Consider the following 55,437-nt stretch of genomic DNA (forward strand, 5'->3'; position numbering starts at 1 on the left):
GCCACACCGAAGGCCTCCGCCAGTTCCCCGTGGTAGAAGTCGCTTGGGCCACGCCGCGCCAGGTGCTCCAGGCTGTTGGCCAGCGCGGGTTGGCGCAAACGGCCACCTTGCGGCGTACACAATGCCTGCAGGCTGGGCAGTGTCTGGATGAGGCTGGCGCGCTGCCCTTGCCAGAACAGTTGCGAGGCGGATACCTCTACCCCGTCCCGTGCCAGCCCGGCGGCGCCTGTCAGCAGGTCGGCCCAGCCCAGCCGCGACCCCCACTGCTCGCTGATGGCCTTGGCCTGCGCCCAACTGGCCATGGCCCCGGCCGTGGTCGCGACCGAGGCAGGCCCACGCAGGCCGATCGCGCCCGCCGCAGGCAAGCGCCTGCCGGCCTGGCCGATCCCGATGATGGTGCGTACCTGGTCATCGTGGAGCAACCACAGTGCATCACCGCCCAGGCCCGTCATGTGTGGGTACACCGCTGCCAGCACGGCACTGGCGGTGAGCATGGCATCGATTGCGCTCCCCCCGCCGTCGAGCACCTCCAGGCCCGCAGCGCTGGCCAAGGGGTGCGGGGTGCACAGCACGCCACCGCGGGAATGGGCGACCAGGGACTCGTTCATTGCTAGCTCCTTTATGGATATTGCTAGCAATCAGCAAGGATCGTTCCCAATCGCGTAAACCGCTTTGAACTAATCCACCCGCCCCGCTCCCTAACCTTGTGCGTTCCCATTGCCACTCACTAGGAAGGTTTGATCACTATGAAAAGCGAACAAGTTGAAGGTGTTGCACAGAAAGTCGCAGGCAAGGCGCAGAGCGCGGTGGGTCGGCTTTTCGAGGACCCGGCCCTGGAGGCAGAGGGCGATGGCCGCCAGGTCGCTGGCCAGCTGACCAAAACCTACGGTGACGCACTGAACAACGTCTCTGCCTTCGTAAAAGAGAAGCCCATCACCGCACTGGCAATCGGCGCCGCCCTCACCCTGGTGGTGAGCCGCCTGCTGCGTCGCTGATAAGCAAAAGGTCGGTCCGAGGGCTTCAAAGACCATGAAGCCCTTTGGCGTCCAGCAGAGGCCTCGGCGAAGCAATAACGCCTACCTCCGATCGCCCACTGGCGATAGCCCAGCCCCCTCCCCGGAACCTGTGCCTGGACCAATCAATGCGTGAACAGGCGTCGCTCACGCGCCCAGACAATGGCCTCACTGCGGCTGTGAACATCGAGCTTGGAGTACACCGTTGCCACATGGTTGCGCACGGTATTGAGGGCCAGGTTCAACCGCGTGGCGATTTCCTTGTCGGCAAGGCCTTCGCAGATCAGCGCCAGCACATCGCGCTCGCGGCGGGTCAGGTCGGTCAATGAGGCGTCAGGCAAGCGGCCGGTGTTCAGGCGCTTGGCATTGGCCAGCTTCTCGATCAAGGTCTGGCTGAACCACGACGCATCCTGCATCACCGTTTCTATCGCCTCGACCAACTCCAGCTCGGAACGCTTGCGCTCGGTGATGTCCATCAGCACCAACAGGTAACACGGGGTGTCCTGCAAGCTCACAGTGTCCGCCTGCAGCACACAGTCGAGACGGTCACTGCCTTTTTTTCGCTGGTTTTTCTCCTTCGACAGACATCCGTGAAACGTGGGTTGGGTGAAACGTACCTGCAGCGTAGGCGTTGCGACTCACACCGTGGCAACGCGCGTTTTGCGTGACGACAGCGTGAAGCGGCCTACGCCAAAACTCAAGGCGGCACCGATCAGCAGGGTTACCAAGGTGCCCCAGGCGGCTTTCGAGACGTTGCTGGCGGCGACCTGGGCAGCCTCGCGAGCCTGTTGCTCGGCCTGCTCTTTAAGCACCTTCACCTGCTCGGCAGCCTGTTCATAGGCACGGGCGTAGTTATCGACCACCTGCTGGGCCTCCTGCTGGCTCTTGCCGGTGCGCGCAGCGACGATGTTGACCAATGCTTGCTTGTCTGCCGCGCTCAGGGCAGGTTCACCGGCCTTGCGCACGCGCTCGAACCATGCTTTGAGCTGGTCGATGGCCTGGGTCGGGTTCTCGGCTGCGATGCGTCCTGCCGACTCTCCCTGAGCCTGCGCCTGCTCGGCCTTCTGCTCCAGGGTCGAGGGGGCCAGCTCAGCCTTGCCAGACTGCGCCAAGGTCTTGTTCAACTCGGCTTCCAGGTTGTCCCAGTCCAGCGAGATGCCATTCTGTGAGCAGCACTTCGGACAAAGTAAAAGGCTTGGCCAACGAAGCCATCGGCAAGGTCAAGCAAGCCGTAGGCAAGGCCACTGGCAACACGGAACTGGAGGTCAAAGGCAAGGTGCAGGAGAAAAAAGGCGAAGCGCAGCAGGTAGTCGGTGACGTCAAGGACGCCGTCAGCAAGGATTGACCCTTGCGCATGAGCCATAACAAACGGCTGCCTGAGGGCGGCCGTTTGCCGTTTCTGGGGGGGGTACGGTTCTCGGCTTGCGGCCCGGCCATGCCACACACCGCATTCGGCAGGGATCGACCGGCCAGATACTGGCCGGGCAAGTATCCTCGGTGGCTTGCCTGCCTGTATAACGATCAGGATGCACTCTCGCCCAAGGAGCAATGATGAACCGCTTCAACCCGGACAAATTGAAACTCTCGAAATGGACAGCGCGACACCCCACGAACCGTGAAAAACACTTCCTGGTGACCGACCTGGAACGGGATGAAGAGGGGCATGTACTGCGTGTGGAACTGGAAGCGGTGCACAGCAAGCGCAGCCAGTGGCTGGACTGGCAGGTGCTGCGTGACCCTGAGGTATGGCTGATGGGCTGGCAGTGAAAACGGCAAGAGCTGCCGCCCTCGTACCCACCCCTCGCTGCCCGGTCAGCCAAACACCGGTTTGAGCAGCGCCTGTGCCTCATACAGCGGTGGCAGGTAACGCAGGCGGATCTCATCCATGCTCAGCCGCGATGCATGGGTAGTGATGGTCAGCGTCGCCTTCAACTGCCCCGCCCGGTCCAATAACGGCACGCCGATTACGCGCATGCCGACTTCGAACTCTTGATCGACGATGCAGTAGCCCTGCTCGCGCACCTGCTGCAACGTCGCGTCCAGCAGCGCCCTGTCGGTCTGGGTGTAGGGCGTCAGCGGGTGTAGCGGATTGCGGGCGAAATAATCATCGCGCTGCGCCTGGCCCAGTGCCGCCAGCCAGACTCGCCCGCCGGCGGTGCAATACATCGGCACCCGCGAGCCGGGCCGTATCGACAGCGAGGCGATGTGGCTGTAGCGGCTACGCACCAGGTGGATGATTTCGTCGTCGTCGCGTGTCCCCACCGAGACATGTTCCTGGGTCTGCCGGGCCACTTGCTCGACGACCGGGCGCAGCATGCGTGGCAACTGCGCCGAGTCCACATAGGCCTGGCCGATACGCAGGGCCTTGGGGGTCAGCCAGTAGTGGCGGTTGTCGGTTTCGGCGAAGCCTTCATGCACCAGGGTCAGCAGAAAACGCCGCGCCGCACTGGGCGTAAGGCCCGCTTGCCTGGCGGCCTGGGGCACCGTGAGGCGCGGCTGCTCGGCGTTGAACAGCTGCATGAGCGCCAGGCCTTTCTGTAAACCGGCAATCAGGTCGCGGGGGTGAATCAGGGGTTTGTCCATGTCTTGCACCCTCGAGTGGGGAATCGTGGCCGCCAGGCAAGCCGAATTGTGCAGTTGCCGCGATAATCGCGTCATGAGTGCGATTATCGCATCAAACCCCTGGCAAGCGTATTGTGACAACGCCGCCACCGCCTCACCCTGACTTCCACAACAACACCCATAACGGAAGTCACCATGATCAAAGGTTCGACAGCGCTGGTCGCCATCGTCGGCACGCCCATCGCCCAGGTGAAATCGCCTGAAAACTTCAATACCTGGTTCAGCAACAATGGCCATGACCTGGCCATGCTGCCCATCGACTTGCAGCATGCCGCGCTGGACGCCTTTATCGACACCTTGCGCGGCTGGCGCAACCTGCGCGGTTGCGTGGTGACCGTCCCTTACAAGCAGGCATTCGCCACCCGCCTGGACGGCCTGAGCGCACGCGCAGCAGCCCTGGGCTCGGTGAACGTGGTACGGCGTGAAAACGACGGCCGCCTGTATGGTGACAACGTGGACGGCGCGGGCTTTCTGGGCGCAGCACGCAAGCACGGCTTCGCCCCTGCGGGCAAGCGAGTGCTGATCGTCGGTTGCGGTGGCGTCGGCAGTGCCATCGCCTACGCACTGGGTGAGGCCGGGGTTGCCCACGTCACCCTCGCCGACCCCGAAACGCCTCGCGCCACAGCGCTTGCCGGCCTGCTGGGCAAGGCCTTCCCTGGCGTCGGCACCACCACCGCATACAGCACGCTGGACGCCTTCGACCTGGTGGTCAACGCCTCGCCCGTGGGCATGGGCGGCACGGGCGAACTGCCGCTGCCCGCTGCATTGCTGGGCACGCTCAAAAGCACCACGCTGGTAGCCGACGTTGTCACTTCGCCCGAAATCACCCCGCTGCTGCAACACGCGCGTGAACGCGGCTGCGCGGTGCAGACGGGCGCGCAAATGGCCTTTGCGCAACTTGGCCACCTGGGCGCCTTCATGGGCGTAACGCCACTGGAGATCTGAGGCCATGCCCCCTATCGAAAACGCGCAAGCGGTGTACGACCTGGTGGTGCTTGGCAGCGGCGCCGGTGGCCTGGCTGCCGCCGCCACGGCAGCGCGCCTGGGCCTGAAGGTGCTGGTGGTGGAAAAGGCCGAACACTTTGGCGGTACCTCGGCGATCTCCGGGGGTGCTGCGTGGTTGTATGGCTCGGATCAGGCGCGCATCGCCGGTGCGCAGGACTCACCCGAGGCCGTCAGGACCTACCTGAAAAGCATCATCGGTGCCGGCTACAACGGCGAACTGGTGGATGCCTTCATCGCGCGCGGGCACCAGGCGCTGCGCTGGCTGGAACACAACACCGAGTTGCGCTACGCCCTGCGCCCGCACTCGCCGGACTATTACCCGGACGCACCCGGCGCCACCGCGTTCGGCCGTGCGCTGGAAATGGTCGAGTACGACGGCCGCCGGCTCGGCCCACGCTTCAAGGACCTGAAAATGCCACCGCCGGGCATGCTGTTGTTCGGCGCGATGATGGTCAACCGCGAGGACATTCAGCACTTTTTGAGCCTGCGCCGCTCCCCGCGGTCACTGTGGCATTGCCTGAAACTGATGGCGCGCTACGCACTGGACCGGGTTCACCATCACCGTGGCACGCGCCTGACCACGGGGAACGCACTGGTGGCGCGCCTGGCCAGCACCGCCTTCGCCCACGGCGCACAGCTGTGGTTGCGCAGCGAAGCGCAGGCACTGATCGTCGAACACGGCACGGTCACCGGCGTGGTGCTGCAGCATGAGGGGCGCCGCACGCAAGTCCATGCCCGCGGTGGGGTGGTCTGCGCCATGGGCGGGTTTGCTGCGGGTGCACTGGCGGCGGCCCACCGCCCGGCCCCTGACGCGCCGCACCTGACCATGTCCCCCGCTGGCAACGACGGTGCTGCGCTGCGCCTTGCCCAGGCGGTGGATGCCGCCCAGGGCGAGGGCCTGGCGGCCAATTTCTTCTGGGCACCGGTTTCCGAGCGGCGCCATGCCAGTGGTGAGCGCGAGCGCTTCCCGCACCTGGTCACCGACCGCGCCAAGCCCGGCGTCATTGCGCTCGACCCGGCCGGGCGGCGCTTCGTCAACGAATCCAACTCCTATCACCACTTCGTACAGGCCATGTTCGCCAATGGCATCAGCAGCTGCTGGCTGGTCTGTGACGCCGAGGCCATGAACCGCTACGGCCTGGGCCTGGCACGGCCCAAACCGGTGGACAACACGGCCCTGATCGAAGTCGGCTACCTGCACCGCGCAGGTTCAGTGCAAGGGCTGGCCGAGGCCATCGGCGTGCCCGCGCAGGTGCTGCAGGAAACCCTGGAGCGCTTCAACGCCGACGCCCGCAGCGGCATCGACCGGCAATTCGACAAGGGCGGCAACAGCTACAACCGTTACATGGGCGACCCGCAACACAAGCCCAACCCATGCCTGGCGCCACTGGCCAAGGCCCCGTTCTACGCCATCCGCCTGCACACCGGCGACCTTGGCTCGGCGCGCGGCCTGGTGACCGATGCCAACGCCAATGTACTCAACCGCGCCGGTGCGCCGATCGTTGGCTTGTATGCCGTCGGCAACGACATGAACTCATTGATGAATGGCACCTATCCCGGCCCCGGGATCACGCTGGGCCCTGCCCTCACCTTCGGCTGGATCGCTGCCAGCCATATCGCTGAACGCCTGCAAGCTCACAGCCCTGACACGGAGACGCTTCCATGTACTACGAAATGAGAACCTACACCCTCGACCCACTGAAAATGGCTGACTGGCTGGCCCTCTACCAAAGCCACGCCCTGGCGGTGCAACGCGAACACCTGGGCAACCTGGTCGGTTTCTTCACCAGCGAATTCGGTGAGGTGAACCAGGTGGTGCACATCTGGGGTTATGCCAGCCTGGACGAGCGCAGCGAACGGCGCGCGGCGATGGCAGCGGACCCACGCTGGGCCCAGTTCTCGCGGCTCAACCGTGAACTGGGCGCTGTACTGCGGCTGCAATCACGCCTGCTGCGGCCTACCGGCTTCTCGCCGCTGCAGTGAAAACCGAACCGGAGTGCGCCCATGCAACCCCTTGAGTGTGACGTACTTGTCATCGGCTCCGGTGCCAGCGGCCTGGCTGCGGCGGTTACCGCCGCGCACCATGGCCTCAAGGTGATCGTGGCAGAAAAAGCCCCCCGGCTCGGCGGCACCAGCGCCTGGTCGGGCGGTTGGCTATGGATACCGCGCAACCCCCTGGCCGTGGCCGAAGGCCTGGTCGAAACCGCTGATGCAGCGCAGCGCTACCTGCGCGCCCAAACCCGCGTAGCGGAACTGGACGCACGCCAACTGGCGTTCCTGCGCCATGGCCCGGCGATGGTGGCGTTTTTCCAGCAGCACACGTGCGTGCAATTTCAGTGCGGTACGAAGCTGCCCGACATGCGTGAAGGTGACGGCAGCGCGCGCGGAGGGCGTGCCCTGTGTGCACTGCCCTATGACGGCCGCCTGCTCGGGCCCTGGATACACCGGCTGCGGCCACCGCTGGACATCGTCAGCCTGGGCGGCATGGGCATTGCCGGTGGCATGGACATGGCCGCTTTCTTCAATGCCCGGCAATCGCCCAGGGCGGCTTGGCATGTGGCCAAACGCCTGCTGCGTCACGGGCGCGATCTGTTGCTGCACCGGCGGGGCCTGCAACTGGTCAACGGCAACGCGCTGGTGGCCCGCCTGCTGCGCAGTGCCCTGGATCTGGGCGTCACGCTGCTGACCGACAAAGCGGCCATTGCCTTGCTGGGCGATGCACGCATCACCGGCGCGCACTGTGCCGATGGCCAGCGGATCCATGCGCGGCGTGGCGTGGTGCTGGCCTGTGGCGGTTTTGCCCATGACCGCCAGCGCATCGCGCAGCTGATACCGCACGCGCCCGACGGCGTTGGCCATTACTCTGCCGCGCCGCCGGAAAACAGCGGCGATGGCCTGCGCCTGGGCGAGCAGGCCGGCGCCCAGGTCGGCACCAACCTGGCCCATGCCGGTGCCTGGGCGCCGGTCTCGCAAGTGCCGCGTAGCGATGGCAGCGTTGGGCATTTCCCGCACCTGATAGACCGCGCCAAGCCTGGTTTCATTGCAGTGCGCAGTGACGGCCGACGCTTTGTCAACGAGGCGGACTGCTACCACGACTTCATGAATGCCCTGTTCGCCGCTACGCCAGAGGGCGAATCCTATGAGGCCTGGTTGATCTGCGACCATGCCGCGCAGCGTCGGTATGGCATCGGCTGGGCCAAGCCGTTTCCCTTTCCTGCCCGCTTCTATGAACGGCGTGGCTACCTGTTGCGTGGCAACGACCTGGCGCAACTGGCCGCGCGCTGTGGCATCGATGGCCAGCAGTTGCAGCGCACGGTGGCGCGCTTCAACCAGCATGCGGCGCAGGGTGTGGACCCTGACTTTGGGCGCGGCGCCTCGGCATACAACCGGGCGCAGGGTGAGCCGCAGCAGGCCCCGAATCCTTCGCTGCGGCCCCTGCTGCACGGGCCTTTCTATGCAGTGAAGTTGCTGCCGGGCAGCCTCGGGACCTTTGCCGGGCTGGGCACCGATGCGTCGGCCAGGGTGCTCGATGATGCAGGGCAAGCCATACCGGGGTTGTTTGCGGTGGGTAATGACATGCACAGCATCATGGGCGGGCACTACCCCAGTGGCGGTATCACGCTGGGGCCAGGGATGACCTTCGGGTACCTCGCAGGCCTGGCGCTATGCGGGTTGCCGCAGCCGGAGCGGGACTGTTCCGGGGTTGGAGCGGCTGTTTCATCCCATCTCTAGCATTGAAGGCATTTGTGTGGGATCCGGCTTGCCGGCGATGCAGGTGCTGCGGTGCATGGCAGCGGCTTCGCCGGCGATGGGCCGCGAAGCGGCCCCTTGGCTCACATCGATGCCAGCACCGCCCGGGCCTTCTCCAGCGCCATCCGCGCACGCTGCTCGCCACTGACACCCTGCACCAACAGTTGCCGCGTGGGAATCTCCAGGCTTAGCGGAACGCTCGCTGGCAACCCGCGCAACAGGCCGGCCAGGTCGGCATCACCCTCCCCCGGGAAACGCCGCTCGTTACGGGCCTGGCGCAGGATTTCATCCATATCGGCCGGTACCGGCCCAGCCACGTCGCACAACTGGGCGTAACGCATGCGCTGCGGGGCCAGCCGCGCCAGGTCGTCGAGCGACGACCCGGAGCGGTTGAAGTGAAAGGCATCCACCAGCACGCAACCGTTCGGGCGGTCTGCCTTGGCAACGATGCGCATGGCCTGTTGCAGGTCGCGGACGTCGGTCCAGGGCATGAACTCCAGGTGCGGATGAATACCGTAGCCGGCCGCCAGGTCGCACAGTTCAGCGAAGCGTTCGGTGAGGCGCGCCTCATTCGGGTCGTTACCGGCAACCAGCAGTTCGCTGCCGCCCAACTCGGCACCGACCGCCAGCATCGGCTCGAAATCGGCCACGCAGGTGTCGGGCTCAAGGCGCAGGATTTCCAGATCCAGGACTTTGATACCGGTGTCACGCAGGCGCGCCTGGGTCTGGCGGCGCAGTTCGGCGTCGCTCACCAACGGGAAGTGCTGCTCTTCGCTGGTCGCTGGCACCAGGCGCAGGCCAACGTGGCTGTAACCGGCTCGGGCGGCGGCTTCGACCATCGCCGGGGGTGACAGCTCCAGTACGGTGAGCGCGGCCAGGGAAAAGATTCGATCAGTCATGGGGGTTACCTGCAGGCAAAGGGGTACGGGGAGGAAGCACGCACGCGCGGCTCACACGATGATCTCTGGCGTGCAAGCCCGGCCGCTGGCGGCTGCCTGGCGGACCGCCTCGATCAACGCCAGGGTGCGGCCGCCGTCAGCGGCAGCGGTCAACGGCGCTTCCTGCCCACGGGCAACACGGACAAAGTGCTGCAACTGCAGGGTCAGTGCCGCACCCGCCGGGATACCCACGTCACACTGCAGCAGCGGTGTATGCCAGCCCGAGTTTGCCTCGGCGTATTGCCAGTGCTTGAGCTGGGGGATGCTCAGCGCCCCCCGGGTGCCGGCCAGCAAGTAACAGGGTTGGTCCGCCTGGCGCGGATAGACAGGGCTTTCACCCGAGCTCAGCTCCCAGCTCCACGGCGCTGCCACCGCGTCGGAGCCGGTCAAGCTGCCCAGGGCACCGTTGGCGAACTCCAGCAGCACTGCCGCGCTGTCCTCGTTGGCAAACCCGCGCACCTGGTTACGGGTGAACGCCTGCACCTGTACCACCTCGCCGCACAGGTAGCGCAGCAGGTCCAGGTCGTGGATCAGGTTGGTCAGCAGAAAGCCGGCGCCGGGCTCGCGCCGCCACGGTGTGTCGAAATAGCTGTCGGGTTTTTGCAACTGCCACAGCGCGGTGACGTTGACCAAACGGCCCAAGGCCCCTTCGGCGATCACGCTGCGCGCGCTGGCAATCAGCGGGTTATGCCGCCGGTGGTGGCCGACCAGCACCGGCACGCCGCAGCGGCGCGATGCCTCCACCAGCGCACGCACTTCATCCAGGTGCACCCCTACCGGCTTTTCCAACAGCACTGGCACGCCGGCTTCAACACAATCGAGGGCAGTGGCCACGTGCAGGTTGTTCGGATTGGCCACGATCACGGCCTCGGGCCGCACAGCCTGCAGCATCTGCCGGTGATCGGCGAAATAGGCCACCCCGCACTCGGCGGCAAAGGCTTCAGCCTGGGGGCCGGGGTCGGCCACCGCGCACAACTGGGCTTGCGGTACCTGGCTCAGGTGCTGGCAATGCTGGCGTCCCATGATACCGGCGCCAATCAGGGCGATGCGAAGGGGTGCGTTCAACGGGCAGTCCTCTAGCGTTTATCGTTATTGTTGCGGCAATTCCAGAACAAGGTTCCGGAATCACCTATCGCTAATTTAGAACTGTGGTCCGTTTTGCAAAAGGACACCCTGCATAGAGTGTGCGGTAATCGACCAGAGATTCAGACGCATCCCCCTGCTGAAGCCCATTCAAGCGAACAACTCGCTCGCCTGGCTGGCCACCGACAATTCCTCCACCGCCGCCAACAACAGCGGCGCCAGCTCCGGCAAGCGCGCCTGGGAAAGGCGCGCACTGGGGCCGGCAATGCTCAGCACACCAATGACCTCGTTGCCATGCGGCCGGCGCACCACTGCAGCCAGGGCCGAAGTGCCGACTGCCGAGGTTTGCTCGACCCAGGCATACCCCCGCTCACGGGCGCCAGCCAGGTAGCCCAGCAGCTGTTCAGTGGAGCGCGGGGCGTTGGGGCCGAACTGCTCCGGGTCGGCAATGCCCTGGCGCAGGACCATCTGCAGCGCCTCGTCATCACTGAGGCTGGCCAGCCAGGCATGCCCCGAGGCGGTGTAGAACAGGGGGGCATCGCGGCCCATGTCCGGGTCGTAACGCAACCCGGAACGGGCGCCCTGGGATTTGGCGATCCAGGTCTGGCGGGCGCCGTCGATAACGCCCAGGCGCACCAACTCTCCGCTGTCCTGAGCCAGGCGGTCGAGGATCGGCTGGATGATGTCGGCGCCGCTGCTGGACAGGTAGCGAAAGCCCAACGCCACCAGCTTGGCCGACAGTTGGTAGCGGTTGTTGTCACGGTTCTGGCGGACGTAGCCCAGGCGCGTAAGGTCGGCGAGCATGCGGTGGGCGGCGCTCTTGGGGATCTCCAGCCGGTCAGCCAGGGTTTGCAGGGCCAGCCCCTGGGGCTCGGCGGCAAGGCTTTCTACAAGACTGAAGGCGCGTTCGATCTGACTACCAGCCATGACAGGGTTTCCTGATGAAAAAGGCGAATTCTGGAAGATGATTCCATATCCTCGTCGGCCACCGCAGGGCATCACGCCTTAAGTGTCCGATTATCGACCATTACTTACCGGCATCACTTGCATACCGCTGGGTCAGGCAAGAAGAATATGGAACCTAGTTCCAATAATAATGCCGGAGACCCGCGATGCCCACCGACAACTTGCAAGCCGAATGCGATGTACTGGTCATTGGCTCTGGCGCCGCCGGGCTGGCCGCTGCCGTCACGGCAGCCTGGCATGGGCAACGGGTTACCCTCGTGGAAAAAGACGCGGTGTTTGGCGGCGCCACTGCCTGGTCCGGCGGCTGGGCCTGGGTGCCGCGCAACCCGCTGGCGCGTCGTGCCGGTATCGAGGAAGACATCGAGCAACCTCGCACGTACCTGCGCAACGAACTGGGCGCCCATTACGACGCGCAGCGCATCGACGCCTTCCTTGAAGCCTGCCCGCACATGGTCGCCTTTTTCGAGCAACATACGGCCCTGCAGTTCGCCGATGGCAACGCCATCCCCGACATGCACGGCGATACCCCTGGCGCCGCCATCGGTGGGCACCAGGTCATCGCCGCCCCCTATGACGCCCGCCAGCTGGGTGCGCTGTTGCCCCGCTTGCGCAGGACCCTGCGCGAAACCTCGTTCATGGGCATGCCGATCATGGCCGGCGCCGACCTCGCCGCCTTTCTGAACATGACCCGCTCCCCCCGCGCCTTCTGGCATGTGTGCAAACGCTTCGCTCGCCACCTGTACCACCTCGCCCGCCATGGCCGGGCCATGCACCTGGTCAACGGTGTGGCACTGGTGGCGCGCCTGGCCAAGTCGGCTGAAGATCTGGGCGTGCGCCTGCTTGAGTCTGCGCCGGCCAAACGCCTGCTGATGGAGGACGGTCAGGTGCGTGGCGCGGTGATCGCCACCGCGCAGGGCGACCTCACCCTGCGCGCCAACGCCGTGGTGCTGGCGGCCGGTGGCTTTGCCCATGACCCCGAGCGGCGCCGGCAATTGTTCCCGCGCGATGCCAGTGGCCACGACAACCTCGCCCTGCCGCCGCGGTCGTGCTCCGGGGACGGCCTGCGCCTTGGTGAAGCCGCCGGCGGCGTGGTGGCCACCGACCTGAAGTCGGCGGTCGCCTGGGCCCCGGTGTCGAAGGTCGCGCACCGTGATGGCAGCGTCGGCCACTTCCCGCACATCATCGAACGGGGCAAGCCCGGCATCATCGGTGTGCTGGCCAACGGCAAGCGCTTCGTCAACGAGGCGCACGGCTACTACGACTATGTCGCAGCCATGCTCGATGCCCTGCCGCAGGAAGAAGAAGCCTGTTCGTGGCTGATCTGCGACCATCGCTTCCTGCGCCGCTACGGCCTTGGCCACGCCCGCCCCGCCCCGCTGCCAGTGGGGCCGCACCTGCGCAGCGGCTACCTCAAGCGCGGCGCCAGCCTGGACCTGCTGGCCCGCGCCTGCGGCATCGACCCTGCGGGGTTGAGCGCCACGGTCGCCGAGTACAACCGCCACGCACGCCAAGGCCAGGACCCTGAATTCGGGCGCGGCAGCACCCCGTTCAACCGCAAACAGGGCGACCCGCACCACAAGGGGCCCAACCCCTGCGTCGCGCCGATCGAGCACGGCCCGTTCTACGCGGTAAAGGTGCAGCCCGGCTGCTTTGGCACCTTCGCCGGCCTGCGCACCGACGGCCACGCACGTGTGCTGGATGAACAGGGCCAGCCCATCGGCGGCCTATATGCCGCGGGCACCGACATGGCCAGCGTATTCGGCGGCTGGTACCCGTCCGGGGGTATCAACCTGGGGCCGGCGCTGACGTTCGGTTATGTGGCCGGCCGGCATATCGCCGGGGCCCAGGCGTATGAGTAAGCCAGCCCGGGGGCACTTCGCCGCCGCCGCCCTGCGCCGTTCAGCGCCCGGAGCAGGCGCCCCCGGGAAAACCGGCTAAGCTCGGGGCTGCGAGCCACAGCAGTGCTCGGCACAGCTTTGCAGGGCCATCGTCGCTCGGGCGATCCACACCGACGGGCCGTTACCGGCTCAAAGAGGGTGCAGCAATGGCGACAATCGAGACAACAGCGCTCGCTCAGGGGCTGCAGCAGGTGGAAAACAGCTGGCAGGCTTATCTCGCTTCTCAAAAGCGCACACAGGGGCTGACGGGCAAACAGCTCAGCTCAGCGCTCAAGGCCTGTACCCGCGATTACATCAGGTTCCAGAACCAGAGCCAGCAGTTCTACGCCGAAGTGCGCAAGCGCGTGGGGGATGCTGAAAAGCTGGAGCTGGACCGGGTGCTTTACCCTCACTACTTCACCGACAAACACTGAGCCGTCTACAGCCCAGGCACCTGGTTGCGCGAACCGGCGCAGCAGGCGCCGAGGCGGCGACGTTAATAAGACCCGCTAACGTAGCGCAGCAATTGATCGTGCAGCACCCAGGCAAAAACCACGGCGCCTGCAATGGCACCCACATCCAGCGCCCGGCTCGCTCCCCATTGCGGGGTGCGCAGGCGCAGCCTGATATACCAGGGGCCTGTGCAAGAAGCGACACCGACGCTCAGCAGGAGAATGGCACCGACAAAGTCCCAGGTACTGGCCACTTCAGCGCCACGGCCCGCCCACACGGCACGCAAGGGAACAACGATCAAGTAATAAAGCCATGCCAAGGCCAGCGCGACCAGCGTCAAGCCGATCGGCCATAATGGCAACCCTTTGCTGGCGACCGGCTCCCCCCCCTGAGCCGTATCGCATTGCAACAACTCGGCAATCCGTGGCCAGCCTGCTTCAGCCGCCAATGCCTGCGCACTCTGGCCTTGGCTGTTCGCTGCCCGAGGGTCAGCCCCGTGGCGCAGCAATGCATGTACCACCGGGTAGTTGCCCACCAGCACCTCCCGATGCAGCAGCAACCAGCCCCGGTCGTCGTAGTCGCTGATCATCTCGGGGTATTGCCGCAGGCCTTCTTCGACCTTCTCGCGCATGTTCACTGCCATCGGGTGGTCTGTACATTCCAGCGACGCCAACATCTGCAGGTCTGCCGTGGTGCTCAGCGCGCGAGTGAGCAGCCAAGGCGCCTGGCCGTCCGCGGCAGGTGCCAGTTCGACGCTGCCAGGCTCACCAAAGTCCAGCCCCCAGGCGGCGTCATGCTCGGCACGTTCGTCAGCCGCCATGCTGCTACGCAAGGCATCGACGGTGAAACCGCCGTAGACATGACCATCGCGGACGAACATCCAGTCATTGAGTGCGGCAAAAGGCAATGACACCGGGTCAGAGGCCTTGAACTCAGTTGCCCAGCGCGGCTCGTTCAGCAACACCCCGGTGATCGTCTGCCCATCGAAGTCAATGTCCGTCACCCACATGTTTTCGACTGCAGGTATGTCAGGGTTATCCGGATCAAGCACGAAGGACATTTTGACGGCGGCCATATCGAGGCACTTCACGATCCTGCGCGCCTCCCATGACAACTCCCGCCAGAAGAACTTGAAGGTTGCCTGGGCGCTGGCCACGGCTTCCTTGAGTGCCTGGCTTTCACCTTCAACGCTGTAGATAACGTGTTCCGTCATGATTTGCTCGTCCTTGTTGAAACTGCGTGACTGCCGCCCCGCTGCTGATGAGATGCAGATCATAGCGCACAGGGGCCTGTCGTTCCGTGCGCAGCGCACGCTGCATTGCATCAGAGGCGGCTGCCCGGCAAGGGCGCCTCATCAATCGCACTGATGATGACTATCGAAAGGCCCGCCTGTCGGCCCGGCAGACGGGCCCCGTATACTGCCCGCCGGATTCTCCCCGCTCCACGCGCCTGCTCAAGGCGACACTCCCCTTCTGGAACCCCCGCACCATGTCAAATACGAGCCCGGCCCCAGGTGGCCTGCCCGAACACAGTCAGCAAAGCGTCAAACAGCAGTGGCTGGCGATTCTATCGGTCGCCGTGGGCGCCTTCGCCCTGGTGACCAGCGAGTTTCTGCCGGTAGGCGTATTGAACGATGTCGCCAGTGACCTGGGCATCAGTGCTGGCCACGCCGGCCTGATGGTCACCCTGCCCGGCATCATGGCCGCCCTCGCCGCCCCCTTGCTGTCGGTGGGCATCGGCGCCCTGGACCGGCGCTATCTGTTGATCGGCCTGACACTGATCATGATCATCGCCAACGCGGTGGTGGCCTACGCCAGCGACTTCAACCTGCTGCTGTTCGGCCGCGTGCTGCTGGGCATCAGCATCGGCGGTTTCTGGGCTACCGCCATTGCCCTGAGCGGCCGCCTGGCACCCAAGGGGGTGGGCGTTGCCCAGGCCACCTCGATCATCATGGTCGGCGTGACCCTGGCCACCGTGCTGGGCGTGCCGGTAGGCACCTGGCTCAGTGGCCTGCTGGGCTGGCGCATGACCTTCCTGGTCACGGCCCTGGTCGGCGTCCCGGTACTGCTGGCGCAGATCCTGCTGCTGCCGCGCCTGAACCCGGACAAGGCCATCCGCATCAGTGACCTGCCAGCGCTGTTCATCAACCCACAAGCCCGGGTTGGCCTGATTGCAGTGTTGCTGATTGGCCTGGCGCACTTTGCCGCCTACACCTACGTCGCGCCCTTCTTCAAGCAGCATTCAGGTTTCGATGGGCCGACCATCGGGTCGCTGTTGCTGCTGTATGGCGTCGCCGGGGTGATGGGCAATATCTTCGCCGGTTTCGCCGCCAACCAAAGCGTGCGTCACACCCTGTTGCTGGTCGCGTTGATGATCGGCGTCAGCACCGCCCTGTTCCCCCACTTCGCCACCGGCATGACCGGGGCGGCGATGCTGATCGCGCTCTGGGGCTTCGCCTTCGGCGCCTTCCCGGCTTGTGCCAGTATCTGGATGTTTGTCGTCGCGCCCAAGGACGTCGAACGAGGCATGCCACTGTTCGTTGCCATGTTCCAGGTGATCATCGCGCTGGGCTCGTTCTTCGGCGGGCAAATCGTCGACCAGCTGGGCAGCTCGGTGCTGCTGGGCCTGGCCACGGCATTGGTGGGCTGCGGTTTTGTCACGGTGCTGGTGCTGGGGCGCAGCGTCAGCAATAGCGCTGTGGCGCAAGCGTGCTGACAGGCAGGGTGTAATCACCGCACATTCAATGACCTGCAACTGGCCTGCCGCGTTACCATTGGCCCCTACCTGAAGCATGGAGCTACGCGATGACCCTGCATATCCACACCCCGCTGATCGAATCCCGCCCGCTGTCGCTGGCCGCTGGCCGCTCGATCTGGCTGAAGCTCGACGCGCTTCAGCCCTGTGGCTCGTTCAAGCTGCGTGGGGTGGGCCATGCCTGCGAAGTGCACCATGCCCGGGGCGCCCGCCATTTCGTGTCCTCATCCGGTGGCAATGCCGGCCTGGCCGTCGCCTACGCCGGGCGCCAGCTGGGTGTGCCGGTCACGGTGGTGGTGCCTGAGACCACCACCGAACGCGCCAAAGAACTGTTGCACCTGGAGGGTGCCAAGGTGGTGGTGCATGGCAGCTCGTGGCAGGAGGCCAACGCGTTGGCGCAAACCCTGGTCGGGCCGCACGATGCCTTCATTCACCCCTTCGATGACCCGCTGCTGTGGGCCGGGCATGCCAGCCTTGTGGATGAAGTGGCGGCAACCGGCTACAAGCCCGATGCGGTGGTGCTGTCAGTGGGCGGCGGCGGCCTGCTCAGTGGCGTGGTCGAAGGGCTCAAGCGCAACGGCTGGCACGATGTCCCTGTGCTGGCGGTGGAAACCGAGGGCGCGGCCTCGCTGCACGCGGCAGTGCAGGCAGGTCACCCGGTAGAGCTGCAGCGCCTCACATCGGTGGCGACTTCGCTGGGCGCCAAGCGTGTCGCCGACCAGGCCCTGGCGTGCGTGCAGGAACATCCGGTGCACAGCGTGCTGGTCAGCGATCGCGCGGCGCTTCAAGCCTGCGAGCGGTTTCTGGCGGACCACCGGGTGCTGGTGGAGCCTGCCTGCGGGGCGGCATTGGCGTTGGCGTACGAGGCCGCGAAGCTGGACGGTTACCAGACTGTGCTGGTGGTCGTTTGTGGCGGGGCTACGGCTACGCTGCAACAGATTCAGGACTGGTTGAAGCAGGTCGCCTGAGGTAGCCCTCACGGCCCAAGTCGCAGGCAAGCCAGCGATCAGGCCGCAGGGTCACTCAAGCAACTGAATGATGCGCGGCTGCAGGTGCCCGCGCTCGACTTCGATGACCGCCACCGTCACCGGCAACTTGAACCGCCGTGGCCCGGCACTGCCGGGGTTCAGGTACAACCGCCCTTCACGCCAGTCGATCAATGGCTTGTGCGAATGCCCAGTGATCACCACGCGCACCGCCTCATCCAGTTCGGCTGGCACATCGGCAATGTCGTGCACCAGCAGTGTCTGCCAGCCGTGCATGTCGAAGCATCGCTGGTCGGCCAGGCCAGCTGCCCAGGGCAACTTCAGGTCGTTGTTGCCGCGCACCACCTCTAACGGCGCCAACGCCTGGAGTTCGTCAAGGATCTCTGCCTTGCCGATATCACCGGCGTGCACGATCAGATCGCAACCGGTCAGCGCCCTCACCGCCTCGGGCCGCAGCAAACCGTGGGTGTCGGAGATGATGCCAGCTTTCATTCATGGCTCCTGTGCGGGTCTGTCGCATTGCAGCACTTCATCGGATTCTCCTTGTACCGCGCAACCGGTGATTAGGATGGTCATACGGGCCTGTTCCAATGAGCTCGCTGCAATCGGAAAAATTCCGGTCTATCGGCAACGACCTCGACGAAATGCATATCTCGCCCTTTCGGTATGCAGCAAGTGAAGGCACAATGCGTGTCCTTTTTTTGGCCGGCCTGGCCGGGGGCCTTTAAATGATCAAGACGCCGTATTACCTCATCGATAAAACCAAGCTGCTGAGCAACATGGAGAAGATCGCCTACGTGCGCGAACACTCCGGTGCCAAGGCACTGCTCGCCCTCAAGTGCTTCGCCACCTGGTCGGTATTCGACCTGATGCAGCAGTACATGGACGGCACCACATCCTCGTCGCTGTACGAGCTCAAGCTCGGCCGCCAGAAGTTCGCCGGCGAGACCCACGCCTACAGCGTGGCCTGGGCCGACGACGAGGTCGAGGAAATGCTCGAGAACTGCGACAAGATCATCTTCAACTCCATCGGCCAGCTGCAGCGCTTCGCCGAGCAGTCCGAAGGCAAGGTCCGCGGCCTGCGCGTCAACCCGCAGGTCAGCAGCTCCGACTACCTGCTGGCCGACCCGGCCCGCCCGTTCAGCCGCCTCGGTGAATGGGACCCGGAGAAGATCGAGAAGGTCATCTCGCAGGTTTCCGGCTTCATGTTCCACAACAACTGCGAGAACGGTGACTTCGGCCTGTTCGACAAGATGCTGACGCACATCGAAGAGCGCTTCGGGCACCTGCTGCACAAGGTCGAGTGGGTCAGCCTGGGTGGCGGTATTCACTTCACCGGTGAAGACTATGCCGTCGATGCGTTCTGCGCGCGCCTGAAAGCCTTCTCGCAGACCTACGGCGTGCAGGTCTACCTGGAGCCGGGCGAAGCGGCCATCACCAACAGCGCTTCGCTGGAAGTGACCGTGCTCGACACCCTGTACAACGGCAAACACCTGGCCGTGGTCGACAGCTCGATCGAGGCACACCTGCTCGACCTGCTGATCTACCGGCTGAACGCCAAGATGGCCCCCAACGATGGCGAGCACACCTATATGGTCTGCGGTAAATCGTGCCTGGCCGGCGACATCTTCGGCGAGTACCAATTCGATCGTCCGTTGGCCATCGGCGATCGCCTGTCGTTCATCGACACGGCGGGTTACACCATGGTCAAGAAAAACTGGTTCAACGGTTTGAAGATGCCATCCATCGCGGTCAAGCAGCTCGACGGCAGCGTCGAAGTGGTGCGCGAGTTCGGTTTCGACGACTACGTTTCCAGCCTGTCGTAAGACCGGCTATCAAGTAAGGAGCAAGGGATAAATTGAAGAAGAACGTTCTTATCATTGGTGCAGGAGGTGTCGCCAAGGTGGTGGCCCACAAGTGCGCGCAGCATAACGACGAACTCGGTCGTATTGCCATTGCGTCGCGGAACATCTCCAAATGCCAGGCCATCATCGACAGCGTCAAGGCCAAGGGTAGCCTCAAGGTACCCGCCGACATCCAGGCCTTCTCGCTCAACGCCCTCGATGTCGAGGCAACCAAAGCACTGATCCGCGAGACTGAATCGCAGATCGTGATCAACGTGGGCTCTGCCTTCCTCAACATGTCGGTGCTGCGTGCCTGCATCGACACCGGTGTCGCCTACCTGGACACCGCGATCCACGAAGAACCGGGCAAGATCTGCGAGACGCCGCCCTGGTACGGCAACTACGAGTGGAAACACCTCGAAGAATGCCAAGAGAAGAACATCACCGCCATTCTCGGCGTCGGTTTCGACCCGGGTGTGGTGAACAGCTACGCCAAACTGGCGCAGCAACAGTATTTCGACAGCATTGATTCGATCGACATTCTCGACGTCAATGCTGGGTCCCACGGCAAGTACTTCGCCACCAACTTCGACCCGGAAATCAACTTCCGCGAGTTCACCGGGCAAGTATGGAGCTGGCAGAACAGCCAGTGGACCAGCAACACCATGTTCGAGGTGAAACGTACCGACGACCTGCCGGTCGTGGGTTCGCAGAACCTGTACCTGACCGGTCATGACGAGGTCCACTCGATCTCGAAGAACCTCAACGTACCGAACGTGCGCTTCTGGATGAGCTTCGGCGAGCACTACATCAATGTGTTCACCGTGCTGAAGAACCTGGGCCTGCTGTCCGAGCAGCCGGTCAAGACCGCTGAAGGCCTGGAAGTGGTGCCACTGAAAGTGGTCAAGGCCGTGCTGCCTGACCCCGCTTCGCTGGCGCCTGGCTATACCGGCAAGACCTGCATCGGTGACCTGGTCAAGGGCACCAAGGATGGTCAGCCGCGTGAGGTGTTCATCTACAACGTGGCTGATCACGAAGAGGCCTACGCCGAGACCGACAGCCAGGGTATCTCCTACACCGCCGGTGTACCGCCAGTGGCTGCCGCCCTGCTGGTTGCCCGTGGCGAATGGGATGCCAAGCGCATGGTCAACGTCGAGGAGCTGCCCGCCGAGCCGTTCCTCAAGGCGCTGGATGTGATGGGCCTGCCGACCCGTGTGAAAGATGAAAAAGGCGATCGTCCCTGGGACGCTGAAGCCTAAGCAGCAAGAGCAAGGGGCGCCAATCTGGCGCCCCTTCTTTTTGCCTGCACCGGCCTCATCGCCGGCAAGCCGGCTCCCACATGGATTGCGCCGGCTTGTAAAAATTGGGCAAGACGGTTGCTTGCACCGGTCAAGCGCAGGCTTGAAGAACTGCGCGGTCCCGGTGGCCGGCTTGCCGGCGATGAGGCCGGCATTGGTGTGCACCTACTTCCTGGCTTCCAGTATCAGGTTGAACGGCGTCTGTGTCGCCCGCCGGAACTCGGTGAACCCCGCCTCTTCGAACACCGCCCGCAAGCGCGCCTCGCCCGCCTGTGCGCCCAGCCCCAAGCCCACCTCCTGGGACAGTGAATTCGGTGTACAGATGAACGTCGACGCGGCATAGAACAAGCGCCCGACCGGCGTCAGGTTGCCATCGAGCGTATCCTCGGCATAGGGTTCCACCAGCATCACCGTACCGTCGGGCTTCAACGCCTGGTAGGCATGCCGAGCAGCGCCGACCGGGTCGCCCATGTCGTGCAGGCAATCGAAGAAGCACACCAGGTCATGATCGTTGCCCGGGTAATCCTTGGCCGACGCCTGCTGAAAACTCACCTGCGGGGTCAACCCGGCCTCATCGGCACGTTCGCGGGCCGTGGCGATGGAGGGCGCATGGTAGTCATAGCCGATGAAGGTCGATGCTGGAAACGCCTGGGCCATGACCAGCGTCGAAGCGCCATGCCCACACCCCACATCCGCAACCTTGGCGCCGGCCTGCAGCTTGGCCACCACACCGTCGAGCGCCGGCAGCCAGTCGGCCACCAGGAAGGTGCGATAGCCAGGCCGGAAGAAACGCTCGGTACCGCTGAACATGCAGGGGTGATGGTCGCCCCAGGCCAACCCCCCGTCACCGCGCATCGCAGCCACCAGCTTGTCCTTGTCGTGAAACAGCGCCGCCACCACCGCCGCGCCGCCCGCCATGTAGGCCGGTGAATCCTCCAGGGCCAGTGCCATGGCCTGTTCCTCGGGCAGCACGAAACTGCCCTGCTCATGGACCATGTAGCCAGCCGCCGCCTGGGCGTTGAGCCATTCACGCACCAGCAGTGGATGGCAGCCGGTCCGTGCCGCCAGCACCTGGGGGGTGACCGGCTGGCTATCGGCCATGGCCCGGTACAACCCCAGTTCGTCGCCGAGTATCACATTGGCCAGGGTCGCCGCAGCGCCCATGTCACCCAACAGCTTGCCCATGAAATCGTGGAGCCTTGCCTCGTCCATGACCTGCCCTCCTCTGCAAGAAGGCCACCGTCACCGAGGGATGTCCGGTCCGGGGTCTCGGTGGTCGGGTTAGGTGTTGAGGCTCGCCGTGATGGGAACCGCGGCGGGCTGTGTGTAAGTTTAGATGCCATGCCTGAACGGCACGACCGTCTGACACCACTTGCATTCCATCAATTCTCAAAATACTGTATGAATATTCAGTATCACGAGACACCCTCATGCAGCTCATTGCCAAGCTTGGCATCCTTGCCGATGCCGCCAAGTACGATGCGTCCTGTGCCAGCAGTGGCGCGCCCAAACGCAGCTCGCGCGGTAGCCACGGCCTGGGCGCGACCAACGGCATGGGGATCTGCCACAGCTATACACCGGACGGGCGCTGCGTTTCGCTGCTAAAGGTGCTGTTGACCAACTTCTGCCTGTACGACTGCCAATACTGCGTCAATCGCCGCTCCAGCAACGTGCCGCGGGCGCGTTTCACCCCCGAGGAAGTGGTGCGCCTGACCCTGGACTTCTACCGGCGCAACTGCATCAGCGGCCTGTTCCTCAGCTCCGGCATCATTCGCTCGGCCGACTACACCATGGAACAGTTGATCCGCGTGGCGCGCCTGCTGCGTGAGGAGCACAACTTCCGGGGTTACATCCACCTCAAGACCATACCTGACGCCGACCCACTGCTGATCGAAGAAGCCGGGCGCCTGGCCGACCGCCTCAGCGTCAATATCGAACTGCCCACCGATGCCAGCCTCAAGCGCCTGGCCCCGGAAAAACACGCCCATACCATTCGCCAAGCCATGGGCGTCATCCACCAGGGCCAGCAAGCCGTGGCGGGCGAGCCCAAAGCACCGCGCTTCACCCCGGCCGGGCAAAGCACCCAGGTCATCGTCGGCGCCGATGCCACTGACGACAGCACGCTGCTGCGCAACGCCGAGTCGCTGTACCAAGGTTACGGCCTCAAGCGCGTGTATTACTCAGCGTTCAGCCCGATACCCGACAGCCCCGGCAGCGTGCCGCTGGCAGCCCCACCGCTGCTGCGCGAGCACCGTTTGTACCAGGCAGATTTCCTGTTGCGCGGCTATGGCTACAAAGCGGGTGAGTTGCTCGGCCAGGCGGGTAACCTGGCCCTGGACATCGACCCCAAGCTTGCCTGGGCACTGGCCAACCGTGAGGTGTTCCCGCTGGATGTGAACCGTGCCGAGCCGGCGCTGCTGGCACGCATCCCCGGCATTGGCCTGCGCAGTGTGCAGCGGCTGGTGGCGCTGCGCCGTGAACGGCGGGTGCGCTATGACGACCTGATCCAGCTGCGCTGCGTGCTCGACAAGGCCCGGCCATTCATCATCACCAGCGACTACCGCCCAGGCCAGGCCGAGCTGCGCAGCGGCCTGCTGCGCGAGCGCCTGCGTGAGCCACAGGCACCCGTGCAGATGGGGTTGTGGGGGTGATCGCGCTCGATTGTGACGACTGCTTCAGCACCTGGCGCGGTCAGGCCCGCACGCTGCTCGGGCACGGTGTCGACCCGGCGCAAGTGACCTGGTCGCAAGGGCCGATCGATGACCTGCTGGCGGTGCCTGCTGCGCTGCCAGACGGGCCCGGCCCCTTTCACGCCAAGGTACCGGCCGCGCTGTTGGGCCTCCTGGAACAGGCATCGCGATATCGGGGCGAGCAACGCTGGGCGCTGCTGTACGAAGTGCTCTGGCGCGTGGCCCACGGTGACCGCACGGCAATGCTTGCCGGCGACCGCCTGGGCAGTGAACTGCACCGGCGTATCAAGCAAGTCAGCCGTGAAGCACATCACTTGCATGCGTTCGTGCGTTTCGTGCCCTTGCCGCCAGTGCTTGCCGAGCAACTGCAACTGGACCTGGTGGCCTATCACGAGCCGGCCCATGACATTCTGCACAGTGCCAGCGCGCACTTCGCCGACCGCCTGGGGCGCCAGCGCTGGTTGATCGCCACGCCGGCGGACGGTATTCGCTTCGACGGCCAGGGTTTCGATTATCAGCGGCACTGCCCGGACGCTTGGCGGCAGTGGGCGCGCAATGCCGATGACCCGGGTGCCGAGCTGTGGCGCACCTACTATCGCCACACCTTCAACCCTGCCCGCCTCAACCCGGATGCCTTGCGCCTGCACATGCCGGGGCGTTTCTGGCGGCATTTGCCCGAAGGCATGCTGATCCCGCAACTCGAAGGGCTGGCGCGCCAAGGCAAGCAACGTGATGGCCAGGCTGCGGAAGTGGCCGAACAGCGGGGCAAGGCGATAAACCGGGCTGAACCCTGATCGCTCTGCACGGCGCCGTCTAGACAGCGCTACAAATGTGAAAAAAAGGTAAAAAATCCTACATCCCAATCTTTCACGGGCGGACAAATCCTGACAAACTTATTGTTAATCGTTCTCATACACGCTTTCAATAACGTTTAACAATGCACAGGAACCCACCCCACATGCCGTCGCCACTCGCGCCCACGCGCAATCTCCCTGCCCGCAACCTGCTCGCCATGGCCATCTGCATGGCCATCGTCACACCGGCCCTGGCCGAAGGCGATCAGCCCACTGCGCTGGTGCTGGGCGCCACCGAGATCAGCTCCGACAGGCTGGGCAGCACCACGGAGGGTTCGCAGTCCTACACCACAGGTTCCATGTCCACCGCCACCAAGCTGCCATTGAGCCTGCGTGAAACGCCGCAAGCGGTGACCGTGATCACCCGCCAGCGCATGGACGACCAGGCGATGACCAGCATCAACGACGTGGTCAAGGCCACGCCAGGGCTGTTCCTTGACTACTCCGGCGGCCCAGGTCGGCAAAACTACACGTCACGGGGCTTTGACATCGACAACCTGATGTACGACGGCATTCCGAGCGGTTACAAGCCGTATACCGTGGGCTCCCAGCCTAACCTGGCCATGTTCGACCGCGTCGAGATCGTGCGCGGCGCGACCGGCCTGATCACCGGCTCCGGCAACCCTTCGGCGGCCATCAACCTGGTGCGCAAGCGTCCGCTGGCCGAACAGAAGGTCACCCTGACCGGCGCCGCTGGCAGCTGGGACGACTACCGCGGCGAAGTCGATGCCTCCAGCCCGCTCAACGACAGCGGCACACTGCGCGGCCGCGTGGTGACGTCCTACCGGGGTGCCAACAGCTACATCGACGACGTCGAAGAAGACCACGGCCTGTTCTATGCGATCACCGAGGCGGACCTGTCCGAAGACACCACCCTGACCCTCGGTTTCTCTCACCAGAAAGACCAGACCAACAACTTCTGGGGCGCCATGCCAACCGCCCTGAACGGGCACCACGTGGGTTACTCGCGCTCCTACAACCCAGGCAGTGACTGGGAAAACAAGGACCAGGAGATCAACACCGTATTCGCCGAAGTGCAGCAGCGCCTGGCCAATGACTGGAAGCTGCAGGTCAACGCCAACTATTCCCAACAGGACGGCACCTTCACCGGCTCCTACCAGTCGCGTTGGGCAGGGCTCGACAAGCCGCTGTCACGCACGGCCTACCAGTCCAAGCACCAGGAAAACCAGGCTGGCGTGGACGGCTTCGTCAGCGGCCCGTTCCAGGCGTTTGGCCGCACCCACGAGCTGGTGGTGGGCGCCAGCAAGCGCATCTATGACATGGACACGCGCAACTACAGCCCGTATGACACCAACTGGCCGCTCAATGGCGGCAAGCCGAATTTCGTGCACACCAACAACGTACGCGAAGTCGCTACCCAGGAAGGCGTGTACATGACCACGCGCCTGAGCCTGGCCGACCCGCTGAAGCTGATCCTGGGCGGCCGCCTGGACTGGTACGACTACGACAACAAGGAAAGCTCCAGCGCCGATTACAAGGTCACGCGCAATGTCACCCGCTATGCCGGCCTGATCTACGACCTGGACGATCATCACTCGGTGTATGTCAGCTACAGCGACATCTTCAACCCACAGGATTACAAGGACGCTTCCGGCAGCCCGCTCAAGCCGGTGGACGGCAAGAACTATGAAATCGGCCTCAAGGGCGAGTACTTCGATGGCGCCCTCAATGCCAGCGTGGCGCTGTTCCGTATCGACCAGGAAAACCGTGCCGTTTCGCAGACCGACCTGACTGGCTGCAACGACCCTACCAACTGCTACGTCGCCTCTGGCGAGGTACGCAGCCAAGGTATCGACATGGAGCTGCAGGGTGCGCTGACCCGCAACTGGCAGGTCGGTGCAGGCTACACCTATGCCCGCGTCCACACCCTCAAAGACGCCGCCAACCCGGGCAACGTCAACCAGCGCTTCGACACCGATACCCCGGAGCACCTGTTCAAGCTGACCACCACCTACCGCTTCGAAGGCCCGCTGGAGAAGCTGCGCATCGGTGGCAACATCTCCTGGCAGAGCCGCATCTACAACGACTTCACCGTTGCCGATGGCAGCGAGTACCGTCTGGTCCAGGGTTCGTACGCGGTCACCGACCTGATGGCTGGCTACCAGGTCAACAAGCACCTCGACCTGCAGCTCAACGCCAACAACGTCTTCGACCGCAAGTACTACTCGGCCGTGGCCACCTCGGTCAACTATGCCGGCGACACCTGGGGCGCGCCGCGCAACATGATGCTGACCGCCAAGTACAGCTTCTGACCTGAGGCTTGCCCACCTGTACCGGACGCTTCGCAGCAACCTGCGAAGACGCCGGTACAGGCTACGCACCGATCAGCTGAACAGTTTGCTCAGATACGCCAGCCTTTTCTTGTAGGACCGCCGCGCCTCAAGCGCCGCTTCCATGCTCACCGGCAAGAACCGCGCCTGCTGGTTCGGCTGCATCTGCCCGATCAGGTCCAGGTCAGCGCTGATCACCGTGCCGATCATGGCGTACCCACCACCCGACACCGCATCGCGGTGCAGAATGATCGGCTCCAGCCCGGCGGGTACTTGTATCGAGCCGATCGGGTAGCAACTGTCGACGATATTGGACGGGTCCGAGCCAGCGCCGAATGGCTGCTCACGCGGCTGGAAACTCAGTGCGTTGCCACCCTTGTAGCGGTAGCCGATACGGTCGGCCTCAGAGCCCACCGTCCAGGCATCGGTGAAGAAGCTTTTCGCCGCAGCATCAGACAGGCGGTGGAAGTACAACCCCGGCACCACGCGCAACACCACTTCGCCACCCAGCGCCTGGCGCAGTGCCATTGGCAAACTGGCACCGGCACGGGCCGTGGCACTGGGCACACCGACCGGCAGTACATCACCTGCCTGTAGCTTGCGACCCTGAAAACCGCCCAGCGCGCCCAGTGCGTAGGTGGACCGGCTGCCCAGCACTTCGGGTACATCGATGCCGCCCGCGACCGCCAGATAGGCACGCGCCCCGGCTGTGGGGAAGGCAAAGCGCAGCACCTGGCCTGCCCTGACTGCAAACGAGGTGTCCGGGCGCTGTTCACGGCCATCGAGCAGCACCGGCATCTGTGCGCCACACACCGCCACCAGGGCATCTTGCAGAAACTCCAGCTCCGGCCCCACCAGTGCACATTCGAGGCCGGCAGTGCCCGCCGGGTTGCCGACCAGCTGGTTGGCGGCGCGCAACGCATATTGATCAAGCGCCCCTGACGGCGGGATGCCCAAATGGTAATAGCCTTCACGGCCCAAGTCCTGCACCGAGGTTGCCAGGCCAGGTTTGAGTACCTTGATCATGCCAGCACCTCCTGCAACGACTTGGGATAGCCGACCGGGTCGGCCAGGAAAGCATCCAGCGAGAACTCAACCGGGCGAATGCGTAGGTCGAAACGGCCGTCCTCGACATCCGCCACCGCCTGGTCATAGGCCTGACGGTCGATGGGTTTGAACTGCACGATGTCCCCCGGGCGGAAGAACACCATGTGCTCCTTCAGATAGTTCAGGCCCTGCTGCGGGTCGTAGATCGGCGCCGGGGTAACGCCGAACATCTGGTAGCCCCCTGCCCCGCGCACCGAGTAGATGCACCCGAAACAGCCGCCGTGGCCCAGGGTCAGCTTCGGCGTGTCGGTGCGCGGGCGCAGGTACTTGGGCACCTGCAACTGGCGCTCGCGCTCGACCATCTGGAACATGAACGGCAGGCCTGCGACAAAGCCGACCATCGACACGAACCAAGGCGCGCCACTGTGCGCGGCGATGAACGCATCGACATCGGCCAGGCCATTGATACGCGCCGCGTATTCCAGGTCGGTGCTGCCCGGGTCCTGGTGGCGGTCGCGAAAGCGCATGAGGGTTTCATGGGTCCAGGGGTCGTTGTACAGCACTGGGATCTCGATGATCCGGGTGTGCAATGCGCGCTCGGCAACCGCCTCGGCCTCTGCACCGCGCACTGCTGCAAGCAGCACGTCGGGGGCGATGCGGTCGGGGTCGAAGCGGATCTGGAACGAGGCGTTGGCCAGGCAAATGTCCAGCACGCCCTCCAGCGCCAGGCGCTCCACCGCCCGGGTAACGGCCATGCCCTTGAAGAATGCCTCCAGCGACATGCTCTCGCTGACTTCGGCAAACAGGTGCTCGTCGGCACCAAAGCTGTAGCGGATCGGGGTACTGGCAAGCGGCTCGGCCATGTCTGCTCCTTTTTTGGAATCTTTATCGTAAGGCAGGCAAAAACAATGCTGTGCAGCGCACCGGTGTCTGAGCACCGTGTGCTTTGAACCTCAACGGGGCGTGCGCACTTCGATGCCGGCGGCGTCCAGCGCTGCACGGGTGGCTTCGACCAGGTCGAGCGCGCCGGGGGTATCGCTGTGCAGGCAGATCGAGTCGAATTCGATGGCCAGGTCCTGGCCTTCGACCGTGCGTACAACGCCCTCGCGGCAGGCCCGCAGCACGCGCTCGGCGACCGCCTGCGGCTGATGGCCACGCACCGTGCGGGTGAACACGATGGAACCGCTCTGGTCGTACTCGCGGTCAGCGTAGAACTCACGCACCACCGGCTGGCCGAGTGCCTGGGCAACCCGGCAGATCACCGAGCCAGGCATGCAGTACAGCAACAGTTGCGGCTCGATCACCTGCAGGTTCTGCACCAGCAACCGGGCGGCTTCTTCATCACGGGCCAGGTGCATGTACAGTGCACCATGGGGCTTGATGTGTTGCAGCTTCACGCCCTGCGCCCGGGCGATTTCACGCAGCGCACCCAACTGGTACAGCATGTCGTCGACCAGTTCCTGAGCCGGCGCGTTGATGTGCCGACGGCCGAACCCGACCAGGTCACGAAAACCCGGGTGAGCGCCTACGGCCACACCCAGCGCCTTGGCCCGCTCGACGGTGCGCCGCATGGTGCCTGGGTCGCCGGCATGAAAGCCGGTGGCGATGTTGGCCGAACTGATGAAGGCCATCAGCTCGTTGTCGACACCATCGCCGATGGTCCAGGGGCCGAAGCCCTCACCCATGTCCGAATTGAAGTCTACTGCCTGCATGCCTACGCTCCCGGTGCTTGTGACGGTGTGAAGGTCACGTTAGATTCTCTACCGCCCCCTTGGGAAGATCTATAAACAGATAGGGTGTCTTCGGAAAAACAGATACCCAGGAGCCTCCCGTGTCACTGACCTTGCGCCAGGTTCGCTACTTCGTCGCCACCGCCGAGATCGGCCAGATCTCCCAGGCCGCCCTCCACCTCAACATTTCCCAATCGGCGGTGACCACCGCGATCAAGGAGCTGGAGGCGATGCTCGGGGTATTGCTGTTCCAGCGCTCGGCGCAAGGCATGAGCCTGACCGATGCGGGCCGGCATTTTCTCAACCGCGCCTATGTGATCCTGCGCAGTGTCGATGACGCACTCAACAGCCCGCTGCCGGACGTGCGCGCCAGTGGCCTGCTGCGCCTGGCGGCGAGCTACACGGTGATCGGCTATTTCCTGCCGCACCACTTGCAACGCCTGGAACACTGGCACCCGGGCGTAAACCTGCAGGTCCACGAGCAGGAGCGCAGCGCCATCGAGCAAGGGCTGCTGGAAGGCCGCTTCGACATGGCCGTGGTGCTCACCGCCAACCTCACCCACCCCGATATCGTCTCTGAAACGTTGTTCAACTCCGAGCGCCGGCTGTGGCTGCCCAGCCACCATCCACTGTGCGAGCGCTCGACGGTAAGCCTGGCCGATGTTGCCCGTGAGCCGTTCATCCTGCTGACCGTGGACGAAGCCGAGCAGAGCGCCATGCGTTACTGGGAGCTGGCCGGGCAACGGCCCAGCGTGCGGGTGCGCACCAGTTCGGTGGAGGCGGTGCGCAGCATGGTGGCCAATGGCAGCGGTGTGGCTATCCTGTCTGACCTGGTGCACCGGCCCTGGTCGCTCGAAGGCAAGCGCATCGAGACCGTCACCATCAGCGACCCGGTCACGCCCATGAGCGTGGGCCTGGCCTGGCACCGCGAGCGGGCATTCAGCCCGGCGATGCAGGCCTTGCGCGACTACTTCCATGGTGCGTTCCTGGCGCCGCAGCAGTTGTCGGCGCGGCGTTGAGTGGCCAGGGCGTGATACCTCAGCCGAACGTTCCGGCGCCGCCGCCGTCATAACTTGGCCGGTGCCGCCACGCAGAGAGGACGCGAAATGACCCAACCCGACCCGTCATACGTCAAATGGCTCGAAGAGCGCTCCATGCTCAAGGCCTCCCAGGAGCGGGCCCGGCTGTATTCCGGCCAGTCCCGTCTGTGGATGAACCCCTACGCCGAAACGCAGCCACGCCGCGCCACCGACATCGCGTCGGTTTGGCTGACCGTCTACCCCGATGCGATCATCGCCCCTGAAGGCTGCTCGGTGCTCGGCGCGCTGGGCCACGAAGCCTTGTGGAAGCGCCTGTCGGAAATTGGCGTACAGGGCATTCACACCGGCCCCATCAAGCAGTCCGGGGGTGTCAGGGGGCGCGACTTCACCCCCAGCGTGGACGGCAACTTCGACCGTATCAGTTTCGATATCGACCCGCTCTACGGCACCGAGCAGGAGCTGGTGCAGATGAGCCGCATGGCAGCGGCGCACAACGCCGTGACCATCGATGACCTGATCCCCTCGCACACGGGCAAGGGCGCCGATTTCCGCCTGGCCGAGCTGGGGCACGGCGCCTATCCCGGGCTGTACCACATGGTCGAGGTGCGCGAGGAAGACTGGCCGCTGCTGCCAGACGTGCCCCCTGGCCGCGATTCGGTCAACCTGCTGCCTGCGCAGTGCGATGAGCTCAAGGCACACCACTACATCGTCGGCCAACTGCAACGGGTGATCTTCTTCGAGCCCGGCGTGAAGGAGACCGACTGGAGCGCAACACCACCGATCACCGGTGTCGATGGCAAGACGCGGCGCTGGGTCTACCTGCATTACTTCAAGGACGGCCAACCGTCGCTCAATTGGCTGGACCCAAGCTTTGCCGCGCAGCAGATGATCATCGGCGACGCCCTGCATGCGCTGGACTGCCTGGGCGCGCGCGGCCTGCGCCTGGATGCCAATGGTTTTCTCGGGGTCGAGACCTGCGCCAGTGGCACCGCCTGGTCGGAAAGCCACCCGCTGTCGATCGTCGGTAACCAACTGATCGGCGGCATGATCCGCAAGGCCGGCGGGTTCAGCTTCCAGGAGCTGAACCTGACGCTGGACGACATCGCGCAGATGTCCAAGGGCGGCGCCGACCTGTCCTATGACTTCATCACCCGCCCGGCTTACCAGCATGCACTGCTGACCGGCGATACCGAGTTCCTGCGCCTGATGCTCAAGGAAATGCACAGCTTCGGCATCGACCCGGCGTCGTTGATCCACGCCCTGCAGAACCACGACGAGCTCACCGTCGAGCTGGTGCACTTCTGGACCCTGCACGCCCATGACATGTACCTGTACCGGGGCCAGACCCTGCCCGGCAACATCCTGCGCGAACATATCCGCGAGGAAATCTACGAACGCCTCTCGGGCGAACATGCGCCCTACAATTTGCGCTTTGTCACCAACGGCATCTCCTGCACCACCGCCAGCCTGATCACTGCAGCGCTGGGCATCCGTGACCTGGACCAGATTGGCCCGGCTGATATCGAGCTGACCCAGAAGGTGCACCTGTTGCTGGTGATGTACAACGCCATGCAGCCCGGCGTGGTCGCGCTGTCGGGCTGGGACCTGGTCGGCGCCCTGCCGTTGCCGGCCGAAGCGGTGGCGCAGAAGATGGCCGATGGCGATACCCGCTGGATACACCGTGGCGGCTACGACCTGGCCGGGCTCGATGAAGAGGCGCAAACGTCGGTGCGTGGCATGCCGCGCGCACGCGCACTGTACGGCAGCCTCGACCAGCAGCTGGAAAGCAGCGATTCGTTTGCCAGCAAGGTCAAGAAACTGCTCGCCGTGCGCCAGGCCTATGGTATTGCCAGCAGCCGCCAGGTACTGGTGCCCGAGGTGAGCAGCCCGGGGTTGCTGGTGATGGTGCACGAACTGCCGGCCGGGCGTGGCATCCAGATCAGCGCGCTGAATTTCGGCCACGAGGTGATAGCCGAAGAGCTGCTATTGACCGGCTTCACGCCCGGGACTGTGGTGGACATGATCAATGAGACGGTCGAGGGCGACCTGACCGAGGATGGGCGGTTGATGATCAACCTGGACCCGTACGAAGCCTTGTGCCTGAGAATAGTGAACAGCAGCGGGCATCTGTGAGACCCTAGTGGACTGCGCGGGCCAACGTGTGAACGTGCCCGCCCAGTCAGCTTGCCTCTACAGCGCCAAGGAGCACCTCCATGTACACCGGCATCGTCCAGGCCGTCCGCCCCCTGCTTGCGGTGACCACCTACCCGGGCCACAACCAGTTCACCATCGACCTCACCCCCGAACTGCTCGAGGACCTGAAAATCGGCGCCAGCGTCAGTGTCGAGGGCACTTGCCTGTCGGTCACCGAAATTGACGGCACCCAGGTGAAGTTCGACGCCATGACTGCCACCCTCGAGCGCACCAACCTGCGCTGCTTCAAAGCAGGCCAGGGCGTGAACATCGAGCGCTCGGCAAAAATGAACGCTGAAGTCGGCGGCCACCTGATGGCCGGCCACGTCGCTACCACCGCCGAGATCGTCGAGCTGTCGATCGAGGAAACCGGCGCCTTCATCACCTTCCGCATGCCGCCACAGTGGGCCAAATACGTGTTCCCACGCGGGTTTCTCGGCGTCAACGGCTGCAGCCTGACCGTCGCCGACGTGGACGACACCTTGGTCACCATCAACCTGATCCCGGAAACCCTGCGCCAGACCACCTTCGCCCACTACAAGGCCGGTGAACTGATCAACATCGAAGTGGACCACCAGACCATGGTCCTGGTCGATGTGGTGGAGCGCACACTCAAAGCCACCCTGGCCCGCGCCTGATCAGATGCTGCGGGTAATGCCGCCATCGACCCTGATGTTCTGCCCGGTGATGTACGCCGCGCCATCGCTGGCCAGGAAGGCCACGGTGGCGGCGATTTCCTCGCTGCTGCCATAGCGCTTTAGCGGCACGCTGTCACGGCGCTGCTCAGTGGCCGGCAGGCTGTCGATCCAGCCCGGCAGTACGTTGTTGATGCGGATGTTGTCCGCAGCATAGGTGTCGGCGAAGATTTTGCTGAACGCCGCCAGGCCCGCACGGAACACTGCCGAGGTGGGGAACAGGTCACTCGGCTCGAAGGCCCAGGCGGTGGAAATGTTGATCACCACCCCGCCCTGCTGGCGCTGCATGATTGGCGTGACCAGCCGCGTTGGGCGGATGACATTGAGCAGGTAGGTCTCCATGCCCTGGTGCCAGTCTTCGTCGCTGATTTCAAGGATCGGCGCACGCGGGCCGTGGCCGGCACTGTTGACCAGCACATCGATACGGCCCCATTCGGCGAGTACGGCATCGACCAGGCGCTGGATGTCGCCGTTGCACTGGTTGCTGCCGGTCACGCCAATCCCGCCCAGCGTCTCGGCCAGGGCCTGGCCTTTGCCAGAGGACGACAGGATACCGACCTTGAAGCCGTCGGCGGCCAGGCGCCTGGCTGCTGCGGCGCCCATACCGCTGCCGCCGGCGATCACGATTGCTACTTTTTGGTTGGACATGAAGCCTCCGGGTCAACCCTGCGATGTGCATGCGGGATGGGCCCAGACTAGCACCCGGCCTGCACAGCCAGAGAGCCAGCAACGCTTCGTTCAGACGATAGATTTTCTACTGCGTTAGCGCCTTCGCCTGCGCTAACAGCCAGGCCCGCACCATTGCCAGCGCCGGGGGTTGGTGGGCATTGCGCGGCCACACCAGGTAAAACGCCTGCCGCAACTCCAGCACCTGGTCGAAGGCAAGGGCCAGGCGCCCGGCGTGCAGGTCGCTGTGCACGAAAAACTCGCTGGCCAGCGCCAGGCCCTGCCCTGCAACCGCGGCATCGATGGCGAGTGAGGTCTGGTTGAAGCGCATATGCTTGGCCCCGGGCGGTAACGGCCGGTGGAATACCTCGGTGATGAAGTCCGGCCAGACGTTGTGGGCATCGTGCAGCAACGGATAACGCTGCAACTGCTCCAGATCCACGGGCTTACCCAGTTGCGCGAGCAGCGCCGGGCTGGCGACGGCCACCACGCGTTGCGCGAGCAACGGCTCGGTGTGCAGGCCCGGGCCGAACGGTGGCACGCCGTAACGCACGGCGATATCCACGCCCTCTGGGCGGAACTGGGATAGCCGGTCGGTGGCCAGCACCTGCAGGTCGATGTCCGGGTGCGCCTGCGCGAACGACGACAACCTGGGGATCAGCCATTTCGCCGCGAAGGTCGGTGTAACGCTCACCGTCAGGTGCGATGCATCCGGGCGCAGCGCCTGGGTGGCGCTGCCGATCAGGGCAAAGGCGCTGCGGATATCGACACTGTAGCGCTGGCCGGCGCCTGTCAGGCTCAGGCCCCTGGGCAAGCGCTCGAACAGCTTGATCCCCAGGTTCGCTTCAAGCCCGCGTATCTGCTGCGCCACGGCAGCCTGGGTTACCCCAAGTTCGTCTGCGGCCAGGCGAAAGTTGAGGTGGCGCGCCACCACCTCGAAAACACGTAGGCCGTTTAGCGGCGGCAGCGCGCAGAACCCTTCGGCCATACACTTTATCTACTGAGTGAACAGGCCTGTAGCTTAATCGATACGCGGGTGTTGCTGTACCAGCAACTTGCGTTTGGCCTCAAGCTCGGCAATCTGCGCATCGATGTCTTCGATCTTGTGCTCGATATTGTCGTGGTGCTCCTGCAGCAGCTCTCGCGCCTCATCGATATCCGACGCCGCCGGGGCGGCGCCACGCAGTGGCTTGTTGGCGGTTTCTTTCATGGTCAGGCCGGTGATCAGGCCAATGGCGGCAATCACCATCAGGTAGTACGCCGGCATGTACAGGTCGCCGGTGGTCTCTACCAGCCAGGCCGCCAGGGTCGGGGTCAGGCCGGCGATCAGCACCGAAATGTTGAAGGCACTGGCCAGGGCGCTGTAGCGAATGTGGGTGGGGAACATCGCCGGCAGGGTCGAAGCCATCACGCCGATGAAGAAGTTGAGCAACACGGCGATGATCAGCAAGCCGGCGAAGATCACCCCGAGCACACCACTGTTGATGAGCATGAAGGCCGGGATGGCCAGTGCCAACAGGCCGACACTGCCGACGATGATGAACGGGCGGCGGCCCCACTTGTCGCTGAGCAGGCCGATGACCGGCTGCACGAACAGCATGCCGACCATGATCGCGATGATGATCAGTACACCGTGGTCTTCGCTGTAGTGCAGGTTGTGCGACAGGTAGCTGGGCATGTAGGTGAGCAGCATGTAGTAGGTCACGTTGGTGGCGATCACCACGCCAATGCACGTCACCAGGCTGCGCCAGTGCTTTGTGGCAACTTCCTTGAACGACACCTTGGGCCCCGAGGCCAGGCCCTCGCGGTCGCCCTGTTCAAGTTTATCGACATGCTGCTGGAACGCCGGGGTCTCCTCCAGCGCATGGCGCAGGTAGAGGCCGATGATGCCCAACGGCAAGGCAAGGAAGAACGGCAGGCGCCAGCCCCATTCGAGAAACTTTTCCTCGCCCAGGTAGGTGGAGATCAGCACCACGACCCCGGCGCCGAGGACAAAGCCGGCGATCGAGCCAAAATCCAGCCAGCTGCCGAGGAAGCCGCGCTTGCGGTCGGGTGCGTATTCGGCGACGAAGATCGAGGCGCCGGTGTATTCACCACCCACCGAGAAGCCTTGGGCCATTTTTGCCAGCAACAGCAAGATCGGCGCCCAGATGCCGATGGTGTCATAGGACGGTATCAGGCCGATGGCGAAGGTGCTGAGCGACATGATCACGATGGTCGCGGCAAGAATTTTCTGCCGGCCGAACTTGTCGCCCAGGGCACCGAAGAACAGCCCGCCCAGCGGGCGGATCAGGAACGGAACCGAGAAGGTGGCCAAAGCCGCGATCATCTGCACGCTGGGGTCGGCGTTGGGGAAGAACACCTTGCCCAGGGCATAGGCGACGAAGCCGTAAACGCCGAAGTCGAACCACTCCATGGCGTTGCCCAGCGCAGCGGCAGTGATCGCCTTGCGCATTTTCGCGTCGTCGACGATGGTGATGTCTTTCAAACCGATCGGCTTGACAGCTTTTTTGCGTGATTTCATCCATGTGTCCCTGTTACTGAGGCTCTTTGGCATCAGATACACCGGGACACAAAATAATTCCACGCTCAGCGATTTCTCGCGTGCAGTGGCCTCAGATGCCTTCGCGGGCCAGGTCCATGGCGAAATAGGTCAGGATCAGGTCAGCACCGGCACGCTTGATCGCACCGATGCTCTCACGCACCACTCGCCCCTCGTCGATGGCTCCGGCCTGGCCGCCGAACTTGATCATCGCGTACTCACCACTGACCTGGTAAGCCGCCAGCGGCAGGCGCGACGCGGCGCGAATGTCGGCGATCACGTCCAGGTAGGCCCCGGCCGGTTTGACCATCAGTACATCGGCACCTTCCTGCTCGTCGAGCAGCGACTCGCGCACCGCTTCGCGGCGGTTCATCGGGTTCATCTGGTAGCTCTTGCGGTCGCCCTTGAGCGCTGTGCCGCCCGCTTCACGGAATGGACCATAGAGCGACGAGGCGAACTTGGTGGAATAGGCCATGATCGCGGTGTCGTGGAAGCCCGCGGCATCCAGTGCACCACGGATCGCCTGGACCTGCCCGTCCATCGCCGCCGACGGCGCGATGAAGTCGGCCCCAGCCGCTGCAGCCACCACGGCCTGCCTGCCCAGGTTGGCCAGGGTGGCGTCGTTGTCCACGCCATGGTCGTGCAGCACGCCGCAATGGCCGTGGCTGGTGTACTCACAGAAGCAGGTGTCGGACATCACCACCATTTCCGGCACGCTGTCCTTGCAGATGCGGGCCATGCGCGCCACCAGGCCGTTCTCGTTCCAGGTATCGCTACCGGTGGCATCGAGGTTGTGCGAAACGCCGAAGGTCATCACCGACTTGATGCCGGCGCGGGCGTAGCGTTCGATTTCCTGGGCCAGCCGTTTTTCGGGAATACGGTTGACCCCCGGCATGCTGGTGATCGGCACGAAGTCGTCGATGCCCTCCTCGACGAAGATCGGCAGGATCAGGTCTTCGAGGCGGAATTCCGTCTCCTGGAAGAGCGTGCGCAGCGACTCGTTCTGGCGCAGGCGACGGGGGCGGACGGAAGGGAAATGGTTGGCCATGACAGCTCCAGGGAATATGGACGGCGTACACCATATGCCTGTTGAGCTTCAGTGAAAAGGCTCAATGGCGAGATTGTGCCTTGCATCAGAGGCAATAACCGGGGCGACCAGCCCCGGCACAGCGGCTCAACGCAACAGGTCCTGGATCTGCTGATGCAACGTGTCCAGGTCAAACGGTTTGGCCAGGATCGGCGCCTTGCGGGCGATGGGGCTGCCCGACTCGAGAATCTCCGCCGGGTAGCCACTGATGAAGATCACCTTGAGGTCCGGTCGCAGCTTCACCGCAGGCTCGGCGATCTCGACCCCGGAAATGCCGCCGGGCAAGCGAAAGTCGGTGACCATCAGGTCCAGGTGCGGCTTGCTCGCCAGGATGGCGAACGCCTGTTCACCGTCCTCGGCTACCAATACGTGGTAGCCCTCACCTGCCAGGTAGTCACGCAGGATCATCCGGATTGCCGGTTCATCCTCGACCACCAACACCACATCTTGTGCATCTTCACTCATGACAACAACGCCTTGAAATTACAGTTGGCCATCTGACCCCAGGCTCAGGCAGAGGTTGCCCGCTCCTGATCGTTTTGTTCGGTCTGCCGCGTCAGCGGCAATTGCAGGGTGAACGTGGCGCCCTTGCCTTCTTCGCTCTGCACCTGGATCTGCCCGCCATGGGCGCTGACGATCTGCTCCGAGATATACAGCCCCAACCCCAGCCCGGCACTGGCCTGCTGAGTGGCAACGCGCTCGAACTGCTGGAAAATCCGTTGCTGGTTCACGCCACTGATGCCGATGCCGTGATCCTGCACCTGCACCCAGGCCATGCCCGCCTGCTCGAATACCCGCACCTCGACCGGCTGGCGTTCGCCATAACGCAACGCATTGGACAACAGGTTGGCCAGTACTTGTTCAATCCGGAATTCATCCCACTCACCCTGCAGGCCATCGCAGCGCTGCAGATCGATGTGCGTGCCCAGCGCGCTGGCCTGTGCGGTGAAGTTTTCCACCAGGCCACGCACCAGCTGGCCCAGGTCGAACAGCTTGGGCCGTAGCGACAGCTTGCCGGTGCGGATGCGCGACACATCGAGCATGTCTTCGATCAGGCGGATCAGGCTATTGATCTGCCGTTCGTCGCGCTCGACCATGGCTTGCAGCTTGTCAGGGCTGAACGCCTCGAGGCTGCCGCGGGCCAAGTGCATCTTGCGCAGCTGGGTCTCGAGGATAAGGCCGTTGAGCGGTGTACGCACCTCGTGGGCCACGATCGACATGAAGTCGTCGCGCATGCGCACGGCATGCTCCAGCTCACTGCGCGCCACCTGCAACTGCGTGAGCAGCAGCTCCTGCTCCTGGCGGCTGCGCTCAAGCGCCTGCAACTGGCTGTCGAGCCCCTTGCGCTGGCGATAAAGGTCGACGAACACCGTGACCTTGTTTTTCACCGCCAGGGTATCGAGCGGCTTATAGAGGAAGTCTACCGCGCCGCTTTCGTAGCCCTTGAAGGCGTAGTTCATCTCGCGCCCGGCAGCGGTGACGAAGACGATCGGGATATTGCGGGTCTTTTCCGTGCCGCGCATCAGTTCGGCCAGTTCAAAGCCATTCATGCCCGGCATCTGCACGTCGAGAATGGCCAGGGCGAATTCGTGCTCCAGCAACAACGACAATGCGGCTTCCGCAGATTGGGCCTTGTGCACCTCGCGGTCTTGGCCCTGAATCAGGGCGTCGAGGGCCAGGAGGTTTTCCGGCAGATCATCGACGATCAGCAGTTTGGCGGTGATGTGGCTTAGCATGCACTGGATTCCAGGTTGGCGAGCAATTGCCCGATACCGCTCAAAGAAAGAATCAGGTCGGGCTGGTGGAGCGCCAAAGCGGCCTCCGGCATCAGCGCTACCTGGGCGTCGCGGGGGTCCTGGACCACGGTCCGGCCGCCGCTGTTCTTGATGTAGGCAAGGCCTTTGGCGCCGTCCTCGTTGGCGCCGGTGAGCAATACACCCAGCAGGCCCGCGCCATAGGCATCGGCTGCCGAGATGAACAGGAAGTCGATGGCCGGGCGCGAGAAATGCACCGGCTCCTCCTGGCTCAGCGACAGGCTCAGATCCTGCTCGACCGACAAGTGATAACCGGGCGTCGCCACGTAGATCTGGCCAGGGGCGATGACCTCTTTGTCCCGCGCCTCGTGCACCGGCCTGTGCAGGCGCCGCTGCAGCACGTCGGCGAGATGGCTATGACGGTCATCGGGCAGGTGCAGCACACACAGCACCGGCGTCGCGAATGCCGGGGGCAAGCCGCCGAGCACCTGAAACAGCGCCTGCACGCCGCCCGCCGAAGCCCCGATCACCACCGCGCTTATGCCGTTCATGATTTGCGGTAGATCCGTTCGGGCTTGACCAGCGGCTCGAAACGGTCGCTATAAGCGGAAAAATCCACCGATTCCTTGCTGCCCAGCACCAGAAAGCCACGGTGGCACAAGGACTCATGGAACAGCCCCAGGGCGCGGTCCTGCAGCTCTTTGTTGAAGTAGATCAGCACGTTGCGGCACGACACCAGCTGGGTTTCGGAGAACACGCTGTCGGTGGCCAGGCTGTGGTCGGCGAAGGTCACGTTGTCGCGCAGGCTGCTGTCCATGATGGCGTTGCCATAGGCGCTGGTGTAGTACTCGGCAAAGTCGCGCCGTCCGCCGGCCAGGCGGTAGTTTTCTTCATACTCGCGCATGCTCTGCATCGAGTAGATGCCCTGCTTGGCCCTGTCCAGGGAGCGCGGGTTGATATCGGTGGCATACAGGATGGTGCGCTCCAGCAGGCCTTCCTCGCGCAAAAGGATGGCCATCGAATACACCTCTTCGCCGGTGCTGCAGCCCGCGATCCAGATCTTGATCGACGGCCAGGTGCGCAACAGCGGCACCACCTCGTTGCGCAGGGCAAGAAAGTGGCTCGGGTCGCGGAACATCTCGCTGACCGGGATCGTCAGGAACTGCAGCAACTGCATGAACATGCCCGGGTCGTGCAGCACCCGTTCCTGCAGGGACGACACCGTAGCGCAATCGAACTGGCGCAGGGCATGGAGTATCCGGCGCTTGATCGACGCGCCGGAGTAGTTGCGAAAATCGTAGCTGTACTTGAGGTAGATCGCCTCGATCAGCAGCCTGATCTCGATGTCGGTGTTGCGCTCGCTAATCAAATTCGCTCCAGTTGCGGCAGCCACACACGGATCAACGAGAACAGGCGGTCCAGGTCGATCGGTTTGGCCAGGTAATCATTGGCGCCGGCCTGCAGGCAGCGCTGCTGGTCATCCTTCATCGCCTTGGCGGTCACGGCGATGATCGGCAACTTGCGCCAGCGCGGCTGCTGGCGGATCAGGCGGGTAGCCTCGAAGCCATCCATTTCCGGCATCATCACATCCATCAGCACCAGGTCGATGTCATCATGCTGCTCCAGCCGCTCGATGGCCTCACGCCCGTTGCGGCCGATCTCGACGATGGCGCCCTTGTGCTCCAGGGCACTGGTGAGGGCGAAGATATTACGCACATCGTCGTCCACCAGCAGCACCTTGCGCCCTTCGAAGACCTTGTCACGGCTGCGCGCGGTCTTGAGCATGCGCTGGCGCTCATGGGACAGCTGCGATTCGACTTTGTGCAGGAACAACGTCACTTCGTCGAGCAGACGCTCTGGCGAGCGTGCGCCCTTGATGATGATCGAACGCGAATACTTGAGCAGTTCGGCCTCTTCCTCACGGGTGAGGTTGCGCCCGGTATAGACGATCACCGGTGGGAATGACCGGATATCTTCTGCAGTCATGCGCTTGAGCAGCTCGTTGCCGAGCATATCGGGCAGCTTGAGGTCGATGATCATACAGTCGTAGATGTTCTCGCGCAGCAACGCCAGGGCGTCCTGTGCCAGGGCGACGGCGGTGATCTCGACATCGTCGTCGCCGATCAGGCGGGCGATGCTCTCGCGCTGCAGGTCGTCATCCTCCACCAGCAGGATGTGCTTGAGCTTCTGCGTGAGCTTGGCTTCCAGGCGCGCGAACACTTCCTTGAGCTCTTCGCGGCTGGTCGGCTTGACCGCGTAGCCCACCGCCCCCATGTGCATGGCCGCCTCGACGCGGTCTTCCACGGAGATGATGTGCACCGGGATATGGCGGGTGCCAGCCAACTCTTTGAGGCGCTGCAACACGGTGAGGCCGGAGTGGTCGGGCAGGCGCATGTCCAGCAGGATCGCATCGGGAATGTACTGGGCGGCCAGTGCGAAGCCCTCGTCGGCGGCCTGGGCCACCAGGCAGCTGTAGCCCAGTTCGTGCGCCAGGTCGAAGAGGATACGGGCGAAGTTCGGCTCGTCCTCGATCACCAGGATGCAGCGGTTGCCGAACGGGGCGTGCTCGCGGTCATCGGCGAAGGTCGGTGCAGGCAGTTTCGGCAACGCTGCCGTGGCGACCTGGGGCGCCGGCGGCAAGGTGTCGACTGCCGGTCGCAGGCTGTGGGCCTCGATTTCCTCGGCCTCGGCTTCGTAGCGTTCGGGCATCGTCAGGCTGAACACACTGCCCTGGCCAGGGCTGCTGTCGACGCTGATCTGCCCACCGAGCAAATGTGCCAGGTCGCGGGAGATCGACAGGCCCAGCCCGGTGCCGCCATAGCGGCGGTTGCTGCTGCCATCCACCTGGTGGAAGGCGCCGAAGATCGCCTGCTGCTGGTCGGGGGCGATACCGATGCCCGAGTCGCGTACGGCAAACACGATGCCCGCGCCTGCCTGATGGCTGATGGTCAGGCTGACCTGGCCGTGGTCGGTGAATTTGACGGCATTGGACAGCAGGTTCTTGAGTATCTGCTCCAGGCGCTGGCGGTCGGTGAACAGTGTCGCCGGCACAGGGGGCTCGACCTTGACCTGGAAAGCCAGGCCCTTGTGCTCGGCCAGCGGCAGGAACATGCCGCGCAGGCCTTCGACCAGGCGCTCCAGCTGAGTGGTCTCGGGGCGCACTTCAAGCTTGCCTGCCTCGACTTTGGCGATGTCGAGAATGTCGTTGATCAGGTTGAGCAGGTCATTGCCGGCCGAATAGATGGACTCGGCGAACTTGACCTGCTCTGCGCTGAGGTTGCCCTCGCCGTTCTCCGCCAGCAGCTTGGCCAGGATCAGCGAGCTGTTGAGCGGCGTGCGCAGCTCGTGGGACATGTTGGCGAGGAACTCGGACTTGTACTTGCTCGAACGCTGCAGGTCGTCGGCGCGGGCCTGCAGTTCTTGCTGGGCCTGAAGCAGCTCGTCGTTCTTGCGATCCAGGGCATCGGTGCGCTCGGACAGTTGCTCGTTGGTCTGCTCGAGCTCGGCCTGCTGGGTCTCAAGGTGAGCCTGGGACTCCTTGAGCACGCGGGACTGCTCTTCCAGCTCCTCGTTCGCAGTCTTGAGTTCTTCCTGCTGCACCTGCAGCTCTTCGTTGAGCTGCTGAGTCTCGGCCAGCACTTCCTGAAGACGCTGGCGGTAGCGGGCGCTTTCGATGGACATGCCGAGGTTGCCAGCCACACGCTCCATCAGCTCGTCGTCACGCTCCTGCAACGGCCGCAGGAAGCCCAGCTCGATCACGCCGTTGATCTGGCCATCGTCGACGGCCGGCATCAGCAAGGCACTGCGCGGCAAGCCGCTACCCAGGCCGGAGCTGAGACGGTAGTAGTCTTCGGGCAGGTCATCCAGGCGCAGCAGGCGGCCTTCGCGTACTGCCTGCGACAACAGGCCATCGTGGGCCGCCAGCACCTGTTCGCGGCCCTGCTCCTCAGCGTCCAGGCCATAGCTGGCCACGCGCACCAGGCGGCCGTGGCCGTCACGTACGTACAGCGCGCCGACCACGCTACCCAGGTAGCTGGCGAAGAAGCGCAGGATGTTTTCGCCAAGCATCGGCAGGGTCAGCTGCCCCAGCACCTGTTCGGCCAGCTGGGTCTGACCGTTGCGCAACCAGGCCTGCTGTTCCAGGCGCTCGGCCGAGCGCTGCTGAGCCTTGAGGTTGTCATCGTAGCTGGTAGACAGCGCCATCAGGTCGCGGCGGCCCAGGTAGGCCAGCAAGGCGCTCAGGCCAACGATCAACAGCACGAACGCCGAGATGGCGGTCACCGTAACGTTGCTGACCTTCTCGTTGCGGGCCATGCGCAGCTGCTGCTCAGTGTCGACCAGGTCATCGAATTCCTTGCGGATCTCGTCGGTGATGCGTTTGCCGCGGCCGTTGACGACCGACTGGCGATAATCTCCGCCATCGCGGCGCTGGGCGATCATCTCGCCACCGAAGTCATTCCAGGCGTCCTGCAGGGCGATCAGGCGGTCGATGCGGTCGACCTGCTGAGGGTTGTCCGCGACCATGCCGCGCAGGCTGGTGAGGCTGCCCTTGATCTTGGGTTTGGCAACCTCGTAGGGGTCCAGGAAGCGCTCGTCACCGGTGATGAGAAACCCGCGCATGCCGGTTTCCATGTCGATCGACAACTTGATCGCTTCATTGGCATTGCCGATCACCCGATCGGTATGCTCGACCCACTGCATGGCCGACAACAGGTAGTTGATGACCGCAACGAAAGCTACGGCACCGAGCAGGCCCACCCCAAGGGGCAGGCCGATGTTGCGGCTCAACAGCTTGCGGAAGCTTTGCTGGTCCATCGAGGCTGCTTGAATCATTTGAAGACGCCCGAGCGAAAAAGTCCATTGAACGGTGTGGCGGATAAAGCCTGTTCTTAGTATGCCGCCGCGCTCACCGGTTTATAGCGAGTCTAACCAGCTTTGCTGGCCGTGGCAGGGCATTTAGCCAGTATTTGAAGGTTACCTTCAGCAATCGTTCCATCCAATCGTAACGATCGGTATCCTCATGGAACTTCTGACGCTGGCCGGCGCCCAGAATAAAGACATTCTTCTGGTACAGGATCACAAAATGCACCTCTTGGTAGTCGAAGATGACGACATCGTCCGTATGTTGATGGTCGATGTGCTCGACGAACTGGGCTCCGAACTGGGCTTCGAAACCCTCGAGGCGAGTTGCGCCCACGCCGCGCTGGCGATCCTTGAAAACCCAGACCAGTCGCTGGCCCTGCTGATGACCGATGTCGGCCTGCCGGACATGCGCGGTGAAGAACTGGCAGCAAGGGCCCGTGCTCTGCGGCCCACCCTGCCTGTGCTGTTTGCCAGCGGCTACGCCGAAAGCCTCGATGTTCCCGAGGGCATGCACATGATTGGCAAGCCGTTCAGCATCGATCAGTTGCGCGATAAAGTGTCCGCAATTTTGGGTCAGCGTTGACCTCGGTAGCGCCTCTTCGCGGTTTACCGTGAAGAGGCCGCCTCAAGCCCATGCCTCGCGCCGTAACAAATACGTGTCCATGATCCACCCCTTGCGCGCCCTCGCCTCTTCGCGCACCTGCAGAATCTGCGCTTTCACTGCCTGCAAAGGCCCGGCGATCAGCACTTCGTCCTGCGTACCCAGGTAAGCCCCCCAATAGATCACCAGCCCGGGGTCGTCGATGTGGGTAAAAGCGCATTGCCCGTCGAGCATCACCACCACATTGTCGATCTGCCCCTGTCGCGCCAGGCGCCGCCCCGGTAAAACCACCACGGGTTCGCCTATACGGTTGAGCGCAATCTGATGGCGCGCCGCCAGCGCCTGCACACTGCTGATGCCCGGGATAACCTGCAGGCGCAATGCCACCCCACGTTCGCGAACCAACTGCAGAACGCGCAGGGTGCTGTCATACAAGCCCGGCTCGCCCCATAGCAAAAAGGCGCCGACATCCTCACTGCGCATTTCATCGGTTATCAGCCGGGCGTACAAGGCTGCGCGCTGGTGGTGCCAGTCCTGGACCGCACTCACATAATCGTGCGCTTGAGCATCCCGCTGTGGGTCCGCTACCTGTACCCAGCGGTAGCCGCCCTGCGGCTTGTAACGATCGACGATGGTCTTGCGCAGGTTAACCAGTTCGTCTTTGTCCGAACCCTTGTCGAGCACGAAGAAGACGGTAGCGCGACCCAACGCCTCGACGGCCTCGAAGGTCACCTGGCGTGGGTCGCCCGGGCCGATACCAATCAACAACAGGTCTTTCATGGCTTAGCCCTGAACATGCACCAGCAGCCATTGTCGGCCGGTAGCGAGTGTTTGGCAAAGTGCACTCAAAAGATCGAGAAGCTATAGCTGACGATGACCCGTGTTTCGTCCATGTCACGCGCCCACTTTTCGTAGTTGCTGCGGTAAGTGGAATTGCGCAGGCGCACGCTGACGTCTTTGAAAGTACCGCTCTGTACCTGGTACTTGAGCTCGGTGTCGCGCTCCCACTCTTTGCCCTGGACATTACTGCCCGGGACCTTGATGTGGTCGCCATTGATGTAACGGGTGAAAAACGTCAGCCCCGGCACACCCAGGGCCTTGAAGTCATAGTCGTAACGCAACTGCCATGAGCGCTCCTGCGCGGCGGCGAAGTCGTTGACCTGTGCATAGTTGACCAAGTACGGGTTGCTACCATCGAGGTACGGCATGGCGTTTTCGCCATACATGCGCTGCCAGCCCGCACTGACCTTGTGGCCGCCCAGGTTGTACCCGAGCATCCCGCTGAAGGCGCGGTGATCGATCTGGCCTGCCCGGGCATTCCCGATGTCATCGCTCTTGATCAGGCGCAGGTCGGCCGACAGGCTGCCCACCGTAAGCGGCTGGCTGGCGACCAGGCCAAGGAAGTGCTGGCGGTAGATGTTTTCCAGCTTGGCTACTTGGTAGTGAGCACTGACCCGCTCATTGAAGCGGTAATCCAGCCCTGCCAGGTCGAAGTGGTCGGCTTCGATATCACAGGCATAGCGCTTGTTTTTGCAATGCACGCGAATGTCCTGGCGGTCGGTTGAATCGCGGGCGGTGTACTTGTTCAGGCGGGCCAGCGTGAACTTCATGTCGCGCACTGCTTCGGAAGTGAGCATGGCGCCGTGGAACATCGTCGGCAACAGGCGGCCATCGTTGTATTTCAACAGGGGAACATCGGGCATCAGCGAACCGTATTTGAGCACGGTAGCGGACACCTTGACCTTGGCGGCCAGGCCGAGCTTCGCGTATTGGTCAGCCGCGTGCCTTGGGTGATGACCCGAAGAAGGCAACAAACCGCTGTTACTGTCCGCCGGGCTGGAATCGAGCTTGATACCCAACATGCCCACTGCATCCACACCGACGCCTACCGGCCCTTCGGTATAACCCGACTGCACATTGAGCATGAAGCCTTGCGCCGACTCTTCCCGCTTGGACGCGCCCTGGCTGGAAGTACTGTGGCCGTCACGAAAATCCCGGTTGAAATAAACGGTGCGGGCTTCGACCTTGACACGGGTGTCTTCAACAAATCCGGCGGCCTGGGCGTGCGCACCGGCACACATCAGCAACAGGCCGGCAACTCGGCGCCCAGGGGCGGGAGAAAAAGGGGCAAACATGCGAGGGAACATCCAGAGAAAGGCAGAAATCAATGCACGGCGAAGGCGCGCGGCGCAGACAAGACCCGGCCGAACAATGCCCGACCATCATGGCAAATGATTGCGTGAAGGCGCTGGCCCGCACCATTGGACCATGGTCTAGAAACGCTGCACTGGCAGCCTGTCGCACATCGCAATTACCGCACGAAACACTTGTAAAGTTCCCTGGTTAATTGGAAAAGTTTGCGGTTTACCCAATTGCCACAAGTGTCTACACTCGTTATCAGCGAACAGTTAAAACCCACCGCGTGGCCGGCGTTATTTCTCTTCAATGTTCGTCACGCCCTGCCACAGATGCCGTACAGGAGTGATTACAGTGTCCAGACTTGCAGAGTTTCGTGCTGCCGAAAAAGCGCTCCAGGAACAGATGGCTCAACTGGAGGCGCTGAAAAAGGATGCCGGCCTAAAACGTGAAATCGAATTCGAGCAGAAACTAGTCGGCCTGATGAAAAGCTATGACAAAAGTCTGCGCGACATCATCGCCATCCTCGATCCCAAGGCCGTCACCCGGGGCGCCGCACCCAGTGCGCCAAAGCAACAACGCCGCCCGCGCGTGGTGAAAGTGTATGAAAACCCGCACACCGGCGAGCTGATCGAAACCAAAGGTGGTAACCACCGCGGGTTGAAGGCGTGGAAAGAACAGTACGGGGCCGGCACGGTGGAAAGTTGGCTGCGCTGATGAAACGTCAACGCGTGCTTCACACTTTTTTCACAAGGGCAGGCTCAATATCGAGACAGCTAAAGGACTAGCGACCCCATCACGCGCCCGCACACGCGGGCCTCTAATTCCAGCGCCCTGCACTCGTGCAGGGCGCTTTCATTTGCGCAATCGGTTCACTGCCGTATCATGGCTCTCCTGTCTGTTCCGCTGGCCCCGCTGCCAGCCCCGTTCCTGGAGTACCCATGAGCCTGCACGATCTGCAAAACCTGCCTGGCGTCACCGCACAGCCCGACAACGCCACTGCTCAATTCGTCTTCAACCACACCATGCTGCGGGTCAAGGACATCGAGAAGTCGCTGGACTTCTACACCCGTGTCCTGGGCTTCCGCCTGGTCGACAAACGCGACTTCCCGGAAGCGGCTTTCAGCCTGTATTTCCTGGCCCTGGTCGACCCAGCGCAGATTCCGGCCGACGACGCCGAGCGCCATCAGTGGATGAAGTCGATCCCCGGCGTGCTCGAACTGACCCACAACCACGGTACTGAAAACGATCCGGCGTTCGCCTATCACAACGGCAACACCGACCCACGTGGCTTCGGCCATATCTGCATTTCGGTACCGGACGTTCGCACGGCCTGCGCCCGCTTCGAAGCGCTGAACGTGCCGTTCCAGAAACGCCTGGAAGACGGCCGCATGAACCACCTGGCCTTCGTCAAGGACCCGGACGGCTACTGGGTCGAGGTGATTCAGCCCTCTGAACTCAAGGGCTGATCCAAGCCGCTGATCCTCGTCGGCGCGCGCTCGTCAGGCCGGGAACTCCCGGCCCCTCGCTGTGGTATATGAAGGTAACAGCTTCACTAGCCACAGCGAGGTAAGGACGATGCAATCTCTTCACTGTGAATACCGCGACCACACCATCACCGCCAGTGTGATGCCTCATCCCGACTCCCCTCTGCCCTACTCTGCGGGCTGCCTGATCACCGATCCGCAAGGCCACACCAGCAAGCGCCTGTCCATGCCGATGAAATTCTTCTCAGACCTTGAGAATGCTCAGCATGTGTCGCTGGCCCATGGCCGGGCCCTGGTGGACCAGCAGTTGGACAAGGGCCACAAGGCGTTCTGAATGTGGGTATGGATGGCCTCCTCACGGCTATGCCCGCGAGGAGGCCGCAAAAGCGGCGCTAGGCGCCCCGGGCGTAGGCCACTGCAGCCTCGACCTGCTCCCGTGTAGGCCGCACGCCGGTATACAGCACGAATTGCTCCAGGGCCTGCAACGCGATCACTTCCAAACCAGTGATCACCGGCTTGCCCAGGGCCTGGGCGTGCTGGATCAAGGGCGTCTGCGCCGGCATCGCCACCACATCGAAGACCCGCTGCGCGGCGGCGATGGCGTTCTCGCTGAACGCCAACTGGTGGGCCTCTTGCCCGCCTGCCATGCCGATCGGCGTCACATTCACCAGCATCGGCGGGCACCGGTCACCTAGCTCGGCGACCCAACGGTAGCCACATACATCAGCCAGCTGCCGCCCCGCCTGCTCATTGCGGGCGACGATGATGCCCTCTTTGAACCCCGCATCGCGCAGCGCACTGGCCACCGCCTTGGCCATGCCACCACTGCCGCGCAGGGCAAAGGCTGTGGACGGGTCGACACGATGCTGTTCGAGCAACTGCCGCACTGCCAGGTAGTCGGTGTTGTACGCTTTGAGATGACCTGCCGTGTTGACCACCGTGTTCACCGACTCGATGGCTGCCGCCGACGGGTCAACCTCATCGACCAAGGCCATGCAGGCCTCCTTGTACGGCATGGAAACCCCACAGCCGCGGATGCCCAGCGCGCGGATACCTGCCACAGCGGCCGGCAAGTCATGGGTGCTCATCGCCTTGTAGTAATAATCCAGACCCAGTTGCCGGTACAGGTGGTTATGAAAGCGAACGCCAAAATGGCCTGGCCGGCCCGCCAGGGAAATGCACAGCACGGTGTCTCTGCTGGGAGTTGACGTCATCAATCGCTCCTTGCTCGTAGCTGAAACGTTTGTTCAGCGTAACAGACCTGCCCGTTTATCGTCCTTACACAACCTTTACCGTTTCCCTGCGCTCAGCTGACAGTGCTACGGGCGATAGTACGGCAGCGTCGAGAACAGTTGATAAAGCTGATGAACACTATTGAGCGAGTCGATTTCAAACCTCGCTGGCCACTGCGTAAGGTAGCGGCATGTTTACAGGAGGTCCCTATGGCCACTATTCAGATCATGTCCGTCGTCGGCAGTGCCGTCCCCTCGACTCTGCGTGAGCAGGGGCTGCTGGCATGCTGGTACCTGGTGCGCAACGGTGAAGCGGTCAGCGGACCGTTGGCAACCCGTGCATCCGCCCAGGCCCTTGCCGATCGACTCAAGGACGACTGCCTGCTCGCTTGAAACGAATGTGTTGTGCGTTGCTCCCTGCCCTGTTCTGGCCCGCCTTCGGCGGGTCTTTTTTTGCCGGCGTGAAACCGACGAACGGATGGAGCATAACCGTTACAGCATGAAGGTTTTTTCATTTCGGCCAAGTGGCTGGACGAGTATTCGACAGCACTTGAGCCATACTCCACAATGCAGCGGTTTTTGGGGGAAAACCCTTGCACAGCCAACGACATACCAACTTTTAGTGAGCCTGAACGTGAAAACATCCCTGTCCATCCTCAGCCTGCTGCTGTTGCTCACAGGTACCGCGACCCTACCGTCGACCGCTGCTGCACAACCCCCAGCCCAGATTCAACGCGACCCCTCAAAGCTGCATCTGGCTTCCGGCAGCGCCCTGCTGATCGACCTCAATACCAACAAAGAATTGTATTCGAGCCACGCCGACCGAGTGGTACCGATTGCCTCGGTGACCAAACTGATGACCGCGATGGTGGTGCTGGACGCCAAGCTGCCCATGGATGAGATGCTCACCATGACCATCGCCAACAACCCGGACATGAAAGGCGTGTACTCGCGCGTGCGTCTGGGCAGCCAGCTCAACCGCCGCGAAACCCTGCTCATCACCCTGATGTCGTCGGAAAACCGCGCCGCCACGTCCCTGGCCAACCACTACCCAGGGGGCTACCCGGCTTTCATCAAGGCCATGAACGCCAAAGCCCGCAGCCTGGGCATGGCCCACACCCGCTATGTCGAGCCAACCGGCCTGTCGACGCACAACGTCTCCAGCGCCCGCGACCTGGCCAAACTGCTGATGGCGTCACGCAAATACCCGATGCTCAGCGAGCTGTCGACCACCCGCGAAAAAACCGTGGCCTTCCGCAAGCCCAACTACACACTGGGCTTTCGCAACACCGACCACCTGGTCAACAAGAGCAACTGGGACATCACGCTGACCAAGACTGGCTTCACCAATGAGGCCGGGCATTGCCTGGTGCTGCTCACGCGCATGGACAACCGCCCGGTGGCCATGGTGATCCTCGATGCCTTCGGCAAGTACACCCACTTTGCCGATGCCAGCCGCATGCGCCAGTGGCTTGAGACCGGCACCGCCAAACCCGCACCGGCCGTCGCGATGCAGTACAAGTCGGACCGCCAGAACAAGAGCCGGCTGGCTTCAGAGTAAGGGTTCAGCTCGGCTGGCCCGTTTGCGGCGCTGTCCGCAGGCGGGCCGGCTTGCCTGCACTCAGGCCTGAGTGTTGACGACCGTACCCGCCGTGCTGCCACCGGTCTGCTGCAACGCTTCGAGCAGTTGCGCCGTGGCCGTCATGATCTGGCCGGTGATCGTCGCAATGCTCGACTGCCTGGCACTCACGGCAGCGGTTTTGGCCGTCTCTTCCATGTTCTTCGCCATCAGGCTGGCCAGTTGCTTCTGCTCTTCGGCCAACTGCTTTTGCAGCTGCTTGATCATCTCGCGCAATTGCTTGATGTGCGCAGGCTCCGAGCTCTCATCGCTTTGCTGCGCACCTTGCGCACCGCCGCCACCCTGAGCCTTGGGCGTTTCTGCCGACGCGGCGGGCGCTGCACTTTTCTGTGCGTCTTCGCTTTTTACCGCTTCAGTGCTGCCGGTGGCCTGCGCCGAGACGTTGTTGAGGGTGATTGCCGCGATACCTGTCATGTTCCGGTCCCTGCCTTGAAATAGGTCCTTGCGTTGACCTGCCTATCGGCCGCGCAGCGCAGTTCTTTAGCCTGCCAGCAGGCCGTGGACGATGCGTTCAGTAAATTCCCCGGTGCATGGCTCGTTCCAACCAATGTACTCACGCAGGCGCCGGAGCCCCGGCGGGCGCACACATTCGACCATTATGGGATCGCAGCCATGAGCCAGTCTTCAAACCCAGAAACCATCAAGGATCTGATCGGCGTGGGCTTTGGCCCTTCCAACCTGGCCTTGGCCATCGCCCTGGAGGAACTCGCCCAGACCCAGGGCCGTGCCCTCGACGCGCTGTTCATCGACAAGCAGGAGCAATACCGCTGGCATGGTGAAACGCTGGCGACCCAGAGCGAGTTGCAGATATCCTTCCTCAAGGACCTGGTGTCGCTGCGCAACCCCACCAGCCCCTACAGTTTCGTCAACTACTTGCACCAGAAGCAGCGCCTGGCCGACTTCATCAACCTGGGCACCTTCTACCCCTGCCGCCTGGAGTACAACGACTACCTGCGCTGGGCCGCCGAACATTTCGCCACTCAAGCCGTCTATGGCGAGCACGTGCTGCGCATTGAGCCAGAGGTGAAGGCTGGCCGGGTCGAGCATTTGCGCCTGGTTTCGCAAGATGCGCAGGGGCGTGAATACAGCCGCCGTACCCGTTCGGTCGTGGTGGGCACCGGCGGCACGCCGAAAATCCCGGAAAAATTCGGCGCCTTCAAGGACGACCCGCGGGTCTTCCACCACTCCCAGTACCTGAGCAGCCTGAACAAGTTGCCCTGCGCCGAAGGCAAACCCATGCGCATCGCGGTAATCGGCTCTGGCCAGAGCGCCGCCGAAGCCTTCATCGACCTCAACGACAGCTATCCGTCGGTCAAGGTCGACATGATCCTGCGCGGTTCGGCGCTCAAGCCCGCAGACGACAGCCCATTCGTCAACGAGATCTTCTCGCCCGACTACACCGACCTTGTGTACAACGAGCCGGCCGAGCAGCGTGCCAAGCTGCTGGGTGAATACCACAACACCAACTACTCCGTGGTCGATCTGGACCTGATCGAGCGCATCTACGGCATCCTCTACCGCCAGAAGGTTTCGCACAAGGTGCGCCACAACGTGCTGTGCCGCCGCCAGGTGGAAGCGGTTGTCGCCACCCGCCACGGCATCGAACTCACCCTGCGTGACCTGGCCACCGACCAGCATCAGACCCACCGTTACGATGCGGTCATTCTGGCAACCGGTTACGAGCGCCGCTCGCATCGCGACCTGCTGGCGCCGCTGGCCGGTTACCTCGAGGACTTCAACGTCGATCGCAACTACCGGGTACTGTCCAGCCCGGACCTTGAAGCTTCGGTGTACCTGCAAGGTTTCTGCGAGGGCAGCCATGGCCTGAGCGACACCCTGCTGTCGGTACTGCCGTCGCGCGCCGCCGAAATCGGCCAGGCGCTGTACCAGGACCTCGCGCGCCGACATGACAGAGCGCAACCGTCGGTCGCCCTCACCAGCGCCTGATCCTTCAAGGCCCGCAAGCCGACACGGCGCCCCGCGCCCTGTCGGCTTTTGCTTTTCTGAAACATTTGCTTGCATTTAAATAGGCAGGATTTCCATTCTCATTCGTCTTTATAGATGCAGCCCTTGTGGTTGGGCTTATGCTCGACCCTCATTTTCAGAAGACCGACCCATGGCCAAATCAAGCAAAAAATCCAAGTCCAAGCTGTGGTTCCTGGTCCACAGCTGGCTCGCCCTACCGATCTGGTTCTTCGTGCTGATCGTCTGCTTCACCGGCATGCTTGCCGTGGTCAGCCAGGAAATCGTCTGGCTGGCCAACCCCGATGTGCGCGCCAGCAAGCCTGACGACAGCGCCGAACGCCTGAGCTTCCAGCAGGTGCTGGACGCCCTGCACAAGGCCGAACCGGATATGGTGGTGCGCACACTGAGGCAGCCAGACGGTTCGCACTTCGCCCTGAACGCCGGGGTGACCCTGCCCGACGGCAGCAGCCCGACGCTGTACGTCAACCCCTACACCGGGGCCATCCAGGGCAAGGTCCCTGACTTCAACTTCGAAGCGTTCACCCGTGCCCTGCACGGCTGGTGGCTGGTGCCCTTCACCAATGGTTTCAGCTGGGGCTGGTACCTGGTTTCGCTGCTGGGCCTGCCGATGCTCGCTTCGCTGGTGACTGGCCTGGTGGTGTACAAGAAATTCTGGAGAGGCTTCTTCAAGCCCGTGCGCACCGGCCATGGCTCGCGCATCTTCTGGGGCGACCTGCATCGCCTGGCCGGGGTCTGGTCGATCTGGTTCATCGCGGTCATTGCCATCACCGGCACCTGGTTCCTGATCCAGGCGATCCTGTTCGACAACCACATCACCATCTCCAGCCAACCGATCACCCCCGTGATCGCCCGGGAAGATGTACCGCAAACCGCCGATGGCAGCCCTGCCCCGCGGATCGACCTGGACGAAGCGGCGCGCATCGCCGGCCTGGCCATCCCTGGCCTGGAAATCAACGCCATCTCGCTGCCCGCCACGGCCTACAGCCATATCACCCTCAATGGCCCGGGCTGGTACCCGCTGATGTTCCAGACTGCCAACGTCAACCCCTACACACGCAAGGTCGACAGCCAGTTCCTGATCAGCGACCGCTCCGCCCTGGAGTTCGTCACCGAATCCATGCGCCCACTGCACACCGGCGACTTCGGCGGCCTGCCGGTCAAGCTGATCTGGTTCTTCTTCGGCCTGCTGCTGACCCTGATGGTATTCAGCGGCCTGCTGATCTGGACCAAGCGTACCGCCCAGGCAACCGCCGCCGCCCTCAAGCGCAGCGAGCGTGCGCCCCGGCCCCGCGCCACCGCCAGCGACACCCCTGTGGAGATCCGCCCATGAGCCAGGCCCAGGCCCTGCCCACCCGCCCATTCAAGCAATGGTGGCTGAAGTGGCGCTTTCACTTGAACATTCTGCTGATCCTCATCCCGCTGGGCTTCATGCCCAAGTATTTCGCCGACGCCAAGCTGTTTCGCGGTGATGCCGGGCTGGGCGTGAACCAGGTCAGCGATATCCAGGTCGGCCCCTACACGCTGGACTTGGCCGAGCTGCGCAGCGAAGCCCCCCGCGCCGACGGCCCGGCGGGCTACTTCAAGAGCTTCAACGCCGCCCTTTGCAAAGCCTGCATCGACGACGTCAAAGCCGTGTACCTGCGCGTTGGCAAACCTCGCAGCCTGCGCGCCGCCGGCAGCATCTTCTTCGGCGCGCCCTACCGCATGGTGACCAACCTGCCGATCCCTGAGCGCACCAAGCCAGACGCGCAGATCTGGATCACCGTCGAAGGCTGGGACGGCAGCATGCACCAGGCATCGGTACCGCTGAGCAAGGCTTCGCCAGCCACCGTGGCCTGGCTCGAAAAACAAGGAGGCAAGAAATGAAGCGCATGATCCGCAGGCTCGCCCTGCCCCTGCTGGTGCTGGCCGCCGGCCCGGCCCTGGCACACAACCCGATGTGCGAATGCGAAGAGGTCGATGGCGGCCAGGTCAAGTGCACCGGTGGCTTCTCGGACGGCAGCGGCGCGCCGGGCGTGACCCTGGACGTGATCGGCTACGACGAGCAAGTACTGGTCGGCGGCAAGCTCGGCGATGACTCGACGCTGACCTTCAAGCGCCCCGACGGCGAGTTCTACGTGCTGTTCGATGCCGGCCCCGGCCACGTGGTGGAAGTCGACCACGCCGACATCGCGCAACCATGAGCGGCCCAACCATGAGCCGCACCCACGTGGTGCGCCCCGCCGGCGCCGGGCACGAAACCCTCTACGTGCTGCTGGTCAGCCTGCTGATCGTCATCGTCGCGGCCGGCGTGGTGCTGCTGCGCGGTGAACGCG

54 protein-coding genes and 2 pseudogenes (2 of these 56 running past the window's edge) are annotated in these 55,437 nt (G+C 63.5%); 30 read left to right on the forward strand and 26 right to left on the reverse strand.

The genetic code is table 11. The features are described from left to right. On the reverse strand, nucleotides 1-608 hold the beginning of the coding sequence (locus ACIPZC_RS04725; RefSeq protein ID WP_400625187.1) for a gamma-glutamyltransferase family protein. 934 nt of this gene lie to the left of the window's left edge; 608 of the gene's 1,542 nt are visible here — the first part of the coding sequence; its start codon is at nucleotides 606-608; its stop codon lies beyond the left edge, outside the window. 138 nt (nucleotides 609-746) lie between these two features. On the opposite strand from ACIPZC_RS04725, the gene ACIPZC_RS04730 reads away from it, so the two are divergent. Further along, the gene (locus tag ACIPZC_RS04730) at nucleotides 747-995 is read left to right on the forward strand and encodes a CsbD family protein (RefSeq protein WP_241805901.1); all 249 of its coding nucleotides are present in this window, start codon (nucleotides 747-749) and stop codon (nucleotides 993-995) included. Nucleotides 996-1,138: 143 nt separating this feature from the next. Here ACIPZC_RS04730 and ACIPZC_RS04735 read toward each other — a convergent pair. Both ACIPZC_RS04735 and ACIPZC_RS04740 read right to left on the reverse strand, forming a co-directional pair. Beyond that, nucleotides 1,139-1,576, reverse strand: a pseudogene (locus ACIPZC_RS04735) (response regulator transcription factor); the annotation flags it as partial. Between the two features lie 75 nt (nucleotides 1,577-1,651). Continuing rightward, a pseudogene (locus ACIPZC_RS04740) lies at nucleotides 1,652-2,182 on the reverse strand (hypothetical protein); the annotation flags it as partial. Between ACIPZC_RS04740 and ACIPZC_RS04745 the strand changes: the two are divergent. Beyond that, nucleotides 2,179-2,358 (forward strand): CsbD family protein, encoded by a 180-nt coding sequence (locus tag ACIPZC_RS04745; protein WP_241805904.1) that lies wholly within the window; start codon nucleotides 2,179-2,181, stop codon nucleotides 2,356-2,358. The pseudogene ACIPZC_RS04740 and the gene ACIPZC_RS04745 sit on opposite strands and share 4 nt — an antisense overlap. 206 nt (nucleotides 2,359-2,564) lie before the next feature. Next, nucleotides 2,565-2,780 carry a TIGR02450 family Trp-rich protein gene (locus ACIPZC_RS04750; RefSeq protein ID WP_241805905.1) on the forward strand — a complete coding sequence of 72 codons (216 nt, stop codon included), beginning with the start codon at nucleotides 2,565-2,567 and terminating at the stop codon, nucleotides 2,778-2,780. A 45-nt stretch (nucleotides 2,781-2,825) separates the two neighbouring features. Here ACIPZC_RS04750 and ACIPZC_RS04755 read toward each other — a convergent pair whose 3' ends face one another. Further along, nucleotides 2,826-3,596, reverse strand: a complete 771-nt coding sequence (locus tag ACIPZC_RS04755) for an IclR family transcriptional regulator C-terminal domain-containing protein (RefSeq protein WP_400625190.1) — start codon at nucleotides 3,594-3,596, stop codon at nucleotides 2,826-2,828. A gap of 174 nt (nucleotides 3,597-3,770) precedes the next feature. On the opposite strand from ACIPZC_RS04755, the gene ACIPZC_RS04760 reads away from it, so the two are divergent. From ACIPZC_RS04760 to ACIPZC_RS04775, 4 genes are read left to right on the forward strand one after another with little or no spacing between them, the layout of a single operon-like run. Then, nucleotides 3,771-4,580: a shikimate dehydrogenase gene (locus ACIPZC_RS04760; RefSeq protein WP_241805907.1), complete on the forward strand. Its 810-nt coding sequence runs from the start codon at nucleotides 3,771-3,773 to the stop codon at nucleotides 4,578-4,580. 4 nt (nucleotides 4,581-4,584) lie between these two features. Further along, nucleotides 4,585-6,318, forward strand: coding sequence for an FAD-dependent oxidoreductase (locus ACIPZC_RS04765; RefSeq protein WP_400625192.1), 1,734 nt, complete (start codon nucleotides 4,585-4,587; stop codon nucleotides 6,316-6,318). Further along, nucleotides 6,303-6,623, forward strand: coding sequence for an NIPSNAP family protein (locus tag ACIPZC_RS04770; RefSeq protein ID WP_267823067.1), 321 nt, complete (start codon nucleotides 6,303-6,305; stop codon nucleotides 6,621-6,623). Before ACIPZC_RS04765 ends, ACIPZC_RS04770 begins: the two co-directional genes overlap by 16 nt. 21 nt (nucleotides 6,624-6,644) lie before the next feature. Further along, nucleotides 6,645-8,372 (forward strand): FAD-dependent oxidoreductase, encoded by a 1,728-nt coding sequence (locus tag ACIPZC_RS04775; RefSeq protein WP_400625194.1) that lies wholly within the window; start codon nucleotides 6,645-6,647, stop codon nucleotides 8,370-8,372. A gap of 101 nt (nucleotides 8,373-8,473) precedes the next feature. Here ACIPZC_RS04775 and ACIPZC_RS04780 read toward each other — a convergent pair whose 3' ends face one another. From ACIPZC_RS04780 to ACIPZC_RS04790, 3 genes are all read right to left on the reverse strand, one after another. Further along, nucleotides 8,474-9,289, reverse strand: coding sequence for a sugar phosphate isomerase/epimerase family protein (locus ACIPZC_RS04780; RefSeq protein WP_400625196.1), 816 nt, complete (start codon nucleotides 9,287-9,289; stop codon nucleotides 8,474-8,476). 51 nt (nucleotides 9,290-9,340) lie between these two features. Next, nucleotides 9,341-10,393: a Gfo/Idh/MocA family protein gene (locus ACIPZC_RS04785; RefSeq protein WP_400625198.1), complete on the reverse strand. Its 1,053-nt coding sequence runs from the start codon at nucleotides 10,391-10,393 to the stop codon at nucleotides 9,341-9,343. A gap of 168 nt (nucleotides 10,394-10,561) precedes the next feature. After that, a complete protein-coding gene (locus ACIPZC_RS04790; protein ID WP_400625200.1) occupies nucleotides 10,562-11,338 on the reverse strand; it encodes an IclR family transcriptional regulator in 777 nt (258 codons plus the stop codon). A gap of 185 nt (nucleotides 11,339-11,523) precedes the next feature. Between ACIPZC_RS04790 and ACIPZC_RS04795 the strand changes: the two genes are divergently transcribed. Both ACIPZC_RS04795 and ACIPZC_RS04800 read left to right on the forward strand, forming a co-directional pair. Next, nucleotides 11,524-13,236: an FAD-dependent oxidoreductase gene (locus ACIPZC_RS04795; protein ID WP_400625202.1), complete on the forward strand. Its 1,713-nt coding sequence runs from the start codon at nucleotides 11,524-11,526 to the stop codon at nucleotides 13,234-13,236. Nucleotides 13,237-13,421: 185 nt separating this feature from the next. After that, a complete protein-coding gene (locus ACIPZC_RS04800; RefSeq protein ID WP_241805915.1) occupies nucleotides 13,422-13,688 on the forward strand; it encodes a hypothetical protein in 267 nt (88 codons plus the stop codon). A gap of 62 nt (nucleotides 13,689-13,750) precedes the next feature. Here the strand turns inward: ACIPZC_RS04800 and ACIPZC_RS04805 are convergent, their stop codons facing one another. Next, on the reverse strand, nucleotides 13,751-14,920 hold the full coding sequence (locus ACIPZC_RS04805; RefSeq protein ID WP_400625204.1) for a DUF2314 domain-containing protein: 1,170 nt from the start codon (nucleotides 14,918-14,920) through the stop codon (nucleotides 13,751-13,753). 275 nt (nucleotides 14,921-15,195) lie between these two features. On the opposite strand from ACIPZC_RS04805, the gene ACIPZC_RS04810 reads away from it, so the two are divergent. Together ACIPZC_RS04810 and ACIPZC_RS04815 are read left to right on the forward strand one after the other, a co-directional pair. Then, a complete protein-coding gene (locus ACIPZC_RS04810; protein WP_400625206.1) occupies nucleotides 15,196-16,422 on the forward strand; it encodes an MFS transporter in 1,227 nt (408 codons plus the stop codon). An 89-nt stretch (nucleotides 16,423-16,511) separates the two neighbouring features. Next, the gene (locus ACIPZC_RS04815; RefSeq protein ID WP_400625208.1) at nucleotides 16,512-17,429 is read left to right on the forward strand and encodes a pyridoxal-phosphate dependent enzyme; all 918 of its coding nucleotides are present in this window, start codon (nucleotides 16,512-16,514) and stop codon (nucleotides 17,427-17,429) included. Between the two features lie 51 nt (nucleotides 17,430-17,480). Here ACIPZC_RS04815 and ACIPZC_RS04820 read toward each other — a convergent pair whose 3' ends face one another. Then, entirely contained in the window at nucleotides 17,481-17,939 is a 459-nt protein-coding gene (locus ACIPZC_RS04820) for a metallophosphoesterase family protein (RefSeq protein ID WP_400625210.1), read from the reverse strand. Between the two features lie 236 nt (nucleotides 17,940-18,175). On the opposite strand from ACIPZC_RS04820, the gene ACIPZC_RS04825 reads away from it, so the two are divergent. Together ACIPZC_RS04825 and ACIPZC_RS04830 are read left to right on the forward strand one after the other, a co-directional pair. After that, nucleotides 18,176-19,273 carry a carboxynorspermidine decarboxylase gene (locus tag ACIPZC_RS04825; protein ID WP_241805923.1) on the forward strand — a complete coding sequence of 366 codons (1,098 nt, stop codon included), beginning with the start codon at nucleotides 18,176-18,178 and terminating at the stop codon, nucleotides 19,271-19,273. Nucleotides 19,274-19,305: 32 nt separating this feature from the next. Beyond that, nucleotides 19,306-20,550 (forward strand): saccharopine dehydrogenase family protein, encoded by a 1,245-nt coding sequence (locus ACIPZC_RS04830; protein WP_039602482.1) that lies wholly within the window; start codon nucleotides 19,306-19,308, stop codon nucleotides 20,548-20,550. A gap of 204 nt (nucleotides 20,551-20,754) precedes the next feature. Here ACIPZC_RS04830 and ACIPZC_RS04835 read toward each other — a convergent pair whose 3' ends face one another. Further along, nucleotides 20,755-21,801: a class I SAM-dependent methyltransferase gene (locus ACIPZC_RS04835; protein WP_400625212.1), complete on the reverse strand. Its 1,047-nt coding sequence runs from the start codon at nucleotides 21,799-21,801 to the stop codon at nucleotides 20,755-20,757. Between the two features lie 218 nt (nucleotides 21,802-22,019). Between ACIPZC_RS04835 and ACIPZC_RS04840 the strand changes: the two genes are divergently transcribed. The 3 genes from ACIPZC_RS04840 (at nucleotide 22,020) to ACIPZC_RS04850 (ending at nucleotide 26,406) form a co-directional block, all read left to right on the forward strand. After that, nucleotides 22,020-23,240 carry a putative DNA modification/repair radical SAM protein gene (locus tag ACIPZC_RS04840; protein WP_400625214.1) on the forward strand — a complete coding sequence of 407 codons (1,221 nt, stop codon included), beginning with the start codon at nucleotides 22,020-22,022 and terminating at the stop codon, nucleotides 23,238-23,240. Then, nucleotides 23,231-24,073 carry a TIGR03915 family putative DNA repair protein gene (locus ACIPZC_RS04845; protein ID WP_400625216.1) on the forward strand — a complete coding sequence of 281 codons (843 nt, stop codon included), beginning with the start codon at nucleotides 23,231-23,233 and terminating at the stop codon, nucleotides 24,071-24,073. Before ACIPZC_RS04840 ends, ACIPZC_RS04845 begins: the two co-directional genes overlap by 10 nt. Before the next feature lie 164 nt (nucleotides 24,074-24,237). Then, a complete protein-coding gene (locus tag ACIPZC_RS04850) occupies nucleotides 24,238-26,406 on the forward strand; it encodes a TonB-dependent siderophore receptor (RefSeq protein WP_400625218.1) in 2,169 nt (722 codons plus the stop codon). Nucleotides 26,407-26,478: 72 nt separating this feature from the next. Here the strand turns inward: ACIPZC_RS04850 and ACIPZC_RS04855 are convergent, their stop codons facing one another. From ACIPZC_RS04855 to ACIPZC_RS04865, 3 genes are all read right to left on the reverse strand, one after another. Next, nucleotides 26,479-27,450 carry a biotin-dependent carboxyltransferase family protein gene (locus ACIPZC_RS04855; RefSeq protein ID WP_400625220.1) on the reverse strand — a complete coding sequence of 324 codons (972 nt, stop codon included), beginning with the start codon at nucleotides 27,448-27,450 and terminating at the stop codon, nucleotides 26,479-26,481. Continuing rightward, nucleotides 27,447-28,334, reverse strand: coding sequence for a carboxyltransferase domain-containing protein (locus ACIPZC_RS04860; RefSeq protein ID WP_349974343.1), 888 nt, complete (start codon nucleotides 28,332-28,334; stop codon nucleotides 27,447-27,449). The genes ACIPZC_RS04855 and ACIPZC_RS04860 overlap by 4 nt, the downstream gene beginning before the upstream one ends. Before the next feature lie 90 nt (nucleotides 28,335-28,424). After that, entirely contained in the window at nucleotides 28,425-29,183 is a 759-nt protein-coding gene (locus ACIPZC_RS04865; RefSeq protein ID WP_400625222.1) for a 5-oxoprolinase subunit PxpA, read from the reverse strand. Nucleotides 29,184-29,302: 119 nt separating this feature from the next. Between ACIPZC_RS04865 and ACIPZC_RS04870 the strand changes: the two genes are divergently transcribed. From ACIPZC_RS04870 to ACIPZC_RS04880, 3 genes are all read left to right on the forward strand, one after another. Further along, on the forward strand, nucleotides 29,303-30,220 hold the full coding sequence (locus ACIPZC_RS04870) for a LysR family transcriptional regulator (RefSeq protein ID WP_400625224.1): 918 nt from the start codon (nucleotides 29,303-29,305) through the stop codon (nucleotides 30,218-30,220). An 87-nt stretch (nucleotides 30,221-30,307) separates the two neighbouring features. After that, nucleotides 30,308-32,374 carry a maltose alpha-D-glucosyltransferase gene (gene treS, locus ACIPZC_RS04875; protein ID WP_400625226.1) on the forward strand — a complete coding sequence of 689 codons (2,067 nt, stop codon included), beginning with the start codon at nucleotides 30,308-30,310 and terminating at the stop codon, nucleotides 32,372-32,374. Nucleotides 32,375-32,454: 80 nt separating this feature from the next. Further along, nucleotides 32,455-33,072, forward strand: a complete 618-nt coding sequence (locus tag ACIPZC_RS04880) for a riboflavin synthase subunit alpha (protein ID WP_241806388.1) — start codon at nucleotides 32,455-32,457, stop codon at nucleotides 33,070-33,072. On the opposite strand, the gene ACIPZC_RS04885 is transcribed toward ACIPZC_RS04880, so the two are convergent. The 9 genes from ACIPZC_RS04885 to ACIPZC_RS04925 form a co-directional block, all read right to left on the reverse strand. Further along, nucleotides 33,073-33,777: an SDR family oxidoreductase gene (locus tag ACIPZC_RS04885; protein ID WP_241806389.1), complete on the reverse strand. Its 705-nt coding sequence runs from the start codon at nucleotides 33,775-33,777 to the stop codon at nucleotides 33,073-33,075. Nucleotides 33,778-33,883: 106 nt separating this feature from the next. Beyond that, nucleotides 33,884-34,783 carry a LysR substrate-binding domain-containing protein gene (locus tag ACIPZC_RS04890; RefSeq protein WP_400625228.1) on the reverse strand — a complete coding sequence of 300 codons (900 nt, stop codon included), beginning with the start codon at nucleotides 34,781-34,783 and terminating at the stop codon, nucleotides 33,884-33,886. Nucleotides 34,784-34,816: 33 nt separating this feature from the next. Then, a complete protein-coding gene (gene proP / locus ACIPZC_RS04895; RefSeq protein WP_349974349.1) occupies nucleotides 34,817-36,319 on the reverse strand; it encodes a glycine betaine/L-proline transporter ProP in 1,503 nt (500 codons plus the stop codon). Nucleotides 36,320-36,410: 91 nt separating this feature from the next. Continuing rightward, nucleotides 36,411-37,385 carry a porphobilinogen synthase gene (hemB, locus tag ACIPZC_RS04900; RefSeq protein ID WP_241806392.1) on the reverse strand — a complete coding sequence of 325 codons (975 nt, stop codon included), beginning with the start codon at nucleotides 37,383-37,385 and terminating at the stop codon, nucleotides 36,411-36,413. Between the two features lie 126 nt (nucleotides 37,386-37,511). Next, entirely contained in the window at nucleotides 37,512-37,889 is a 378-nt protein-coding gene (locus ACIPZC_RS04905) for a response regulator (protein WP_241806393.1), read from the reverse strand. A gap of 44 nt (nucleotides 37,890-37,933) precedes the next feature. Next, nucleotides 37,934-39,160, reverse strand: coding sequence for an ATP-binding protein (locus ACIPZC_RS04910; protein ID WP_400625231.1), 1,227 nt, complete (start codon nucleotides 39,158-39,160; stop codon nucleotides 37,934-37,936). Then, complete coding sequence (locus ACIPZC_RS04915) at nucleotides 39,154-39,729, reverse strand: chemotaxis protein CheB (protein ID WP_400625233.1); 576 nt, start codon at nucleotides 39,727-39,729, stop codon at nucleotides 39,154-39,156. Before ACIPZC_RS04915 ends, ACIPZC_RS04910 begins: the two co-directional genes overlap by 7 nt. Continuing rightward, nucleotides 39,726-40,547: a protein-glutamate O-methyltransferase CheR gene (locus ACIPZC_RS04920; RefSeq protein WP_241806396.1), complete on the reverse strand. Its 822-nt coding sequence runs from the start codon at nucleotides 40,545-40,547 to the stop codon at nucleotides 39,726-39,728. Before ACIPZC_RS04920 ends, ACIPZC_RS04915 begins: the two co-directional genes overlap by 4 nt. Next, nucleotides 40,544-44,011, reverse strand: a complete 3,468-nt coding sequence (locus tag ACIPZC_RS04925) for a response regulator (protein WP_400625235.1) — start codon at nucleotides 44,009-44,011, stop codon at nucleotides 40,544-40,546. The genes ACIPZC_RS04920 and ACIPZC_RS04925 overlap by 4 nt, the downstream gene beginning before the upstream one ends. Nucleotides 44,012-44,261: 250 nt before the next feature. Here ACIPZC_RS04925 and ACIPZC_RS04930 point away from each other — a divergent pair, with 250 nt between their 5' ends. Next, nucleotides 44,262-44,624 (forward strand): response regulator, encoded by a 363-nt coding sequence (locus ACIPZC_RS04930; protein WP_400625237.1) that lies wholly within the window; start codon nucleotides 44,262-44,264, stop codon nucleotides 44,622-44,624. 42 nt (nucleotides 44,625-44,666) lie between these two features. On the opposite strand, the gene cobF is transcribed toward ACIPZC_RS04930, so the two are convergent. Together cobF and ACIPZC_RS04940 are read right to left on the reverse strand one after the other, a co-directional pair. Continuing rightward, entirely contained in the window at nucleotides 44,667-45,422 is a 756-nt protein-coding gene (cobF, locus tag ACIPZC_RS04935; protein ID WP_400625239.1) for a precorrin-6A synthase (deacetylating), read from the reverse strand. Between the two features lie 65 nt (nucleotides 45,423-45,487). After that, a complete protein-coding gene (locus ACIPZC_RS04940) occupies nucleotides 45,488-46,777 on the reverse strand; it encodes an OprD family porin (protein WP_400625241.1) in 1,290 nt (429 codons plus the stop codon). Nucleotides 46,778-47,132: 355 nt separating this feature from the next. Between ACIPZC_RS04940 and ACIPZC_RS04945 the strand changes: the two genes are divergently transcribed. The 3 genes from ACIPZC_RS04945 (at nucleotide 47,133) to ACIPZC_RS04955 (ending at nucleotide 48,599) form a co-directional block, all read left to right on the forward strand. Then, nucleotides 47,133-47,495, forward strand: a complete 363-nt coding sequence (locus tag ACIPZC_RS04945; protein WP_241806400.1) for a histone-like nucleoid-structuring protein, MvaT/MvaU family — start codon at nucleotides 47,133-47,135, stop codon at nucleotides 47,493-47,495. 224 nt (nucleotides 47,496-47,719) lie between these two features. Continuing rightward, nucleotides 47,720-48,247 carry a lactoylglutathione lyase gene (gene gloA / locus ACIPZC_RS04950; protein ID WP_241806401.1) on the forward strand — a complete coding sequence of 176 codons (528 nt, stop codon included), beginning with the start codon at nucleotides 47,720-47,722 and terminating at the stop codon, nucleotides 48,245-48,247. A gap of 109 nt (nucleotides 48,248-48,356) precedes the next feature. Further along, complete coding sequence (locus ACIPZC_RS04955; protein ID WP_267823002.1) at nucleotides 48,357-48,599, forward strand: hypothetical protein; 243 nt, start codon at nucleotides 48,357-48,359, stop codon at nucleotides 48,597-48,599. 58 nt (nucleotides 48,600-48,657) lie between these two features. On the opposite strand, the gene ACIPZC_RS04960 is transcribed toward ACIPZC_RS04955, so the two are convergent. Beyond that, nucleotides 48,658-49,479, reverse strand: coding sequence for a shikimate 5-dehydrogenase (locus tag ACIPZC_RS04960; RefSeq protein ID WP_400625244.1), 822 nt, complete (start codon nucleotides 49,477-49,479; stop codon nucleotides 48,658-48,660). Between the two features lie 228 nt (nucleotides 49,480-49,707). Here ACIPZC_RS04960 and ACIPZC_RS04965 point away from each other — a divergent pair, with 228 nt between their 5' ends. Then, nucleotides 49,708-49,890, forward strand: a complete 183-nt coding sequence (locus ACIPZC_RS04965) for a hypothetical protein (RefSeq protein WP_012313987.1) — start codon at nucleotides 49,708-49,710, stop codon at nucleotides 49,888-49,890. Between the two features lie 241 nt (nucleotides 49,891-50,131). Continuing rightward, nucleotides 50,132-51,058 (forward strand): D-alanyl-D-alanine endopeptidase, encoded by a 927-nt coding sequence (gene pbpG / locus ACIPZC_RS04970; RefSeq protein ID WP_400625246.1) that lies wholly within the window; start codon nucleotides 50,132-50,134, stop codon nucleotides 51,056-51,058. 60 nt (nucleotides 51,059-51,118) lie between these two features. Here pbpG and ACIPZC_RS04975 read toward each other — a convergent pair whose 3' ends face one another. Next, nucleotides 51,119-51,550: a hypothetical protein gene (locus tag ACIPZC_RS04975; protein WP_400625248.1), complete on the reverse strand. Its 432-nt coding sequence runs from the start codon at nucleotides 51,548-51,550 to the stop codon at nucleotides 51,119-51,121. 198 nt (nucleotides 51,551-51,748) lie between these two features. Between ACIPZC_RS04975 and ACIPZC_RS04980 the strand changes: the two genes are divergently transcribed. The 5 genes from ACIPZC_RS04980 to ACIPZC_RS05000 form a co-directional block, all read left to right on the forward strand. After that, nucleotides 51,749-53,083: a lysine N(6)-hydroxylase/L-ornithine N(5)-oxygenase family protein gene (locus ACIPZC_RS04980; RefSeq protein WP_241806406.1), complete on the forward strand. Its 1,335-nt coding sequence runs from the start codon at nucleotides 51,749-51,751 to the stop codon at nucleotides 53,081-53,083. Nucleotides 53,084-53,252: 169 nt separating this feature from the next. After that, the gene (locus ACIPZC_RS04985) at nucleotides 53,253-54,452 is read left to right on the forward strand and encodes a PepSY domain-containing protein (RefSeq protein ID WP_267822985.1); all 1,200 of its coding nucleotides are present in this window, start codon (nucleotides 53,253-53,255) and stop codon (nucleotides 54,450-54,452) included. Further along, nucleotides 54,449-54,988, forward strand: coding sequence for a thiamine pyrophosphate-binding protein (locus ACIPZC_RS04990; RefSeq protein ID WP_241806408.1), 540 nt, complete (start codon nucleotides 54,449-54,451; stop codon nucleotides 54,986-54,988). Before ACIPZC_RS04985 ends, ACIPZC_RS04990 begins: the two co-directional genes overlap by 4 nt. Then, nucleotides 54,985-55,305: a hypothetical protein gene (locus ACIPZC_RS04995; RefSeq protein WP_241806409.1), complete on the forward strand. Its 321-nt coding sequence runs from the start codon at nucleotides 54,985-54,987 to the stop codon at nucleotides 55,303-55,305. Before ACIPZC_RS04990 ends, ACIPZC_RS04995 begins: the two co-directional genes overlap by 4 nt. Nucleotides 55,306-55,316: 11 nt before the next feature. Then, nucleotides 55,317-55,437 carry the beginning of a DUF6162 family protein gene (locus ACIPZC_RS05000; RefSeq protein WP_267823936.1) on the forward strand. It continues 449 nt past the right edge of the window, so 121 of the gene's 570 nt are visible here — the first part of the coding sequence; its start codon is at nucleotides 55,317-55,319; its stop codon lies beyond the right edge, outside the window.

It is taken from the genome of Pseudomonas sp. NPDC089743, from assembly GCF_044748785.1.
In the GTDB taxonomy this organism is placed as follows: domain Bacteria; phylum Pseudomonadota; class Gammaproteobacteria; order Pseudomonadales; family Pseudomonadaceae; genus Aquipseudomonas; species Aquipseudomonas putida_X.

Coding starts and splice junctions, on each gene's coding strand:
- ACIPZC_RS04730 (WP_241805901.1), top strand. CDS start 747: ATGAAAAGCGAACAAGTTGAAGGTGTTGCACAGAAAGTCGCAGGCAAG.
- ACIPZC_RS04750 (WP_241805905.1), top strand. CDS start 2,565: ATGAACCGCTTCAACCCGGACAAATTGAAACTCTCGAAATGGACAGCG.
- ACIPZC_RS04755 (WP_400625190.1), bottom strand. CDS start 3,596: ATGGACAAACCCCTGATTCACCCCCGCGACCTGATTGCCGGTTTACAG.
- ACIPZC_RS04760 (WP_241805907.1), top strand. CDS start 3,771: ATGATCAAAGGTTCGACAGCGCTGGTCGCCATCGTCGGCACGCCCATC.
- ACIPZC_RS04765 (WP_400625192.1), top strand. CDS start 4,585: ATGCCCCCTATCGAAAACGCGCAAGCGGTGTACGACCTGGTGGTGCTT.
- ACIPZC_RS04770 (WP_267823067.1), top strand. CDS start 6,303: ATGTACTACGAAATGAGAACCTACACCCTCGACCCACTGAAAATGGCT.
- ACIPZC_RS04775 (WP_400625194.1), top strand. CDS start 6,645: ATGCAACCCCTTGAGTGTGACGTACTTGTCATCGGCTCCGGTGCCAGC.
- ACIPZC_RS04780 (WP_400625196.1), bottom strand. CDS start 9,289: ATGACTGATCGAATCTTTTCCCTGGCCGCGCTCACCGTACTGGAGCTG.
- ACIPZC_RS04790 (WP_400625200.1), bottom strand. CDS start 11,338: ATGGCTGGTAGTCAGATCGAACGCGCCTTCAGTCTTGTAGAAAGCCTT.
- ACIPZC_RS04795 (WP_400625202.1), top strand. CDS start 11,524: ATGCCCACCGACAACTTGCAAGCCGAATGCGATGTACTGGTCATTGGC.
- ACIPZC_RS04800 (WP_241805915.1), top strand. CDS start 13,422: ATGGCGACAATCGAGACAACAGCGCTCGCTCAGGGGCTGCAGCAGGTG.
- ACIPZC_RS04805 (WP_400625204.1), bottom strand. CDS start 14,920: ATGACGGAACACGTTATCTACAGCGTTGAAGGTGAAAGCCAGGCACTC.
- ACIPZC_RS04810 (WP_400625206.1), top strand. CDS start 15,196: ATGTCAAATACGAGCCCGGCCCCAGGTGGCCTGCCCGAACACAGTCAG.
- ACIPZC_RS04815 (WP_400625208.1), top strand. CDS start 16,512: ATGACCCTGCATATCCACACCCCGCTGATCGAATCCCGCCCGCTGTCG.
- ACIPZC_RS04820 (WP_400625210.1), bottom strand. CDS start 17,939: ATGAAAGCTGGCATCATCTCCGACACCCACGGTTTGCTGCGGCCCGAG.
- ACIPZC_RS04825 (WP_241805923.1), top strand. CDS start 18,176: ATGATCAAGACGCCGTATTACCTCATCGATAAAACCAAGCTGCTGAGC.
- ACIPZC_RS04835 (WP_400625212.1), bottom strand. CDS start 21,801: ATGGACGAGGCAAGGCTCCACGATTTCATGGGCAAGCTGTTGGGTGAC.
- ACIPZC_RS04840 (WP_400625214.1), top strand. CDS start 22,020: ATGCAGCTCATTGCCAAGCTTGGCATCCTTGCCGATGCCGCCAAGTAC.
- ACIPZC_RS04850 (WP_400625218.1), top strand. CDS start 24,238: ATGCCGTCGCCACTCGCGCCCACGCGCAATCTCCCTGCCCGCAACCTG.
- ACIPZC_RS04855 (WP_400625220.1), bottom strand. CDS start 27,450: ATGATCAAGGTACTCAAACCTGGCCTGGCAACCTCGGTGCAGGACTTG.
- ACIPZC_RS04860 (WP_349974343.1), bottom strand. CDS start 28,334: ATGGCCGAGCCGCTTGCCAGTACCCCGATCCGCTACAGCTTTGGTGCC.
- ACIPZC_RS04865 (WP_400625222.1), bottom strand. CDS start 29,183: ATGCAGGCAGTAGACTTCAATTCGGACATGGGTGAGGGCTTCGGCCCC.
- treS (WP_400625226.1), top strand. CDS start 30,308: ATGACCCAACCCGACCCGTCATACGTCAAATGGCTCGAAGAGCGCTCC.
- ACIPZC_RS04880 (WP_241806388.1), top strand. CDS start 32,455: ATGTACACCGGCATCGTCCAGGCCGTCCGCCCCCTGCTTGCGGTGACC.
- ACIPZC_RS04885 (WP_241806389.1), bottom strand. CDS start 33,777: ATGTCCAACCAAAAAGTAGCAATCGTGATCGCCGGCGGCAGCGGTATG.
- ACIPZC_RS04890 (WP_400625228.1), bottom strand. CDS start 34,783: ATGGCCGAAGGGTTCTGCGCGCTGCCGCCGCTAAACGGCCTACGTGTT.
- proP (WP_349974349.1), bottom strand. CDS start 36,319: ATGAAATCACGCAAAAAAGCTGTCAAGCCGATCGGTTTGAAAGACATC.
- hemB (WP_241806392.1), bottom strand. CDS start 37,385: ATGGCCAACCATTTCCCTTCCGTCCGCCCCCGTCGCCTGCGCCAGAAC.
- ACIPZC_RS04905 (WP_241806393.1), bottom strand. CDS start 37,889: ATGAGTGAAGATGCACAAGATGTGGTGTTGGTGGTCGAGGATGAACCG.
- ACIPZC_RS04910 (WP_400625231.1), bottom strand. CDS start 39,160: ATGCTAAGCCACATCACCGCCAAACTGCTGATCGTCGATGATCTGCCG.
- ACIPZC_RS04915 (WP_400625233.1), bottom strand. CDS start 39,729: ATGAACGGCATAAGCGCGGTGGTGATCGGGGCTTCGGCGGGCGGCGTG.
- ACIPZC_RS04925 (WP_400625235.1), bottom strand. CDS start 44,011: ATGATTCAAGCAGCCTCGATGGACCAGCAAAGCTTCCGCAAGCTGTTG.
- ACIPZC_RS04930 (WP_400625237.1), top strand. CDS start 44,262: ATGCACCTCTTGGTAGTCGAAGATGACGACATCGTCCGTATGTTGATG.
- cobF (WP_400625239.1), bottom strand. CDS start 45,422: ATGAAAGACCTGTTGTTGATTGGTATCGGCCCGGGCGACCCACGCCAG.
- ACIPZC_RS04940 (WP_400625241.1), bottom strand. CDS start 46,777: ATGTTTGCCCCTTTTTCTCCCGCCCCTGGGCGCCGAGTTGCCGGCCTG.
- gloA (WP_241806401.1), top strand. CDS start 47,720: ATGAGCCTGCACGATCTGCAAAACCTGCCTGGCGTCACCGCACAGCCC.
- ACIPZC_RS04955 (WP_267823002.1), top strand. CDS start 48,357: ATGCAATCTCTTCACTGTGAATACCGCGACCACACCATCACCGCCAGT.
- ACIPZC_RS04960 (WP_400625244.1), bottom strand. CDS start 49,479: ATGACGTCAACTCCCAGCAGAGACACCGTGCTGTGCATTTCCCTGGCG.
- ACIPZC_RS04965 (WP_012313987.1), top strand. CDS start 49,708: ATGGCCACTATTCAGATCATGTCCGTCGTCGGCAGTGCCGTCCCCTCG.
- ACIPZC_RS04975 (WP_400625248.1), bottom strand. CDS start 51,550: ATGACAGGTATCGCGGCAATCACCCTCAACAACGTCTCGGCGCAGGCC.
- ACIPZC_RS04980 (WP_241806406.1), top strand. CDS start 51,749: ATGAGCCAGTCTTCAAACCCAGAAACCATCAAGGATCTGATCGGCGTG.
- ACIPZC_RS04985 (WP_267822985.1), top strand. CDS start 53,253: ATGGCCAAATCAAGCAAAAAATCCAAGTCCAAGCTGTGGTTCCTGGTC.
- ACIPZC_RS04990 (WP_241806408.1), top strand. CDS start 54,449: ATGAGCCAGGCCCAGGCCCTGCCCACCCGCCCATTCAAGCAATGGTGG.
- ACIPZC_RS04995 (WP_241806409.1), top strand. CDS start 54,985: ATGAAGCGCATGATCCGCAGGCTCGCCCTGCCCCTGCTGGTGCTGGCC.